Source organism: Streptomyces sp. NPDC032721 (genome assembly GCF_055579625.1).
In genome coordinates, this window is record NZ_JBVIMX010000016.1 from 95,011 (window position 1) to 150,703 (window position 55,693).

At 71.0% G+C, this 55,693-nt stretch carries 54 protein-coding genes (1 of these 54 cut by a window edge); 33 read left to right on the plus strand and 21 right to left on the minus strand.

The window, feature by feature from the left end; translation table 11 throughout:
* Positions 1-80: 80 nt before the first annotated feature.
* Positions 81-1,472 carry a ParB/RepB/Spo0J family partition protein gene (locus ACZ5PB_RS30105; protein ID WP_468695450.1) on the minus strand — a complete coding sequence of 464 codons (1,392 nt, stop codon included), beginning with the start codon at positions 1,470-1,472 and terminating at the stop codon, positions 81-83.
* Positions 1,469-2,701: a ParA family protein gene (locus ACZ5PB_RS30110; RefSeq protein WP_468695452.1), complete on the minus strand. Its 1,233-nt coding sequence runs from the start codon at positions 2,699-2,701 to the stop codon at positions 1,469-1,471. Before ACZ5PB_RS30110 ends, ACZ5PB_RS30105 begins: the two co-directional genes overlap by 4 nt.
* Positions 2,702-3,411: 710 nt before the next feature.
* On the opposite strand from ACZ5PB_RS30110, the gene ACZ5PB_RS30115 reads away from it, so the two are divergent.
* The 6 genes from ACZ5PB_RS30115 (at position 3,412) to ACZ5PB_RS30140 (ending at position 9,617) form a co-directional block, all read left to right on the plus strand.
* Positions 3,412-4,533 carry a bifunctional DNA primase/polymerase gene (locus tag ACZ5PB_RS30115; RefSeq protein ID WP_468695454.1) on the plus strand — a complete coding sequence of 374 codons (1,122 nt, stop codon included), beginning with the start codon at positions 3,412-3,414 and terminating at the stop codon, positions 4,531-4,533.
* On the plus strand, positions 4,530-6,044 hold the full coding sequence (locus ACZ5PB_RS30120) for a DNA primase family protein (RefSeq protein ID WP_468695456.1): 1,515 nt from the start codon (positions 4,530-4,532) through the stop codon (positions 6,042-6,044). The genes ACZ5PB_RS30115 and ACZ5PB_RS30120 overlap by 4 nt, the downstream gene beginning before the upstream one ends.
* Positions 6,041-6,442: a DUF6009 family protein gene (locus ACZ5PB_RS30125; protein ID WP_468695457.1), complete on the plus strand. Its 402-nt coding sequence runs from the start codon at positions 6,041-6,043 to the stop codon at positions 6,440-6,442. The genes ACZ5PB_RS30120 and ACZ5PB_RS30125 overlap by 4 nt, the downstream gene beginning before the upstream one ends.
* Positions 6,443-6,722: 280 nt before the next feature.
* On the plus strand, positions 6,723-7,544 hold the full coding sequence (locus ACZ5PB_RS30130) for an AfsR/SARP family transcriptional regulator (protein ID WP_468695459.1): 822 nt from the start codon (positions 6,723-6,725) through the stop codon (positions 7,542-7,544).
* 58 nt (positions 7,545-7,602) lie between these two features.
* Complete coding sequence (locus ACZ5PB_RS30135; protein ID WP_468695460.1) at positions 7,603-8,349, plus strand: thioesterase II family protein; 747 nt, start codon at positions 7,603-7,605, stop codon at positions 8,347-8,349.
* A complete protein-coding gene (locus tag ACZ5PB_RS30140; protein WP_468695461.1) occupies positions 8,346-9,617 on the plus strand; it encodes a beta-ketoacyl-[acyl-carrier-protein] synthase family protein in 1,272 nt (423 codons plus the stop codon). The genes ACZ5PB_RS30135 and ACZ5PB_RS30140 overlap by 4 nt, the downstream gene beginning before the upstream one ends.
* Before the next feature lie 25 nt (positions 9,618-9,642).
* Here ACZ5PB_RS30140 and ACZ5PB_RS30145 read toward each other — a convergent pair whose 3' ends face one another.
* Positions 9,643-10,116, minus strand: coding sequence for a nuclear transport factor 2 family protein (locus ACZ5PB_RS30145; RefSeq protein ID WP_468695463.1), 474 nt, complete (start codon positions 10,114-10,116; stop codon positions 9,643-9,645).
* Between the two features lie 177 nt (positions 10,117-10,293).
* Here ACZ5PB_RS30145 and ACZ5PB_RS30150 point away from each other — a divergent pair, with 177 nt between their 5' ends.
* The 14 genes from ACZ5PB_RS30150 (at position 10,294) to ahcY (ending at position 29,777) form a co-directional block, all read left to right on the plus strand.
* On the plus strand, positions 10,294-11,898 hold the full coding sequence (locus ACZ5PB_RS30150) for a class I adenylate-forming enzyme family protein (RefSeq protein WP_468695465.1): 1,605 nt from the start codon (positions 10,294-10,296) through the stop codon (positions 11,896-11,898).
* A 46-nt stretch (positions 11,899-11,944) separates the two neighbouring features.
* The gene (locus tag ACZ5PB_RS30155; RefSeq protein ID WP_468695467.1) at positions 11,945-13,627 is read left to right on the plus strand and encodes an FAD-dependent oxidoreductase; all 1,683 of its coding nucleotides are present in this window, start codon (positions 11,945-11,947) and stop codon (positions 13,625-13,627) included.
* Positions 13,624-14,625, plus strand: coding sequence for an aromatase/cyclase (locus tag ACZ5PB_RS30160; protein WP_468695469.1), 1,002 nt, complete (start codon positions 13,624-13,626; stop codon positions 14,623-14,625). Before ACZ5PB_RS30155 ends, ACZ5PB_RS30160 begins: the two co-directional genes overlap by 4 nt.
* Before the next feature lie 113 nt (positions 14,626-14,738).
* Complete coding sequence (locus ACZ5PB_RS30165) at positions 14,739-16,043, plus strand: beta-ketoacyl-[acyl-carrier-protein] synthase family protein (protein WP_468695471.1); 1,305 nt, start codon at positions 14,739-14,741, stop codon at positions 16,041-16,043.
* A complete protein-coding gene (locus ACZ5PB_RS30170) occupies positions 16,040-17,293 on the plus strand; it encodes a ketosynthase chain-length factor (RefSeq protein WP_468695472.1) in 1,254 nt (417 codons plus the stop codon). The genes ACZ5PB_RS30165 and ACZ5PB_RS30170 overlap by 4 nt, the downstream gene beginning before the upstream one ends.
* Before the next feature lie 78 nt (positions 17,294-17,371).
* Positions 17,372-17,695: an acyl carrier protein gene (locus ACZ5PB_RS30175; RefSeq protein ID WP_468695474.1), complete on the plus strand. Its 324-nt coding sequence runs from the start codon at positions 17,372-17,374 to the stop codon at positions 17,693-17,695.
* Between the two features lie 68 nt (positions 17,696-17,763).
* A complete protein-coding gene (locus ACZ5PB_RS30180; RefSeq protein WP_468695476.1) occupies positions 17,764-18,744 on the plus strand; it encodes an aromatase/cyclase in 981 nt (326 codons plus the stop codon).
* Positions 18,744-20,654: a condensation domain-containing protein gene (locus tag ACZ5PB_RS30185; RefSeq protein ID WP_468695479.1), complete on the plus strand. Its 1,911-nt coding sequence runs from the start codon at positions 18,744-18,746 to the stop codon at positions 20,652-20,654. The genes ACZ5PB_RS30180 and ACZ5PB_RS30185 overlap by 1 nt, the downstream gene beginning before the upstream one ends.
* A gap of 519 nt (positions 20,655-21,173) precedes the next feature.
* Positions 21,174-22,382 carry a methionine adenosyltransferase gene (gene metK, locus ACZ5PB_RS30190; RefSeq protein WP_468695481.1) on the plus strand — a complete coding sequence of 403 codons (1,209 nt, stop codon included), beginning with the start codon at positions 21,174-21,176 and terminating at the stop codon, positions 22,380-22,382.
* A 90-nt stretch (positions 22,383-22,472) separates the two neighbouring features.
* Entirely contained in the window at positions 22,473-23,510 is a 1,038-nt protein-coding gene (locus ACZ5PB_RS30195) for a carbohydrate kinase family protein (RefSeq protein WP_468695483.1), read from the plus strand.
* Complete coding sequence (locus ACZ5PB_RS30200) at positions 23,507-23,743, plus strand: hypothetical protein (RefSeq protein ID WP_468695485.1); 237 nt, start codon at positions 23,507-23,509, stop codon at positions 23,741-23,743. Before ACZ5PB_RS30195 ends, ACZ5PB_RS30200 begins: the two co-directional genes overlap by 4 nt.
* Positions 23,740-27,294, plus strand: a complete 3,555-nt coding sequence (gene metH, locus ACZ5PB_RS30205; protein ID WP_468695487.1) for a methionine synthase — start codon at positions 23,740-23,742, stop codon at positions 27,292-27,294. Before ACZ5PB_RS30200 ends, metH begins: the two co-directional genes overlap by 4 nt.
* A gap of 124 nt (positions 27,295-27,418) precedes the next feature.
* Positions 27,419-28,321: a methylenetetrahydrofolate reductase [NAD(P)H] gene (gene metF / locus ACZ5PB_RS30210; RefSeq protein WP_468695632.1), complete on the plus strand. Its 903-nt coding sequence runs from the start codon at positions 27,419-27,421 to the stop codon at positions 28,319-28,321.
* Positions 28,322-28,376: 55 nt separating this feature from the next.
* Positions 28,377-29,777 carry an adenosylhomocysteinase gene (gene ahcY, locus ACZ5PB_RS30215; RefSeq protein WP_468695489.1) on the plus strand — a complete coding sequence of 467 codons (1,401 nt, stop codon included), beginning with the start codon at positions 28,377-28,379 and terminating at the stop codon, positions 29,775-29,777.
* Positions 29,778-29,889: 112 nt separating this feature from the next.
* Here ahcY and ACZ5PB_RS30220 read toward each other — a convergent pair whose 3' ends face one another.
* The 4 genes from ACZ5PB_RS30220 to ACZ5PB_RS30235 form a co-directional block, all read right to left on the minus strand.
* Positions 29,890-30,153: a DUF397 domain-containing protein gene (locus ACZ5PB_RS30220; RefSeq protein ID WP_468695491.1), complete on the minus strand. Its 264-nt coding sequence runs from the start codon at positions 30,151-30,153 to the stop codon at positions 29,890-29,892.
* Positions 30,150-30,983: a helix-turn-helix domain-containing protein gene (locus tag ACZ5PB_RS30225; protein ID WP_468695493.1), complete on the minus strand. Its 834-nt coding sequence runs from the start codon at positions 30,981-30,983 to the stop codon at positions 30,150-30,152. The genes ACZ5PB_RS30220 and ACZ5PB_RS30225 overlap by 4 nt, the downstream gene beginning before the upstream one ends.
* A gap of 219 nt (positions 30,984-31,202) precedes the next feature.
* Positions 31,203-32,039: a hypothetical protein gene (locus ACZ5PB_RS30230; RefSeq protein ID WP_468695495.1), complete on the minus strand. Its 837-nt coding sequence runs from the start codon at positions 32,037-32,039 to the stop codon at positions 31,203-31,205.
* Between the two features lie 27 nt (positions 32,040-32,066).
* The gene (locus ACZ5PB_RS30235) at positions 32,067-32,513 is read right to left on the minus strand and encodes a hypothetical protein (protein ID WP_468695497.1); all 447 of its coding nucleotides are present in this window, start codon (positions 32,511-32,513) and stop codon (positions 32,067-32,069) included.
* Between the two features lie 447 nt (positions 32,514-32,960).
* On the opposite strand from ACZ5PB_RS30235, the gene ACZ5PB_RS30240 reads away from it, so the two are divergent.
* From ACZ5PB_RS30240 to ACZ5PB_RS30250, 3 genes are all read left to right on the plus strand, one after another.
* Entirely contained in the window at positions 32,961-33,329 is a 369-nt protein-coding gene (locus tag ACZ5PB_RS30240) for an RNHCP domain-containing protein (protein WP_468695498.1), read from the plus strand.
* 1 nt (position 33,330) lies between these two features.
* Complete coding sequence (locus tag ACZ5PB_RS30245) at positions 33,331-33,744, plus strand: RNHCP domain-containing protein (protein ID WP_468695499.1); 414 nt, start codon at positions 33,331-33,333, stop codon at positions 33,742-33,744.
* Between the two features lie 171 nt (positions 33,745-33,915).
* Positions 33,916-34,611 carry an anthrone oxygenase family protein gene (locus ACZ5PB_RS30250; RefSeq protein ID WP_468695501.1) on the plus strand — a complete coding sequence of 232 codons (696 nt, stop codon included), beginning with the start codon at positions 33,916-33,918 and terminating at the stop codon, positions 34,609-34,611.
* Between the two features lie 70 nt (positions 34,612-34,681).
* On the opposite strand, the gene ACZ5PB_RS30255 is transcribed toward ACZ5PB_RS30250, so the two are convergent.
* Positions 34,682-35,185 (minus strand): anthrone oxygenase family protein, encoded by a 504-nt coding sequence (locus ACZ5PB_RS30255; RefSeq protein ID WP_468695503.1) that lies wholly within the window; start codon positions 35,183-35,185, stop codon positions 34,682-34,684.
* Positions 35,186-35,455: 270 nt separating this feature from the next.
* Here ACZ5PB_RS30255 and gdhA point away from each other — a divergent pair, with 270 nt between their 5' ends.
* Both gdhA and ACZ5PB_RS30265 read left to right on the plus strand, forming a co-directional pair.
* Entirely contained in the window at positions 35,456-36,826 is a 1,371-nt protein-coding gene (gene gdhA, locus ACZ5PB_RS30260; protein ID WP_468695505.1) for an NADP-specific glutamate dehydrogenase, read from the plus strand.
* A gap of 35 nt (positions 36,827-36,861) precedes the next feature.
* Entirely contained in the window at positions 36,862-37,323 is a 462-nt protein-coding gene (locus ACZ5PB_RS30265; protein ID WP_468695507.1) for a hemerythrin domain-containing protein, read from the plus strand.
* A gap of 25 nt (positions 37,324-37,348) precedes the next feature.
* Here ACZ5PB_RS30265 and ACZ5PB_RS30270 read toward each other — a convergent pair whose 3' ends face one another.
* Both ACZ5PB_RS30270 and ACZ5PB_RS30275 read right to left on the minus strand, forming a co-directional pair.
* On the minus strand, positions 37,349-38,152 hold the full coding sequence (locus ACZ5PB_RS30270; protein WP_468695509.1) for an SDR family NAD(P)-dependent oxidoreductase: 804 nt from the start codon (positions 38,150-38,152) through the stop codon (positions 37,349-37,351).
* Between the two features lie 2 nt (positions 38,153-38,154).
* Complete coding sequence (locus ACZ5PB_RS30275; RefSeq protein ID WP_468695511.1) at positions 38,155-39,057, minus strand: NAD(P)-dependent oxidoreductase; 903 nt, start codon at positions 39,055-39,057, stop codon at positions 38,155-38,157.
* Between the two features lie 116 nt (positions 39,058-39,173).
* On the opposite strand from ACZ5PB_RS30275, the gene ACZ5PB_RS30280 reads away from it, so the two are divergent.
* From ACZ5PB_RS30280 to ACZ5PB_RS30290, 3 genes are all read left to right on the plus strand, one after another.
* Positions 39,174-42,443, plus strand: a complete 3,270-nt coding sequence (locus tag ACZ5PB_RS30280; RefSeq protein ID WP_468695512.1) for an AfsR/SARP family transcriptional regulator — start codon at positions 39,174-39,176, stop codon at positions 42,441-42,443.
* Between the two features lie 94 nt (positions 42,444-42,537).
* Complete coding sequence (locus tag ACZ5PB_RS30285) at positions 42,538-43,344, plus strand: SDR family NAD(P)-dependent oxidoreductase (RefSeq protein WP_468695513.1); 807 nt, start codon at positions 42,538-42,540, stop codon at positions 43,342-43,344.
* A gap of 45 nt (positions 43,345-43,389) precedes the next feature.
* Positions 43,390-43,638 (plus strand): DUF1330 domain-containing protein, encoded by a 249-nt coding sequence (locus ACZ5PB_RS30290; RefSeq protein WP_468695515.1) that lies wholly within the window; start codon positions 43,390-43,392, stop codon positions 43,636-43,638.
* Positions 43,639-43,711: 73 nt separating this feature from the next.
* Here the strand turns inward: ACZ5PB_RS30290 and ACZ5PB_RS30295 are convergent, their stop codons facing one another.
* Together ACZ5PB_RS30295 and ACZ5PB_RS30300 are read right to left on the minus strand one after the other, a co-directional pair.
* Entirely contained in the window at positions 43,712-44,422 is a 711-nt protein-coding gene (locus ACZ5PB_RS30295; RefSeq protein WP_468695517.1) for a cation efflux transmembrane domain-containing protein, read from the minus strand.
* Positions 44,422-44,757 carry an ArsR/SmtB family transcription factor gene (locus ACZ5PB_RS30300; RefSeq protein ID WP_468695519.1) on the minus strand — a complete coding sequence of 112 codons (336 nt, stop codon included), beginning with the start codon at positions 44,755-44,757 and terminating at the stop codon, positions 44,422-44,424. Before ACZ5PB_RS30300 ends, ACZ5PB_RS30295 begins: the two co-directional genes overlap by 1 nt.
* Before the next feature lie 113 nt (positions 44,758-44,870).
* On the opposite strand from ACZ5PB_RS30300, the gene ACZ5PB_RS30305 reads away from it, so the two are divergent.
* The gene (locus ACZ5PB_RS30305; protein ID WP_468695521.1) at positions 44,871-45,116 is read left to right on the plus strand and encodes a hypothetical protein; all 246 of its coding nucleotides are present in this window, start codon (positions 44,871-44,873) and stop codon (positions 45,114-45,116) included.
* On the opposite strand, the gene ACZ5PB_RS30310 is transcribed toward ACZ5PB_RS30305, so the two are convergent.
* The 8 genes from ACZ5PB_RS30310 to ACZ5PB_RS30345 all read right to left on the minus strand — a co-directional run bounded on the left by ACZ5PB_RS30310 (position 45,097) and on the right by ACZ5PB_RS30345 (position 51,280).
* A complete protein-coding gene (locus ACZ5PB_RS30310; RefSeq protein ID WP_468695523.1) occupies positions 45,097-45,759 on the minus strand; it encodes an HAD family hydrolase in 663 nt (220 codons plus the stop codon). The genes ACZ5PB_RS30305 and ACZ5PB_RS30310 overlap by 20 nt on opposite strands.
* Positions 45,760-45,881: 122 nt before the next feature.
* A complete protein-coding gene (locus tag ACZ5PB_RS30315) occupies positions 45,882-46,736 on the minus strand; it encodes an NAD(P)H-binding protein (RefSeq protein ID WP_468695525.1) in 855 nt (284 codons plus the stop codon).
* A gap of 162 nt (positions 46,737-46,898) precedes the next feature.
* The gene (gene tgmC, locus ACZ5PB_RS30320; protein ID WP_468695526.1) at positions 46,899-48,035 is read right to left on the minus strand and encodes an ATP-grasp peptide maturase system methyltransferase; all 1,137 of its coding nucleotides are present in this window, start codon (positions 48,033-48,035) and stop codon (positions 46,899-46,901) included.
* Positions 48,028-48,987 (minus strand): ATP-grasp ribosomal peptide maturase, encoded by a 960-nt coding sequence (gene tgmB, locus ACZ5PB_RS30325; protein ID WP_468695634.1) that lies wholly within the window; start codon positions 48,985-48,987, stop codon positions 48,028-48,030. The genes tgmC and tgmB overlap by 8 nt, the downstream gene beginning before the upstream one ends.
* Before the next feature lie 10 nt (positions 48,988-48,997).
* Positions 48,998-49,270, minus strand: coding sequence for a putative ATP-grasp-modified RiPP (gene tgmA, locus ACZ5PB_RS30330; RefSeq protein ID WP_468695527.1), 273 nt, complete (start codon positions 49,268-49,270; stop codon positions 48,998-49,000).
* Positions 49,271-49,338: 68 nt separating this feature from the next.
* Entirely contained in the window at positions 49,339-49,530 is a 192-nt protein-coding gene (locus tag ACZ5PB_RS30335) for a hypothetical protein (RefSeq protein WP_468695528.1), read from the minus strand.
* Positions 49,527-50,000: a hypothetical protein gene (locus tag ACZ5PB_RS30340; RefSeq protein WP_468695529.1), complete on the minus strand. Its 474-nt coding sequence runs from the start codon at positions 49,998-50,000 to the stop codon at positions 49,527-49,529. The genes ACZ5PB_RS30335 and ACZ5PB_RS30340 overlap by 4 nt, the downstream gene beginning before the upstream one ends.
* A gap of 101 nt (positions 50,001-50,101) precedes the next feature.
* On the minus strand, positions 50,102-51,280 hold the full coding sequence (locus ACZ5PB_RS30345; RefSeq protein WP_468695530.1) for a helix-turn-helix domain-containing protein: 1,179 nt from the start codon (positions 51,278-51,280) through the stop codon (positions 50,102-50,104).
* A 117-nt stretch (positions 51,281-51,397) separates the two neighbouring features.
* Here ACZ5PB_RS30345 and ACZ5PB_RS30350 point away from each other — a divergent pair, with 117 nt between their 5' ends.
* The 4 genes from ACZ5PB_RS30350 (at position 51,398) to ACZ5PB_RS30365 (ending at position 54,750) form a co-directional block, all read left to right on the plus strand.
* The gene (locus ACZ5PB_RS30350) at positions 51,398-51,940 is read left to right on the plus strand and encodes a flavoprotein (RefSeq protein ID WP_468695531.1); all 543 of its coding nucleotides are present in this window, start codon (positions 51,398-51,400) and stop codon (positions 51,938-51,940) included.
* Between the two features lie 179 nt (positions 51,941-52,119).
* On the plus strand, positions 52,120-53,445 hold the full coding sequence (locus ACZ5PB_RS30355; protein WP_468695532.1) for a hypothetical protein: 1,326 nt from the start codon (positions 52,120-52,122) through the stop codon (positions 53,443-53,445).
* Positions 53,446-53,529: 84 nt separating this feature from the next.
* Positions 53,530-54,261 carry a dienelactone hydrolase family protein gene (locus ACZ5PB_RS30360; RefSeq protein WP_468695533.1) on the plus strand — a complete coding sequence of 244 codons (732 nt, stop codon included), beginning with the start codon at positions 53,530-53,532 and terminating at the stop codon, positions 54,259-54,261.
* A 135-nt stretch (positions 54,262-54,396) separates the two neighbouring features.
* On the plus strand, positions 54,397-54,750 hold the full coding sequence (locus ACZ5PB_RS30365; RefSeq protein WP_468695534.1) for a hypothetical protein: 354 nt from the start codon (positions 54,397-54,399) through the stop codon (positions 54,748-54,750).
* A 148-nt stretch (positions 54,751-54,898) separates the two neighbouring features.
* Here the strand turns inward: ACZ5PB_RS30365 and ACZ5PB_RS30370 are convergent, their stop codons facing one another.
* Positions 54,899-55,693, minus strand: the 3' portion of a protein-coding gene (locus tag ACZ5PB_RS30370) for an AMP-binding protein (protein ID WP_468695535.1). 222 nt of this gene lie beyond the right edge of the window; 795 of the gene's 1,017 nt are visible here — the last part of the coding sequence; its start codon lies beyond the right edge, outside the window — the gene reads right to left on this strand; the stop codon is at positions 54,899-54,901.

A 55,693-nucleotide genomic window follows, 5' to 3' on the forward strand; every position in this document is an offset into this window, starting at 1 on the left:
GGGGTGAAGTGATTACGCCGTAATCACTTCACCCCCCGCCCACGGTCAGGAACCGGCCCGGTCGGCCGTCCGTCACTGCCTCAGACGTTGGCCTCTTCGGCCAGCTTGAGCAGCGTCCGGTAGTTCTCCGGGGTCATCCACCGCTTGGCGATGGCGAGCACGGCCTTCGGGTCCTCCCAGGGCACGGCGTCCACCGGGGCCCGGGAGGGCTTGGAAGTGATTACGGCGTAATCACCTGAGGTGTCCTGGGCGGCAGGCGGCTGCGGAGCCCGGGGGCCGGTCGGCTTCGGGGTCGAAGTGATTACGGCGTAATCACCTGCCGTCTCCGGACCGGGGGAGGGGGCCTGCTTCGAGGCCTGGGTGATTACGCCGTAATCACTTGAAGGGCTCGTGGCCCGGCCCGGCTCGACTCCCCTCCCGGGCTGCGGGGTGATTACGCCGTAATCACCTGACGGGGCCCCAGCCGGGGCCGGGTCGGCTTCCGACTTGGGCGGTGCGGTGATTACGGCGTAATCACCTGACGGGCTCGCGGCAGATCCGGGCTCGACTCCCCTCCCGGGCTGCGGGGTGATTACGGCGTAATCACCTGAGGGGGTCCTGGGCGGAGTCGGCTCGGCTCCCGATGCGGGCTGCGGAGTGATTACGCCGTAATCACTTGAGGGGGTGGTGGCCGGGTCCGGGTCCGGGGTGGGGGTGATTACGGCGTAATCGCTTTGTGGGGTGGCTGTGGGGGAGCGGCGTTCGTCGCGGGCGGCTTCTTCGGCCGCCTTGGCCTGCTTCAGGCGCTCGAACTCGGCTTCCTGCTCCTCGGGCGGCTTGTTGCCCACGGCACGGAGCAGTTCGACCGGTACTTCCTTGCGCTCCAGGCGCTGCTGGAGTTCGGGGGTCAGTCCGAGCAGGGCGATGCGTTGGGCGACCCAGCCCTGGGAGCGGTGCAGCCGTGCAGCCAGTTTGCGCTGGCTGCCGTGGACGGCGAGCAGCGACTGAAGGGCGCGGGCCTCGTCGAGGGGGGCGAGCGCCTGGCGGTGGATGTTGGCGACGAGGGCGGACTCCAGGAGTTCGTCGGGGTCGCTGCCCAGCTCGTCGTCGACCATGACCTTGATGGTCGCGAGACCGGCCTCGCGGGCGGCCGCCAGCCGGCTGTTGCCGTCGATGACGACGTACGCGGTGTCGGGTTCGAGGTTGTCGTGCTGGTCGGGGTTGGCCGCCAGGTAGGAGTCGCGGGCCATGAGGGTGATGGCCTGCTTCTGCCCGTGGTCCTTGAGGCTTCCCGCGAGGGCGGTGAGGTCGCCGAGGGTGGCCCTGGGGTTGGAGGGGTTGAGGCTGATGTTCCGTACGGGAAGGACGACCGGGGGAGGGGCGCCCTCGGTCGGGGCCTTGGTCGCGCTGTTGATGGCGGCCCGACGGGCGCTGACGGGGCGGGCGTTGCCGAAGGAGGCGCTGGTGCCGAGGCGGCTGGCCTTGCTGCTCATGAGATCTCCCGGGCCAGTGCGCGCAGCGCGACCGCCTGCTCGCATTTGGGCGCGTACGCCAGCAGGGGTCGCTTGACCCGTACGGCTTCCTTCTGTTCCTTGAGGTCGCCGATGACGCCGACGACCCGGGGGTCCTTGATGTCGGTCCAGGCCTGGAGCGAGGAGGTGGCGATGAAACCGCGCCTGCTGTCGTACTGGTTGACGACGATGCCCAGGTAGTTGATGTCGAGGGCGAGGTCGTCACGCAGGTCGGCGATCTGGGCGGTGAGCAGGTCGTAGGCGTCGGCGGAGCTGTCCTCGGCCTGGACGACGATGAGGATGCCGGAGTTGCCCGACGGCTCGTCGGGACGCCTGCGGGCGTAGTAGGCGGCGGCGTCCATGCTCAGGCCCAGGCTCGGCGGGCAGTCGACGAGGATGACGTCGTAATCGTCTTCGAGGGGAGCCAGGGCGCGTTCCAGTGCTGCTTCGCGGGCGCGCACGGAGGAGAGCTTGACGTCCAGGAGGAAGGCGTCGGTGCAGGCGGGCAGGAGGTGCAGCCGATCGCCGAAGCGCTCGTCCTCTATGGCGACAACCAGGTCCTTGATGGGGGTCGTGGCTTCGCCGGACATGTGCTTGGTCAGGCTCTCGCCGGTCATCGGGAGGGTGTCCTGGCCGAGCTGCTTGGTGAGGTGGCCCTGGGGGTCGAAGTCGACGAGCAGGACGCGCAGTCCGGGGCCCGGGACGAGTTCGGAGTCGAGGGTCGTGTCGCCCTCGGTCAGGGCGGCGAAGTGGCGGGAGACCCGGACCGGGTAGAGCGATTGGGCGTCCTCGGCGAGGGCTTCGCCCGTGCCTGCGGTGATGGCCGTCTTGCCCACCCCGCCTTTCTGATTGCAAACGATGAGTCGCTTGGTGAAGGCAGGCCGCTGGACGGTCGGAGCGGGGTTCTTCTCCAGCCACAACTGGACGGACTGGGCCAGTCCTTGAACCAGTGAGACTCCGCGTGCTTTGCAGTCGGTACGGAATTCTTCCCAGAGTCCCGCCGGCAGCAGGGTGGCGAAGGACTCGGCGCCCGAGGTGTCGACGGGGGAGAGGTTCGCGCCCAGGTTCCGCCAGTCGGCGGTGCCCTGTGCGACGGCTTCCTGGATGTCGACGCCCAGTTGGGCAGTACGGATCTTGAGTTCCTGACGGAGCCAGGACGGAAGCTTCGAGACGACCTTGTCGCGGTCACCTGGTGCGTGAGGAGATGCCATGGCGTCACATTACTAACTCTCAGCCTCACATGACGCATAGACACGTTAGTTTTCCATCTTGCTCGGCGATTTGGCCGAAAGGAAGGAAGACGGCCCGGTCGCGGAGGGGGCGGGTGGCTCGCGGGGGAGGGCGGGAGCGGGTGGTTCGGGGGGCGGGTCGCTTCGGTCGCTCAAGTCGCTGTGGAGCCCGGCCGACGGTGGAACTTGAGTCGCTCTGGATCGCTCGGTCGCTGCTCGGTCGCTGGGCTCTCGGGGGCAGCGACTGAAGGAAAGCGACCCAGAGGGGCTTCAGTAGCTCCCTCGGTAGCTGGTAAAAGCGCAGGTCAGGAGGGGTGGGTGCAGGTATTAGCGACTGAAGCGACCGTGAGTCCGGGTATATGAAGACATTCGCGTGTGCGTGTGTGCGTCATATATAGAGAGCTTGAGTCGCTTCAGTCGCTGTTAGGGTCTCTTCATGGCCTCTGACCTGCGGTTTTTTCACAGCGACTGAACAGCTACCGAAGGACGTCCAGTCGCTCCGCCCGAACGCTTCGGTCGCTGGGTCGTCGTAAACCCCCGGAGGGGGAGGGGAGAGGCTCCGAAAAGGTCGAAAAAGGGCGGTGTCCTGCCATCGACACACCCGGAATGGGAACAAGTACCCCCCATGCCACTACGGTTTCGCTAGTCTATGTCTGTCGTTGAGTCGCTTCGGTCGCTGATAGGGGATGTACATGGCGCCTGACCTGCGGTTTTCCCGCAGCGACTCAGACGGGGCGGGTCCCGTGCGCCCGGGTTCGGGTCGTTCGAACCAGTCGGCGGCAACCGCCAGGTGGTGTGCGGACCGGGGCTGGCCCGTCCATCCGCTGGCACCGGGACGCAAGACGCCCGCGGGCAATTGTGAGTCGTGCCGTACACCGGGACACAATCACCAGGGCTGCGCCTGTCTGTCCGCGGGTCGCTGGTGCCACGGATTCCACGCCGCCACGCTGGACCCGGCCAGGATCGAGCAGTGGTGGGGGAGCACACCGGGCCTCGGTACGGGTGTGGCGTGCGGGCCCGCCGGGCTCGTCATCATCGACATCGACGCGCACCCGCAGCAGATCCCGGGCCGGGACCGCCTGCTGCCCGGGATCAGCATCTCCGCCGACATCGACCTGGCCGGGCTCGCCAACGGCTTCCACACGCTCGCCGTGCTGGCCGCCCTGCGCGGCACCACCAGCCCGGCGGACGACACGACAACCCTGCGGGTACGAACCCCCTCGGGCGGGCTGCACGTCTGGTACCGGGCCCAGCGCACCCACCACTGGCGCTGCTCCACCGGGTCGGGCCCGGGCCGCGCCCTCGCCTGGCAGGTCGACGTACGCGCGCACGGCGGTTACATCGTCGCGCCGGGCACCACGACGAAGGCGGGCCGCTACACCCCCGTCGACGCCGTACGGGAACCGGCGCTGCTGCCCGACTGGCTGGCCCGCGAGCTGGAGCGGACCGGACACCTGGCGTCCGCCCACGTGCCCGCTCCGCGCCCGGTACCGCCCCGGGCGAGGCAGGCGGTCATCGCGGCCGGGGGAGGCCGTCAGAGCCCCGTCAGAGCCCTTTCCAGGGTGCTCGCGGAAGTGGCGGGCTGTGCCGCCGCTCCGCAAGGGGCGGCATTTTCGGAGAAGCTCAACAGGGCTGCCTATACAGCTGGGGGACTGGTGGCTGCGGGACACCTGAAGGAAAACGAGGCCGAGGACATCCTGAGAGAGGTGGCCGAACGGGCCCGACCGGGGCAGGAGCGCCGCTACGCGCCGATCATCCGCAGCGGCCTGAGCGCCGGCGCGCTGCGCCCCCTGTCGCTGGGGGACCGCAGGTGACGGGCAACAACGAAGGCACCCTGTTCAACGAGGGCACCCTCTTCGACGCCCAGGCCGTGGCCGCCCAGATCCTCGCGCAGGCCACCCCCGAGGTGCCCGCCCAGGTGGTGGGCGGCAACACCCCGGCGACCGCGCAGGGGCTGCTCCCCGACACCCTCACCGACCGGGGCAACGCCAAGCTGTTCGTCCGGCTGTACGCCAACGACTACCGGCACATCCCCGGGCTCGGCTGGTACCGCTGGGACAGCTCCCGCTGGCAGATCGACGAGGACGACACGGTGATATGGGCGGCGGGGGACCTCGCCGAATCCATCGCGCTCAGCGACCCGCGCGGCGTCTACACGAGCCAGTCGCTGCAGCAGCACCGCCGCCGTGCCCTGAGCACCAGCGGCATGAACGCGATGCTGACACAGGCGAGGTCGGCCCCCGGCATGGTCCTCAACGCCGCACTGCTGGACGCGGACCCGTACGCCCTCTGCACACCGGCGGGCATCGTCGACCTGCGCACCGGGACGACCCGCACCCCCGACCCCAACAAGGACTTCCACTCCCGCTCCACCTCACTCGCGCCGCGCCCGATGGCGACCCCGCGCTGGAACCGGTTCCTCACCGACACCTTCGGCGACGGCGCCGAGGGCGAGGAGATGATCGACTTCCTGCACCTGCTGCTCGGGTACTCGGTGACCGGTGACGTCGGCGGCCAGGTCATGCCGTTCCTCTTCGGGTCCGGCAAGAACGGCAAGTCCGTACTCCTGGACGTCCTGATGAAGCTGCTCGGCGACTACGCCGACGCGGCTCCGCCCGGCTTCCTCATGTCCCGGCCGTACGAGGGCCACCCGACCGACCTGGCCGAACTGCACGGCCGCCGGGTCATCGTGTGCAGCGAGGTCAAGCCGGGCGACAAGTTCGACGAGGCCAGGGTCAAGCTGCTCACCGGCGGCGACCGCATCAAGGCCCGCCGGATGCGCCAGGACTTCTTCAGCTTCGAGCCCACCCACAAGCTCTGGCTGCTGGGCAACCACCGCCCCGAGGTCGGCACCGGCGGCTTCGCCTTCTGGCGGCGCATGCGGATGATCCCCTTCGAGCGCGTGGTCTCCGACGACCGGAAGATCGACAACCTGGCCGACGTCCTGGTCACCGAGGAGGGCTCCGGCATCCTCAACTGGCTGATCGACGGCGCCCGCCGCTACCTGCGCGGCGAGAAGGACCTGACAGGCCCGGAGCGGGTGCGCATCGCCACCACGGCGTACGCGGAGACCGAGGACCACACCGGACGCTTCCTCGGCGAGGCCTGCGCACTGGACCCCGATCTGAGGGCGGAACAGGCACAGCTGTACGCCGCCTATCGGACATGGTGTCAAAATGAAGGGGCACCGGCCATTTCCTCGCGAGCATTCGCGGTGAGGGTCCGCGAAACGGTGGGTCTGGCCTCTCCCAAGCAGATGATCCTGTCGAACCAGCGGAAGTACTACCCGGGCATCGGACTGCTCGCCGACGAGGAGACAGCATGAGCGCCCTCATCGCAGAGGACGAGATCCTCCACGAAATCGACCTCGTCTGGCTGGAGGACGTCAGCGACCTCGACTACGTACGGCAGAGCCTCGACCGGCTGCCGACCCGGCGCGGCAAGCCGGCGTACCACCGGGACGGCCGCATGGTCGGCTACGCGGTGCTCGGCCCCGGCGCCAAGTCCTCCCGCTCCTCGGGCACCTTCCGCCGCCGCGTCTTCTGGCTGCTGCCGCACGACCGCGACACCGCCCCCACCGGCCTGTACTCCAGCGGGGCGCCCGCCGAGGCCGTCGACCCGCGCACCCTGGCGCCGGGCACCAAGGGCCGCAAGACCGAGCGCTCCGAGGGCGGACCGCCGTCGTCCGCCATGCAGGAACTGGGCATAACCCTCCCGCTCTGAGCGGAGTGGCGGACCGGGTCATCACCGGCCGGGTGATTACGGCGTAATCACCCGGCGAGCGGTCCGAGGTGAGTCCGAGTGATTACGCCGTAATCACCCAGCCGGAATTTCCCCCTCCTTCCCCGCCCCCACCAGCGTCGAACTTCCTTTCGTGGAGCGGTACATGGAAGCGACTCGATGCTCGCTGGAGCTTCCTGCCCGAATCGACCGAGCCCCGCTACCTTTCACGGGTCGACGGCCGGAAATCGACGGGAACTGGGCTATCGCGACGGAGGGGACCGTGGAGATTCAAGTTCTGGGTCCGTTGAGTGCAGAGGTCAACGGGGGATCCATCGTTCCGACGGCCAGAAAGCCGCGCCAGATCCTGGCGCTGCTCGCGCTCTACCCTGGCCGGGTCATACCGGTCCCGACCCTCATGGAGGAGATCTGGGGGACGGAGCTGCCGCACAGCGCGCTGACCACCCTCCAGACGTACATCCTCCATCTGCGCCGACGGCTCGGTACGGCCATGGGGCCCGGCGCCCCCGGCGCCGCCAAGGAAGTGCTCGCGACCCGGCACGGCGGATACCTGATGCAGATACCGCCGGACTCCGTCGACGTCCACGCCTACGAACAGCTCGTGACGGGCGGCCAGGCCGCCTTCGACGAGGGCGACGACGACAACGCCGCCACCCTGCTGCGCCGCGCGCTCGCCCTGTGGCAGGGCCCCGCGCTGGTCGACGTACGGGTGGGACCCATCCTGGAGATCGAGGTCATGCGCCTGGAGGAGAGCAGGCTCGGGACCGTCGAGCGGCGCATCGACGCCGACCTCCGGCTCGGCAGGCACAGCGAACTCCTCGCCGAACTCACCGAGCTGATCGCCCGCCACCCCCAGCACGAGGGACTGCACTCCCAGGCCATGGTGGCGCTCTACCGGGCGGGCCGTCAGGCCACCGCCCTCGACGTCTACCGCAGGCTGCGCGCCCGCCTCATCGAGGACCTCGGCGTCGAGCCCTCCCGGCAGGTCCAGCGGCTGCACCAGGCGATGCTCGCGGTCGATCCCGCCCTCGACGTGAGCGCCGGGCCGCGTCGCGGCTCGACCTTCAACCTGTACGCGGCATAGTCGGTGGCCGCTGCGGTCGGCAGCGGGACACGAAGCAGCGGGACACGAAGGGGCAGGGATGAGCGTGCGGGTGCTGTGCTTCGCACATGCGGGGGCCGGTGTCTCGGCCTTCCGGCGCTGGCCGAGGCTGCTGGGCGGCCCGGACCCGCAGATCGTGCCCGTGACACTGCCCGGCCGGGACGGGAGGCGAAGTGAAACGCGTGTCACCAGCCAGGACCAGCTCCTCGCGGACGTCCGCCGGACGGTGGACCCGCTCGCGCGCGGCGGGGAACCGTATCTGCTCTACGGGCACAGCCTGGGCGGCCTCATCGGCTGCGCTGTTGTTCGCGATCTGCGGCAGCGGGGGCTTCCCCTTCCTGCGCTCCTGACCGTCGGGGCACTGCCGCCGCCGGACGCCCCGACCCCCTCCGGGCACTGGGCGGAGCTGCCCGACGCCGAACTCCTGCGGGTACTGGACGCCTTCGGGGCGGTGCCGCCCGGTACGGAGCCCGGCGATCTGTGGCACCGGGCCGTACTGCCCGTACTGCGCGACGACTTCAGGCTGGCAGAGGCACTGCGTGCCGCCGCGACGGACGAGCCCCTTCCCGTGCCGGTCCTCGCGGTCGCCGGGCGGGACGATCCGCTGGTGCCGCCGCAGGAGACGGCCGGCTGGGCGCGCTGGACCACCGGACCCTTCGCCCGGCGGACCGTCCCCGGCGGGCACTTCTTCGTACGGGACGCGGCCCTGCCCCGGCTGATCGGGCGGGCGGCACGCGTCGTGGCGCGCACGGCGGCGCCAGGGACAGTCGTGGCGGCGGGCCGGTGAGGCGGGCCGTCGTCACAGGGCTGGGCGTGGTGGCGCCCGGCGGGACCGGGGTGGCCGGCTTCTGGGAGCTGCTCACCTCCGGGCGGACCGCCACCCGGGCGCTGACCCGCTTCGACGCCTCGGAGTTCCGGTCGAAGGTGGCGGCCGAGGCGGATTTCGACGAACTGGCCCGGGGGCTCAGCCTGGAGGAGGCGCTCTGCCTGGACCGGGCGACCCAGTTCGCGGTGGCGGCCTCCCGCGAGGCGATGGCCGACAGCGGGCTGGCGGACGGTCTGACCTCGGGCGCCCTCGACCCCGGGCGGTGCGCGCTCGCGCTGGGCAGCGCGCTCGGCTGCGCGAGCGCCCTGGACCGGGAGTACGCGGCGGGCGGGGAGTACGCGGCCGGTGGCGGGCGGGCCATGGCCGCACAGGGTGCCCCGGAGCGGCTCTACGACTACCTCGCCCCGTCCTCGATGGCTGCCGAGGCGGCCCGCGCGGTCGGCGCACGGGGCCCCGTCCAGCTCCTGTCGACCGGCTGCACCTCCGGGCTGGACGCCATCGGGCACGCCGCCGACCTGGTCCGCGAGGGCACCGCCGATGTGGTCGTCACCGGCGGCTGCGAGGCGCCCATCACCCCCGTCGTGCTGGCCGGGTTCGACGCCGTGCGCCTCGCCTCGTACCACTGCAACGAGGCACCGGCGGGGGCCGCCCGGCCCTTCGACCGCAACCGGGACGGCTTCGTACTGGGGGAGGGCGCGGCCGTCCTGGTCGTCGAGGAACTCGCGCACGCGCGGCGGCGCGGGGCCCATGTGTACGCCGAGATCGCCGGGTACGGGGCGCGCAGCAGCGCCTACCACATGACCGCGCTGCGGCCCGACGGCGCCGAACTCGCCGAAGCCGTACGGACCGCGCTCGACGAGGCCCGCATCGACCCCGGCGACGTCGACCACGTCGCCGCCCACGGCGCGGGCACCCGGCGCGGCGACGTCCACGAGACGACCGCCCTCAAACGCGCCCTGGGCAGCCATGCGCACCGCGTGCCGATCAGCGCGGTGGCCTCCATGCTCGGCTACTCGCTGGGCGCGCTCGGTGCCTTCGGGGCCGCCGCCTGCCTGCTCGCCGTCGAGCACGGTGTCGTGCCGCCGACCGCGAACCTGCACGAGCCCGACCCGGCCTGCGACCTCGACTACACCCCGCTCACCGCCCGCGAGCAGCGCACGGCGACCGCCCTCGCGGTGGGCAGCGGCTTCGGCGGGACGCAGAGCGCGCTGGTGCTGAGCCGGGTGTAGCGCCTTCCGCCAGGTCTACGCAGATCTACGCCAGGTCGTCGCGGGTGACCAGGCGGTGGGACGTGCGCAGGCTGCCCCGGCGGCGTACGAGCGTGTCCTCCATGACGCACACCCGGTGCACCTTCGGACTGCCGCCGTGCGTGGTCACGTACACCAGCGCATAGGCGCGCGTCCGCAGCGAGCCGTCCGGGTGCGGGGTCACGTCGATCATGCCGAGCCAGTGCCGCATCCGCTCGCCGCTGCGCCGGGCGGTCTCCTCGTTGCGCCGTACGGAAGCGGCCAGTTCGGCCCGGCCGCGCAGGGGCCGCTCCAGCGTCGGTACGTCGAAGATGGCGTCCTCCGTGAAGGTGCCCGCCCACGGCTCGGCGCGGAACGAGTCGAAGAGCTGCATCTGGTGCGAGTAGAACTGCTGGACCTCGGCGTACAGGGTCCCGAACTCTGGTTCCTGTTGCGCTAGTTGGGCTGCCGGTGCCGCTACTGCGGCGATGAGGGGTGTCATGCCGGTGGGCTCCCTTCTCCAGTTCTCCCGGACAGGGTCCGGGTGGGTGCTCCTCAGCATCTACACGGCGCATCGAGCGCTCTTCGAAGATTCCTCAAGCGGGTCGGCCGAGGGTGGGGCTCGGATCCCCCAATTCTCATGCGGGTCCGATGTGCGTCCGGCGAGGAGGAGTCCGTCGTGCCGAGCTTCAGCTATCCCGAGATCCCGCTGGACGGACTGCTGCGGCGGGCCGCCGAGCGCGATCCGGGCGGGGTCGCGTTGCAGACCGATGGCTCCCCGGTCGGTGGCTCAGCGACCGGGGGTTCCGCGACGACCTTCGCGGAACTGGACGCCCTCGCCGACCGGTTCGCCGCCTGTACGGCATGGCTGGCCGGGGGCTCGCGGGGGGCCAGGATCGGGGTGGCCAACACCCTCGGCAGGGAGTTCGCCGCCGCCTACTACGGCGTGGTGCGCAGCGGCAACACGGCCGTACTGGTCAACCCGCTGATCAGGGAAGCCGGTCTCGCGCACGTCTTCGCCACCGCCGAGATCGAGATCGCCTTCGTCCCGGCCGCCACCGCCGAACTGCTCACCGGGCTCCGCGACCGGCTGCCCGCGCTGCGCGCCGTGGTGGTGACCGACGCGGCCGGGGGAGCGGTGCCCGGGGACGGGGTGCCGCTCGCGGTGGCGCTCGGCGGGCCCTGCGAGGCGGTGGAGTTCGCGCCGGTGGACCCCGGGGCGGACGCCTGCGTGCAGTTCACCACGGGCACGACCGGGGCACCCCGCGCGGTCCGGCTCACCCACCGCAACCTCGTGGCGAACGCGGCACAGGCCGCCGCCGCCCACCACCTCGACGCCGACTCCGTCACCCTCAACCACCTCCCCCTCTTCCACACCATGCACCTCAACTCGGCCCTCTTCGCGGGCGCCCGCCAGGTGCTGTGCACGGACCCCGACCCGCTGGTGTCCCTCGCCGTGGCCGCCCGCACCCGCGCCACGCACTACTACGGGCTGCCCGCGCGGCTGCACCGGATGAACGCCCAACTGGCCGACGGCAAGCGGGAGGTGGCGGCGCTGCCCGCGCTTACCGCCGTCCTCTCCGGCGGCACCGCGCTCGCCCCCGCCGTCGCCGACGCGCTCGGCGCGCGACTCGGCGTACCCGTCATCCAGGGGTACGGAATGGCGGAGCTCGCCCCGCTCACGCACTGCCAGAGCCCCGGGAGCCCGCACGCCGGGACCGTCGGCCGCCCCCTCCCCGGTACCGAGTGCCGCATCGTGCACCTGGAGTCCCGGCAGCCGCTGGGCGCGGGGGACACCGGCGAAGTGCAGGTGCGCGGGCCGCAGCTGATGGCGGGGTACCTGGGCGGCGGCGACCCGGCGGGACCCGAAGGGTGGTTCTCCACGGGGGACATCGGCCGCATCGCCGCCGACGGCGAACTGACCCTGATCGACCGGCTCGGCGACGTCTTCAAGTACGACAACGAACTCGTCTCGCCCACCGCCGTCGAGCACGTCCTCGCGCAGGACCCCCGGGTCGCCGACTGCGTGGTCGCCGACTGGCCGCACCCCCGCCACGGTGCCGTGACCTGGGCCGGGATCGTGCTCCGCGACCCCACATCGGCCGATCTGCTCGACACCCTCGACTCCATCGCGGACGGGGCCAACGCCCGTCTCGCCGCCTTCGAGCAGATCCGCCGCATCGAGGTGGTCGACTCCGTGCCCCGTACCCCCGTCGGCAAGCCCGAGCGGCGCGGGCTGCGCCGCAGCCTGCGGGACCGCGCGGCCGTCGAAGCCGCGGCCTGACACCCACCGACACCTGACGCCCGCCCCCGGCAACGAGGAGACCGCCATGGCCACCTTCCCCGACCACGACAACCCCGTCCTCGTCGTCGGCGCCGGACCCGTCGGCCTGACCGCCGCGCACGAACTGGCCCGCAGGGGAGTGCCCGTCCGGCTCGTCGACGCCGCGCCGGGGCCCGCCCGCACCAGCCGCGCCGTGGCCGTGCACCCGCGCACCCTGGAGACCTTCGACCAGATGGGCGTGGTCGAGCCGGTGCTCACCAGTGGGCGGCACAACAAGGCGTTCACGATGTACGCGGCCGGGCGCCGACTGGTGCGGCTCCAGGCCGACTACGCCGCGATGCCCACCCGCTTCCCGTACACCGTGATCATCGAGCAGACCCGTACCGAGGAGCTGCTGCGCGAGGCGTGCGCGGAGCTCGGGGTGCGGGTCGAGTGGGGGGTGCGGCTCACCGGGCTGGTGCAGGACGAGAGCGGGGTACGGGTCCAACTCGCGCACGCCGACGGTGAGTCGGAGGAGTACCTGACCCCTTGGCTGGTCGGGTGCGACGGCGGGCACAGCACCGTACGCAAGCAGCTCGGTCTCCCGTTGCTCGGCGAGTCCAGCGAGACCTGGCAGCTGGCGGACGCACCCGTGGCCATGGACCTGCCGCCCGACACCATCTACTGGGCGCACGCCGACGGGCACGCTGTGATGGCGGTGCCGTACCAGCGGGAGGGGTACTGGCGGCTGCTCGACACCGCGCCGGGGCCCGAGGCCGCCGCCGAGACGCCGACCGAGGCCGCCGCCCGGTTCTCCGCCAAGCTCAGCGCCGGACTCGGCCGCGAGGTGCGGGTCGGCGAACCGTCGTGGACGTCCGTCTTCACCTTCCAGCAGCGCATGGTGCCGACCATGGGCGAGGGCCGCGTCTTCGTCGCGGGCGACGCCGCGCACGTGCACAGCCCCGCCTCCGGGCAGGGCATGAACACCGGGATCCAGGAGGCCTACAACCTCGCCTGGAAGCTGGCCATGGTCGCGCGCGGCCAGGCCGGGCGGGCGCTGCTCGACACGTACAGCCAGGAGCGGGTGCCGATCGGGCGGGCGCTGCTCGGCTCGACGAGCAGGGCGACCTTCCTGGTGCAGTTCAAGAACACCCTGGCCCCGGTGATGCTGCCGGTCGTCTTCGCCGTCGTACGGAGGGTTCCGGCGCTCCGCAGGAAGATCCAGCGCAAGGTGCTCGGCGGCATGTCCGGGCTGCTGCGGCACTACGGCGAATCACCGCTGACCACACCGGGCGACGGCGGTCCGCGCCCGGCCCCCGGATCGCGTGCGGCGGCAGTCGCCGCGAGCATCCCCGAGGGTCCGGCGGCCGAGGCGCTGCGGGCCGAACTGCGGGACGTGCGGTGGAGTCTGCTGTATGCGGCCGACGGGGGCGGGGCGAGGCGGGAGGTGGCGGCCGGGACGGGGGAGTGGTTGTCGGTACGGGCGGTCGGGGGCGGCGGGGACGCGGCGCTGCCCGATCCGGACGGGCGGCTTCGTGACGCTCTCGGGCTGGCCGGCGGCGGCTGGGTGCTGATCCGGCCGGACGGCTATCTGGCGGCGGGGGGCGCGGAGTTGACCGCGCGGCAGCTGGCCGGGGCCCTGTCCGTGCTCGGCCCTGACGTGCTGCCCCTCCAGTACTCCTCCAGTGCCTCTCCAGCGGTTCCGGAGACGGTCGAGGGCACCACCCGAGTCCTGGAGGGATCGCGATGACGACAATGGCCGCCCCGGCGACGGGTACAGGGACGGGTACGGCGGCTGACGGGCGCGTCCACCGCACCGTCCACGCCACGGACGTCGCCGCCCCCGCCGGCGCGGTCTACGGGCTGATCGCGGACGCCACCAAGTGGCCGCTGTTCTTCGGCCCGAACGTGCACGTCGAGCGGCTCGCCTTCGACGGGACCGACGAGCACCTGGCGATGTGGGCGACCGCCAACGGCCGGGTTTCGCACTGGACCTCGCGCCGCCGCCTCGACGCGGACGCGCGCCGGGTCGCGTTCCGCCAGGAGGTGCCCGCGCCGCCGCTCGCCGCGATGTCCGGCGCCTGGATCGTGGAGCCGCAGGGTGCCGAGCGCTCCCGGCTGACGCTGCTGCACGACTTCTCGGTGCCCGGCGACCGGGCCGAGGACGTGGCCTGGGTGGAGCGGGCCACCGACACCAACAGCCGTGCGGAGCTCGCCAACATCGCCAGGCTCGGCGAGCGCTGGGCGCGGCTGGACGAACTCGTGCTGTCCTTCGAGGACACCGTGCACGTGGCCGCGCCGCCGGAGCCCGTGTACGCCTTCCTCCAGCAGGTCGCCGACTGGCAGCGGCTGCTGCCGCACGTCTCGCGCCTGGAGGTGAGCGAGGAGGGCCCGGTGCAGGTGATGGCGATGGACACGCTGACCGCCGACGGCGCCTCGCACACCACCGAGTCCGTACGCGTCTGCTTCCCCGAATCCGGTCGCATCGTCTACAAGCAGACGCGCACCCCGGCCCTGATGGACGCCCACACGGGCTGCTGGACGGTGACGGAGGCGGCCAGGGAGGGGAGCGGGACCACGGTCACCTCGCAGCACAGCGTCGTCCTGCGCGCGGAGAACATCGCCTCGGTCCTCGGCCCCGACGCCACCGTCAGGTCCGCCCGCGAGTACGTCCGCCAGGCCCTCGGCCGCAACAGCACCGCCACCATGAACCACGCCAAGCGGCACGCGGAGGGCCTGACGGACTGACGTGGACGAGGAACCGGGAGCCCCGGCGGCAGAAAGCGGCTCCAGTCGCGCTCCACCACCGTCGGAGACGCTCGACGGAGGTCCCATGACACCAATCCGCTGGGGGCAGCACGATGAGACGCGTGGTCATCACGGGCATCGGGGTCGTCGCCCCCGGCAGGCCCGGCACCAAGGAGTTCTGGTCGCTGCTGACGTCCGGGCGTACGGCGACCCGCACCATCACCCTCCTCGACCCCGCGCCGTACCGCTCGCAGATCGCCGCCGAGGCGGACTTCGACCCGCTGGAGCAGGGGCTGAGCCACGAGCAGGCCCAACTCCTCGACAGGGCTGCCCAGTTCGCGGTGGTCAGCGCGCGCGAGGCGCTCGCCGACAGCGGCCTCACCACGGGCCTCGCCTCCGGCCAGGACGATCCGGCCCGGTACGGGGTGACCCTGGGCAGCGCCCTCGGTTGCACCACCTCCCTCGACCACGGCTACGACCGCGTCAGCGAGCGCGGGCAGCGGTGGCTCGTCGACCACGGCCGGGCCCCGGAACGGCTCTACGACTACTTCGTGCCCTCGTCGATGGCGGCCGAGGTGGCACGTACCGCAGGAGCGCGAGGACCCGTGTCGCTGGTGTCCACCGGCTGCACCTCCGGCCTGGACGCGATCGGGCACGCCGTCGAACTCGTCCGCGAGGGCAGCGCCGACGTCATGATGACCGGTGCCGCCGAGGCCCCGATCTCGCCGATCAGCCTGGCCTGCTTCGACGTCATACGGGCCACCAGCCCGCGCAACGACTCGCCCGCCACCGCCTCCCGGCCCTTCGACCGCACCCGCAACGGGTTCGTGCTCGGCGAGGGCGCGGCCGTCCTGGTCGTCGAGGAGCTGGCGCACGCGCGGCGGCGCGGGGCCCATGTGTACGCCGAGATCGCCGGGTTCGCCTCGCGCAGCAACGCGTACCACATGACCGGTCTGCGCAACGACGGCGCGGAGATGGCCGAGGCCATCACCAGCGCCCTGGACGAGGCCAGGCTCGACCCCTCCTCGGTGGACTACGTCAACGCGCACGGCTCCGGTACGAAGCAGAACGACAAGCACGAGACCGAGGCGTTCAAGCGGAGCCTGGGGCAGCGGGCGTACGAGGTGCCGGTGAGCTCCATCAAGTCGATGATCGGGCACTCGCTCGGCGCGGTCGGCGCCCTGGAGGTGGCCGCCTGCGCGCTGGCCGTCGAGCACGGGGTGGTGCCGCCGACGGCGAACCTGCACGAGCCGGACCCGGCCTGCGACCTCGACTACACCCCGCTCACCGCGCGCGAGCAGCGGACGGACACCGTGCTGACGGTGGGCAGCGGGTTTGGCGGCTTCCAGAGCGCGATGGTCCTCACCCGTCCGAGCCGTCCGACCCGCCCGGCCCGTCCGATGGGAGCAGCCGCGTGAGCATCGACACGAGCAGCACGCCCGCGAGCGCCGTCGCGGCGCCACCGACCACCGCCGTCTTCACGGGAATCGGGGTGGCCGCTCCCGGCGGTCTCGGCGCCGACGCCTGGTGGGCTTCCGTGCTGCGCGGTGAGAGCGGCATCGGGCCCGTCACCCGCTTCGACGCCTCGCCCTACCCGGTCAGGATCGCCGGGGAGGTGCCAGGATTCGTCGACGAGGACCACGTCTCCAGCCGCCTCCTCCCGCAGACCGACCGGGTCACCCGGCTGTCCCTGGCCGCCGCCCAGGAGGCCCTGGACGACGCCGAGGCGGACCTCGCGGCGATGGACCCGTACGCGGCGGGCGTCGTCACCGCGAACTCGGCGGGCGGCTTCGAGTTCGGCCAGCGCGAGCTCCAGGCGCTGTGGAGCCAGGGGCCGCAGCACGTCAGCGCGTACCAGTCCTTCGCCTGGTTCTACGCCGTCAACAGCGGCCAGATCTCCATCAAGCACGGCCTGCGCGGGGCTTCCGGCGTGGTCGTCTCCGAGCAGGCGGGCGGCCTCGACGCCGTCGCGCACGCCCGCCGCCAGATCCGCAAGGGCGCCCGGCTCGTGGTGACCGGAGGCCTCGACTCCGCCCTGTGCCCCTGGGGCTGGGCAGCGCACCTCGCCGGTGGCGGAATGAGCACCTGCGAGGACCCCGCACGCGCCTACCGGCCCTTCGCCGAGGACGCCTGCGGCCATGTGGTGGGGGAGGGCGGCGCGCTGCTCGTCCTGGAGGACGCGGCGAGCGCGGCCGAGCGGGGCGCCCGGGTGTACGGGAGCCTGGCCGGCCACTCGGCCACCTTCGACGCGTCCCCCGATCGCTCCGGTCTCGCCGACGCGGCGGCACTCGCGCTCGCGGACGCGGGCCTCGTACCGGCCGACGTCGATCTCGTACTGGCGGACGGGGCGGGCAGCCGCGCGGCCGACCGTACGGAGGCCGAGGCCATCGCCGCCCTCTTCGGGCCATACGGGGTGCCCGTCACGGCGCCCAAGAGCATGGCCGGACGGCTGGCGGCCGGTGGTGCGGCCCTGGACCTGGCGGGGGCCCTGCTCGCCCTGCGCGACCAGGTGATCCCGCCGACCACCGGTACCGAACGCACTGCCGCCGACTGCCCGGTGGACCTGGTCACGGGCACCCCGCGCACGGGCGTGCCGCTGCGGACGGTGCTGGTGCTGGCGCGGGGGAGGGGCGGGTTCAACTCGGCGGCGGTCGTGCGGGGGCCGTGAGACCCCCTAAAACGCAACAAGACTGAACAACACGTAACACAACGTACTACGCACGACGACGACACGGAGGTACCGCCCATGGAACAGGAGCCGATGCAACTGGCCGACCTGGTACGGCTGTTGCGCGAGTGCGCCGGTCAGGAGGAGGGGGTCGACCTCGACGGGGACATCCTCGACACCGAGTTCGGCGACCTCGGCTACGACTCGCTGGCCATGCTGGAGACGACCGGCCGGGTCGAGCGCGACTACAAGCTGGTGCTGGACGAGGAGGAGCTCGACGAGGCGTACACGCCGCGCCGCTACCTCGGCATGGTCAACCAGGCGCTGACGGCGGCCGGTTCGGCAGCCGGTTCGGCTGCCGATTCGGGAGCTGCCTCAGAAGCCCGTACCGCCGCCCTCTAGTGCACCTCCACCCCCTCTCCGGCGGCATTGGGCACATTCGTGGTCCAAGGTCGAGAAAGGTGGAGCCGATGTCAGCTGAGCCGAAGCCCGGCGAGCGGATCCTTCGCACGGCGTACACGGTGGACGTGCAGGCGCCCGCCGGTGTGGTGTACGGACTGCTCTCCGACACCACCCGGTGGCCGCTGATCATGCCGCCCACCGTGCACGTGGAGCGGCTCGACTTCGACGGGGCCGAGGACCGCTTCCAGATGTGGGTCACGGCCAACGGCCAGGTGAAGTCCTGGTTCTCCCGCCGCGCCATGGACCCGGTGGCCCGCCGCATCACCTTCCGGCACGAGACCCCGGCCGCCCCCGCCCGCGCCATGGGCGGGCAGTGGAGCGTGGACGAGCTCGGGGACGGCCGGTGCAGGCTCACCCTCGACCACGACTTCACCGTGGCCGCCGACCTGCCGGAGGACGAGGCCTGGCTGCGGCTCGCCACCGACACCAACAGCCGCGCCGAACTCGACCACATCAAGGCCGCGGCCGAGAACGCGGCCCGCAACGCCGAGCTCCTCCTCACCTTCGAGGACGAACTCACCGTCAAGGCCCCGCCCGAGCTCCTCCACGACTTCCTGTACGGGATCGAGGAGTGGCCGGCCGTCGTCCCGCACGTCGCCCGCGTCGAGGTCGACGAGCTGTTGCCCGGCATCCAGCGGGTGCGCATGGACACCCTGGTCGCCGACGGGGTCGCCCAGACGACCCGGTCCACCGAGGCCGTGCGGATCTGCTTCCCGGCCGCGTACCGCATCGTCGAGAAGCGGACGCAGACCCCCCGGCTGTTCGCGGAGCACGTGTCGGAGTGGTCGCTGTCGTCCGACGAGAACGGTGTCACGGCCGTCTGCCGGCACAGCGTCCTGCTGCGCGAGGAGGCGATCGGCGAGGTGTTCGGTGCCGGTACGAGCGTGGCGCAGGCGCGGAGTCATGTGCGTGAGGCGCTCGGCCGCGAGAGCAGGGACACGCTCGCCCTGGCCGCCCGGCACGCGGAATCGGCCGTACGACCGATCTGATGGCCACATCCGAGCAGCCGCGCCCGCGCCCCCCGCGCGACCCCCGCCCCGGGGGCGGCGCGCCGCAGGTTCCCGCCTCCCCCACCCAACGGGACCTGCTGCTCGACGCGCTGGTGCGGCCGGGGGCCGGACTCCACGTCGAGCAGCTGGCGGTGCGCTGGCGCGGGCCGCTGGACGTGCCGAGGTTCATCGGGGCGTGGCAGACGCTGTACGACAGTGATCTGGTGCTGCGCACCGCGCTCGCCCCGCCCTTCGGCAATCCCCCCGGGGCGGCCCCCGCGCTGGCCGTGCAGCCGAGGGTGGTGCCCCGGATCGCGTACCACCGCGCCGACAGCGGCGCCGACTGGCACACCCTCGTACGGAGCGAACGGCTGCGGGAGTTCGATCTGCGGCGCGCCGGGCAGTTGCGGGTGACGCTCCTGGAGGACCCCCGGCCGGACGTCGCGGCCGAACTGGCGCGGGTCACCCGGCTGTTGCTCACGTACCACCACGCCTTCCTCGACGGGCGCAGCGTGCGCGCCCTGCTGCGGTCCTTCCTGCGCGCGTACGTCGCCGACGGCCGGGCGCGGGGCGGGGCGCGCCGCCCCGACGTCCGGGACCACGCGCAGTGGCTGTCGCGGCAGGACGTGGTGGCGGCGCGGGAGTTCTGGATGCGGTCGGCGGCCTCGGGGCCGGCCCGGGACGCCGTGACCCTGCCCGCCGTACCGCTGGCTTCTTCGGCTCCGGTACGGCAGGGGCACGAGTGGCTGCGGGAGCGGCTCACCCCCAAGGAGGCGCTACGGCTGCGGAGTTGGGCGGCGGAGCAGGGGGCCGCCGAGTCGACGGCGTTGCAGGCGGTGTGGGCGCTGCTGCTGTACCGGGCCGCCTGGCTGGGGTCGCCGGGCAGGCCGGACCCGGTGTCCGTGGTCTTCTCGGTGGCGGTCTCGGGCCGGGGCATCGGGCTGCCGGGCGCGGAACTGCTGTCCGGGTCGTTGCGCGGCTGCCATCCGCTGCACGTGCGGGTGGCAGCGGGGATGCCGGTGGGGCGGCTGATGGCCGTGCTGGGTGACCGGGTGCTGGACCGGGCGGCGTACGAATGGGTCTCGGGCGGCCAGATCGAGAGCTGGTCGGAGGGCACGGGCACCGCGGGCCCCCGCCCGGAGTCGCTGGTCGTCTTCGAACCGCCCTCGCCCCTCGGCCTCACCTCGGGCGCGTACGGAGCGTCGGCCGCCGCGCTCGCGGGTGAACTCGCCGCCGAGGGCGTACGGGTGGACGAGCCGGAGGTACTCGTCGCGCCCACCGCGCTGCCGCTCACCCTGGTCGCCCGGCACGACGCCGAGGGCGGCCTCGTACTGACCTGCGTGCACGACCGCGCCCGCTTCCCGGACACCGACGCGGCGGGACTGCTCGCCCAGGCGGCCCGGCTGCTGCGGACCCTGCCGGACGGCCGGGACGCGTGGGACGTGGCGGGCGCCATGGACGTACTGGGCGGCCTGCCGGTACCACGAACGAACCCCCGACTCCCCACTCCCGTACGGGTGTTGCGCCCGGCGGCCGGGGCGGGCGCGGGCATCGTCTGCCTGCTGCCCGCAGTGGGCTCGCCGCCCGGCTGCTACGACGCGCTCCCCGAACTCTTCGACGGCCCGCAGGCCCTGGCGGTACTGCCCCCGGGCGCGGACCCCGCCCTGTGCCTGGAGGTGCTGCGCCCCGGCCTGGCCCGGCAGGAACCGGTGTACCTGGCAGGCTTCGCGGGCACGGCCGAGACGGCCGGGCGGGCCGCCGCCCGGATCGCCGCCCACGGCTGGTCCCCGCCCCCGGTGGCCACCGGCGGCAACCCGGAGGGCGGCCCGGAACCACTGCGGGTGCTGGCACGCGCACTGAAGAGTGCGACGAACACCACGCCCACCACACCCGGACCGGACACGGGATGAGGCCCCGCGTGGCACGGCGCGGGCGCGCTCGGGGCCCCTGGGCAGGGACCCGCACGGGAACTCGCGCGAGGGCCGGCTCGGTCCCTGTGCGAGACCCCGTATGGAGATCCACACGGGAACCCTCCAGGTGCCTTGCGCGGCCCGGGCGGGGGCCCCGCCCGGGTTTTGCCCGGGAACTTGCGCCACTGGTGCGGGCTCCGCACGAGAATCCGGGCGAGGACCTGCGCGACCCGCAAGAGTCCCGCATCGGCCCTGCACGGGCTCCGCGCGGGCCCCGAACGGGCCCTGCGCGAGGACCCCTGGGGAACCGCGCAAGGCCCCGCGCGGGAGCCGCACGTGGAACCCGTATGAGATCACCCGCAAAGATCCGCATGAGCCGACCCGCAGGACCCGACCCGCACGCGCCGCCGCCAACTGACCGCCCCGTACCGCCCTTACCGACCGCCTCGTACGAACTCCGTACGGGATTCCGAAGCGCACCATCTCACCCGAGTCAGCCAACCCACCACCAGGAGTGACATGTCCCGCCGTCTGTTCACCTCGGAGTCCGTGACCGAGGGCCACCCCGACAAGATCGCCGACCAGATCAGCGACACCGTCCTCGACGCGCTCCTCACCGAGGACCCGACCTCGCGCGTGGCCGTCGAGACGATGATCACGACCGGTCTTGTGCACATCGCGGGAGAGGTGACGACGAAGGCGTACGCGCCGATCGCGGCCCTGGTCCGTGCGAAGGTGCTGGAGATCGGGTACGACTCCTCCGCCAAGGGCTTCGACGGTGCCTCCTGTGGCGTTTCCCTCTCCATCGGCGCCCAGTCGCCCGACATCGCCCAGGGCGTCGACACCGCCTACGAGAAGCGGGTCGAGGGCGATGACGACGAGCTCGACAAGCAGGGTGCGGGCGACCAGGGCCTGATGTTCGGGTACGCGTGCGACGAGACCCCCGAGCTGATGCCGCTCCCGATCCACCTCGCGCACCAGCTCTCGTACCGGCTGACCGAGGTCCGCAAGAACGGCACCCTGCCCTACCTGCGTCCCGACGGGAAGACGCAGGTCACGATCGAGTACGACGGGGACAAGGCCGTCCGCCTGGACACCGTCGTCGTCTCCTCGCAGCACGCCGCCGACATCGACCTGAACGGGCTGCTCGCCCCCGACATCAAGGAGCACGTCGTCGACCACGTGCTCAACCGGCTCGCGGCGGACGGCATCAAGCTCGACACCGAGGGCTACCGGCTCCTGGTCAACCCGACCGGGCGCTTCGAGATCGGCGGCCCGATGGGCGATGCCGGCCTCACCGGGCGCAAGATCATCATTGATACGTACGGGGGCATGGCCCGGCACGGTGGCGGCGCGTTCTCGGGCAAGGACCCGTCCAAGGTCGACCGTTCGGCCGCGTACGCGATGCGCTGGGTCGCCAAGAACGTCGTGGCCGCCGGGCTCGCGACGCGCTGCGAGGTCCAGGTCGCGTACGCGATCGGCAAGGCCGAGCCGGTCGGGCTCTTCGTCGAGACCTTCGGCACTGCCACCGTCGACACGGACAAGATTGAGAACGCGATTGCCGAGGTCTTCGACCTCCGCCCGGCCGCGATCATCCGCGATCTGGATCTGCTCCGGCCGATCTACTCGCAGACCGCCGCCTACGGCCACTTCGGCCGCGAGCTCCCGGACTTCACCTGGGAGCGCACCGACCGGGCCGAGGCGTTGAAGGCCGCCGCAGCTCGCTGATTTCGATTGGTTCCGTTCCTCTGTTCCTCCGTTCCTCCCCCCCCGACACCGGCCCGGCCACGCCCGGAGACCACTCCGCAGGAGACCCCAGTGCGCATAGCGGTGACAGGATCCGTCGCCACGGATCACCTCATGGCCTTTCCGGGCCGGTTCGTCGACCAGCTGCTCCCCGACCAGCTGGCACACCTCTCGCTGTCCTTCCTGGTCGACACCCTGGAAGTACGGCGAGGAGGCGTGGCGGCCAACATCTCGTACGGGCTGGGGGTGCTGGGGCTGCGCCCCCTGCTCGCCGGGGCGGTCGGGCCCGACTTCGCGGAGTACGAGGTCTGGTTGAAGGAACACGGCGTGGACACGTCCGGTGTGCACGTCTCCGGGGAGCATCAGACCGCCAGGTTCATGTGCATGACCGACCAGGACTCCAACCAGATCGCGTCCTTCTACGCCGGCGCCATGGCGGAGGCCGCCACCATCGACCTCTGCGAACTGGCCGTACGCAGCGGCCCGTTGGATCTCGTTCTCGTCTCGCCCAACGACCCGGCGGCGATGCTCCGCCACACCGGTCAGTGCCGGGAGCTCGGCATCCCGTTCGCCGCCGACCCCTCCCAGCAGCTCGCCCGGCTCTCCCGGGACGAGGTGCGCGCCCTGGTGGACGGCGCCCGCTGGCTGTTCACCAACGAGTACGAGTCCGCGCTGCTGCGCGAGCGCGCCGAGTGGAGCACGGGGGAGGTGCTCGCCAGGGTCGGTACCTGGGTGACCACGCTCGGCTCGAAGGGCGTACGCATCGACCGCCGCGACGCGACGAAGACCACCACGGTCAAGGTCCGCGCGATCCCCGACGTCCCCGCCGAGGACCCGACGGGCGTGGGCGACGCCTTCCGGGCCGGCTTCCTGGCCGCGGTGAGCCAGGGCCTGCCGCCCGAACCCGCCGCCCAACTGGGCTGCGCGATGGCCGCGTCGGCACTGGGCGGGATCGGCTCCCAGTCCTACGAGGCCGACCCGGCGGCCCTCCTCGCCACCGTGACCAAGGTCTACGGGCCCGAAGCGGCGGAGCGGCTGGCCCCGATACTGCCCGCCGGACCGGCCACCGGACCGGCCACCGGACAGCCCACCACAGGAGCCCGGTCATGAGCGCCGCCGCCGACGGGGCCGTCCGCGCCCGACGCCCCGACACCTCACGCCCCGGCTTCCCGGCCGCCGCGAGCAAGGGCCTGCCGGTCGAGCTGTCATCCCAACTCGGGTGCGCAAAGGCCGCGGTGGCCCTGCGTGCCGTTGCCGTCGCCCGTCCGGCGGCCGAGGCGGATTCGGAGTCTGAGCAGCAGCAGCCGGTAGCCGTACCGAACACCCGGGGAGACCGGTCATGAGCCACACAGACAGCCACACCGACAGCCACACCGACAGCCACGCAGCCAGCCAGAGCGCCGCCGCCCGCACCCGCGCCTCCGCCCTCCGCGACGCCTTCGCCACCCGTGTCGTCGTCGCCGACGGCGCCATGGGCACCATGCTCCAGGAGCAGGACCCCACCCTTGAGGACTTCCAGCAGCTGGAGGGCTGCAACGAGATCCTCAACATCACCCGCCCCGACATCGTCCGCTCCGTCCACGAGGCCTACTTCTCGGCCGGTGTCGACTGCGTCGAGACCAACACCTTCGGAACCAACTACGCCGCCCTCGCCGAGTACGAGATCGTCGAGCGGAACTTCGAGCTCGCCGAGGCAGGTGCCCGGATCGCCCGTGCGGTGGCCGACGAGTTCACCGTGTCCACCGGGCAGCAGCGCTGGGTGCTCGGTTCGATGGGTCCCGGCACCAAGCTGCCGACGCTCGGCCACATCGACTACGCGACCATTCGCGACGCGTACCAGACCAACGCGGAAGGCCTGCTCACCGGCGGTGCGGACGCCCTTCTCGTCGAGACCACGCAGGACCTCCTGCAGACCAAGTCCTCCATCGTCGGCGCCCGGCGCGCCATGGACGCCCTCGGCCTCAGCGTCCCGCTCATCTGCTCGGTGACGGTCGAGACCACCGGCACCATGCTGCTCGGCTCCGAGATCGGCGCCGCGCTGACCGCGCTGGAGCCCCTCGGCATCGACATGATCGGGCTGAACTGCGCCACCGGTCCCGCCGAGATGACCGAGCACCTGCGCCACCTGGCCCGGCACTCCCGCGTCCAGCTGTCCTGCATGCCCAACGCGGGGCTGCCGGTCCTCACCAAGGACGGCGCCCACTACCCGCTCTCGCCCGCCGAGCTCGCCGACGCGCAGGAGAACTTCGTGCGCGAGTACGGTCTCTCGCTGGTGGGCGGCTGCTGCGGTACGACGCCCGAGCACCTGCGCCAAGTGGTCGCGCGGGTGCGGGCGTTGACTCCGCCCGCTCGCGAGCCGCGCCCCGAGGCAGGGGCCTCCTCGCTGTACCAGGCGGTGCCCTTCCGGCAGGACACCTCGTACATGGCGATCGGTGAGCGGACGAACGCCAACGGGTCGAAGAAGTTCCGTGAGGCCATGCTGGAGGCCCGCTGGGACGACTGCGTGGAGATGGTCCGCGACCAGATCCGCGAGGGCGCCCACATGGTCGACCTCTGCGTCGACTACGTGGGGCGCGACGGTGTCGCCGACATGGCCGAGCTGGCCGGCCGCTTCGCCACCGCCTCCACCCTGCCCATCGTGCTCGACTCCACCGAACTGCCCGTACTTCAGGCCGGGTTGGAGAAGCTCGGCGGGCGCGCCGTCATCAACTCCGTCAACTACGAGGACGGCGACGGCCCCGCCTCCCGCTTCGCCAAGGTCACCGCCCTCGCCCGGGAGCACGGCTCCGCCCTCATCGCGCTGACCATCGACGAGGAGGGCCAGGCCCGTACCGTCGAGAACAAGGTCGCCATCGCCGAGCGGCTGATCGCCGACCTCACCGGCAACTGGGGCATCCACGAGTCGGACATCCTCATCGACACCCTCACCTTCACCATCTGCACCGGCCAGGAGGAGTCCCGGGGCGACGGCATCGCCACCATCGAGTCGATCCGCGAGCTCAAGCGCCGCCACCCCGACGTACAGACCACCCTCGGCCTGTCCAACATCTCCTTCGGCCTCAACCCGGCCGCCCGGGTGCTTCTCAACTCGGTCTTCCTCGACGAGTGCGTGAAGGCGGGTCTGGACTCCGCCATCGTGCACGCCTCCAAGATCCTGCCGATCGCCCGCTTCGACGAGGAGCAGGTGACCACCGCCCTCGACCTCATCTACGACCGGCGTGCCGAGGGCTACGATCCTCTCCAGAAGCTCATGGCGCTCTTCGAGGGCGTCAATACCAAGTCGATGAAGGCGGGGCGCGCCGAGGAACTCCTCGCGCTGCCCCTGGAGGAGCGACTGCGCGCCCGCATCGTCGACGGCGAGAAGAACGGCCTGGAGGCCGACCTCGACGAGGCCCTGACCACCCGCCCGGCCCTCGACATCGTCAACGACACCCTCCTCGAAGGCATGAAGGTGGTCGGCGAGCTGTTCGGGTCGGGGCAGATGCAGCTGCCGTTCGTGCTCCAGTCCGCGGAGGTCATGAAGACCGCGGTGGCCCACCTGGAACCGCACATGGAGAAGTCCGACGCCGACGGAAAGGGCACCATCGTCCTCGCGACCGTACGGGGCGACGTCCACGACATCGGCAAGAACCTCGTCGACATCATCCTGTCCAACAACGGCTACAACGTCGTCAACATCGGCATCAAGCAGCCCGTCTCCGCGATCCTCGAAGCGGCCGTCGAGAACAGGGCCGACGTCATCGGGATGTCCGGGCTGCTGGTCAAGTCCACGGTGATCATGAAGGAGAACCTGGAGGAGCTCAACCAGCGCAAGATGGCCGCCGACTACCCCGTCATCCTCGGCGGCGCCGCCCTGACCAGGGCGTACGTCGAGCAGGACCTGCACGAGATCTACGAGGGCGAGGTGCGCTACGCCCGCGACGCCTTCGAGGGCCTGCGCCTCATGGACGCGCTGATGGGCGTCAAGCGCGGCGTCCCCGGCGTCGAGCTGCCGCCCCTGAAACAGCGCCGCGTCCGCCCCGCCTCGGCCCCCCGCCCGCAGGTGGAGGAGCGCCCCGACGAGGAGGGCTCGGTCCGCTCCGACACCGCGATCGACAACCCGGTCCCCACCCCGCCGTTCTGGGGCACCCGCGTCGTCAAGGGCATCCAGCTCAAGGAGTACGCGTCCTGGCTGGACGAGGGCGCCCTGTTCAAGGGGCAGTGGGGGCTGAAGCAGGCCCGCGCGGGCGGGGCCACGTACGAGGAACTGGTGGAGAGCGAGGGCCGCCCCCGGCTGCGCGGCCTGCTCGACAGGATGCACACCGAGAACCTGCTCGAAGCGGCCGTCGTGCACGGCTACTTCCCCTGCGTCTCCAAGGGCGACGACCTGATCCTGCTCGACGAACAGGGCCTGGAGCGCACCCGGTTCACCTTCCCGCGCCAGCGCCACGGCCGCCGGCTGTGCCTGGCCGACTTCTTCCGCCCCGAGGAGACGGGCGAGGTGGACGTGGTCGGTCTCCAGGTCGTCACCGTCGGGTCGAGGATCGGCGAGGAGACCGCCAGGCTCTTCGAGGCCAACGCCTACCGCGACTACCTCGAACTGCACGGCCTGTCCGTGCAGTTGGCGGAGGCCCTCGCCGAGTACTGGCACGCGCGCGTCCGTTCCGAGCTGGGTTACGCCGGTGAGGACCCCGCCGAGGTGGAGGACATGTTCGCGCTGAAGTACCGGGGTGCCCGCTTCTCCCTCGGTTACGGGGCCTGCCCCGACCTGGAGGACCGGGCGAAGATCGCGGAACTGCTGCGGCCGGAGCGGATCGGTGTTCATCTCTCGGAGGAGTTCCAGCTCCACCCGGAGCAGTCCACCGACGCGATCATCATTCACCACCCCGCGGCCACGTACTTCAACGCCCGTTGATGCCAGGCCCGTCGACACCGGAAGGACCGATACCTTGACTGCTGTCTTCGCAGAGCGCGCCGCCCCGGAGCAGGCCACCGCCGCACCCGCCGCCGCCGTACCGCCCGCCGCCTCGCCCGCCGCCGTGCCGAACCCCCGCCCCACCGTGCGCGAAGTGCTCGCCAGCGGCCGGCGCTCGTACTCCTTCGAGTTCTTCCCGCCCAAGACCGCGGCGGGCGAGCGCACCCTGTGGAACGCGATCCGCCGCATCGAGTCGTACGCGCCCTCCTTCGTCTCCGTCACCTACGGGGCGGGCGGCTCCTCCCGGGACCGCACCGTCGAGGTCACCAAGCGCATCGCCGCCGAGACCACCCTGCGCCCGGTCGCCCACCTCACCGCGGTCGGCCACTCCCGGGCCGAGCTGCGCCAGATCATCGGCCAGTACGCCGACGCGGGCATCCGGGACGTACTCGCCCTGCGCGGCGACCCGCCGGGCGACCCGCGCGGCGCCTGGACCCAGCATCCGGACGGTTTCAACCACGCCCACGAACTGGTCAGCATGATCCGGCAGTTGGGCGACTTCAGCGTGGGCGTGGCCGCGTTCCCCGAGCGGCACCCGCGCTCGACGGGCTGGACCGACGACATCCGGCACTTCGCCGCCAAGTGCAAGGCGGGCGCCGACTACGCGATCACCCAGATGTTCTTCCACGTGGAGGACTACCTGCGGCTGCGCGACCGGCTGATGTCGGTGGGCTGTCTGACGCCGATCATCCCCGAGATCATGCCCGCGACCGACTTCCGCCAGATCCGGCGCTTCTCGGAGCTGAGCGACGCCCGCTTCCCCGACGCCCTCGCGCAGCGGCTGGAGGCGGCGCAGGACAACCCGGCCGACGGCCACCGGATCGGCGTCGAGTACGCGACCGAGATGTCGCAGCGCCTCCTCGCCGAGGGGGCGCCGGGCCTGCACTACATCACCCTCAACAAGTCCACCGCGACGCTGGAGATCCACCAGAACCTCGCGGCGGACCGCCCCGGCACCAATCCGTAGAACCCCTTCCCTTCCCTCCCATCCCACTCTCACCACCACCACGGAGTAACACCCCATGGAATTCACCGACTTCAAGGTCGCCGACCTCTCCCTCGCCGAGTTCGGCCGCAAGGAGATCACCCTGGCCGAGCACGAGATGCCCGGCCTGATGTCGATCCGCCGCGAGTACGCCGCCGCCCAGCCGCTGGCCGGAGCCCGGATCACTGGCTCGCTGCACATGACGATCCAGACGGCCGTGCTCATCGAGACCCTGGTCGCCCTGGGCGCCGAGGTCCGCTGGGTGTCCTGCAACATCTACTCCACCCAGGACCACGCCGCCGCCGCGATTGCCGCCGCCGGAATCCCGGTCTTCGCCTGGAAGGGCGAGACGCTGGAGGAGTACTGGTGGTGCACGGAGCAGGCGCTGACCTGGCCGGGCCACGCCGGGCCGAACATGATCCTGGACGACGGCGGCGACGCCACCCTCCTCGTCCACAAGGGAGTCGAGTACGCCAAGGCGGGCCAGGTCCCCGACCCGTCGACCGCCGACAACGAGGAGATGGCGCTCGTCCTGGCCCTCCTGCACAAGTCGACCCTGGACTGGCCGGTACTGGCCGCCGGGATCAAGGGGGTCACCGAGGAGACCACCACCGGTGTCCACCGGCTGTACGAGATGCACCGCGACGGCCAGCTCCTCTTCCCGGCGATCAACGTGAACGACGCCGTGACCAAGTCGAAGTTCGACAACAAGTACGGCTGCCGGCACTCGCTGATCGACGGCATCAACCGCGCCACCGACGTCCTCATCGGCGGCAAGACCGCCGTCGTCTTCGGGTACGGGGACGTCGGCAAGGGCTGTGCGGAGTCCCTGCGCGGCCAGGGCGCCCGGGTCATCGTCACCGAGATCGACCCGATCTGCGCGCTCCAGGCGGCGATGGACGGCTACCAGGTCACCACCCTCGACGAGGTGGTGGAAACGGCCGACATCTTCATCACGACCACCGGCAACAAGGACATCATCATGGCCTCGGACATGGCCAGGATGAAGCACCAGGCGATCATCGGGAACATCGGCCACTTCGACAACGAGATCGACATGGCGGGCCTGGCCAAGACCGAGGGCATCGTCAAGGACGAGGTCAAGCCGCAGGTCCACACCTGGACGTTCCCCGACGGCAAGGTCCTGATCGTCCTCTCCGAGGGCCGCCTGCTCAACCTCGGCAACGCGACCGGCCACCCGTCCTTCGTGATGTCCAACTCCTTCGCGGACCAGACCCTGGCCCAGATCGAGCTGTTCACCAAGCCGGCCGAGTACCCGACCGACGTCTACGTCCTCCCCAAGCACCTCGACGAGAAGGTCGCCCGCCTCCACCTCGACGCCCTCGGCGTGAAGCTGACCACCCTGCGCCCCGAGCAGGCCGCGTACATCGGGGTCGACGCCAACGGCCCGTACAAGCCGGACCACTACCGCTACTGAGCGGCCCGGAGGGCGGAACCTGGCAGGCGGACCCGTTGCCGCCCGCTACGGTATGACGCGACGGGCCCCTCGCCACTTCGTTTGGCGAGGGGCCCGTCTTCGGTGCTGCCGGTCAGACCGAGTGCGTGGCGGCGAACGCGGCGAATGCGGCCCATGCTCCCGGGGCCACGTCGAACGTGGGGGAAGCGGAGCCGAGCTTGCTGTCACGGACGTGAACGTCGGAGCACGCGCACGTGGCGACCTCGACGCACTCGCCGCCCTGGTTGCCGGAGTACGACGACTTGTGCCAGCCGTGCGCGACCTCGACGCAGGCGCCGCCCTCATTGCCTGAGTAACTCGACTTGAACCATGCGGAGTTGGGGGGATTGGTGGTCATAGCTCTCCTGCCAGCTTGCCGATGAACTCCAGCGACTCCGGAGCCCGGAGCGCGTGCGATCGGATCATTCCATACCGCAGTTCGAGGGCGCCGACATCCTTCGGAGAGGAGTAGAACGTGGAACCGCCGCCCTGATACTCGACGTAGACCAGCGAGCGACCCTCCTCTGTGGTCAGGAGGATCATGGGTCCGTCGAGACCGACGTGGGTCTCGACCTCCATCGGCATCACGTGCACATCGACGTTCCGCATGCCCGCGCAGGCCACTAGGTGCTCCAACTGTTCCTTGTGCACGGCGGCACCGCCGATGGGGCGCCGCAGGACCTGTTCCTCGATGACGAAGCACAGCGAAGCCGCAGGCCGACGGGTGAGGAGCTGCTGACGGTCGATGCGTCCCTGGATGCGGTTCTCGATCTGGTCTTCCTCCAACAGCGGAACGCGGGCGGAGAGCACCGCTCGCGCGTGTGCCTCGGTCTGGAGAAGGCCGTTGATCGCGTGGTCGTCGTACATGAACAGCCGCTGGGCTCGGCCCTCGGCATCCGCGTACTCCTGGAAGAACATCGGATGCTCCGGCTTGGTCAGATCCTCCTGCATCACCAGCAGCAGCCCGTCCGCCTCCAGCGCCTCGTCCACGTCCTGGATGTAATCGGGCGTGGGCCGGATCGACCCCGACTCCACCTTCTGCACCGTCGAGAGGGAGTACCCGCGTTTCGAGCGCTCCGTGAGCTGCTCCTGGGTCATCCCGCGCAGGTTCCGCAGCCGCTTCTGCTGGCGACCGAAGATCCGCCACGCGAGCGGCTTCTGGTCTCGTCCCTCGTCCTGGCCGTCCATCGCCACGCCCTTCGTCCGGCCCGGTCGCTTTCCCCACGCATGAGACGAAATCCTGCGGACCGGTTCCTGTGCAGACGGTAGTCGTCCGCTGAGAGCCTCCTACCCATGGCAGGCGCAACCCCAGCAACCGAACTCACCAGCGAACGGGACCAGTTGAGCAAATACTGGCGTCGGTCACTCGGCGGACCGTGCTTTCCCACTCCCGACGCCCGCTGTCGTTCAGTCCCGTACGGCGGACAGCAGCAGTGGCGTGCGTACCCCCAGGTGGGCGGCGGAGTCGGCGATGGTGGCGGCCAGCCAGCCGACGGCGTCGCAGGACCACTCGGCGAGTTCGCCGTGCAGGGCCATACCGTGCAGAGGCGGCCCGTTCCAGAACGCGTCGGCGAACGGCGGGGGCAGGGCGGAGCCCTCGTCGGTGCTTCCCGATTCGCCTTGACGGAATACCTGCTGCTCCAAGTGGCCGAGGTGGCTGGTGAGCTGCTGGGCGATGGCGGGGATGGAAGCGTCGCGTCCGCTGTTGATGGTGATCCTCACCGGCGTACGAGCCTGTGGGGCGCATTCACCGAACCACTCGCGGGTGGCCATGGAGGGGATGAGTGCGTTGCGCGGGCGGGCTGAGGGGGTGAGCCCTTGAAGGGGGAGAAGGATCTGCAATGCGGACAGGCGTGCCGTGCCGATGCGGGTGATGGTGTCTTCGGCGCAGCGCAGGAACGGCTGCACGGGCAGTGGCCTGTCATGCGCCGGCACGCTGCACTCGACCTGGAACCATGCGAAGGGGTCGGTAGCCGCGTGGTGGGCGCTGCATTCGGCGTCGTTCATGGCCCACAGTCCCGGTGCCGCAGCAGTGCGCTCGTCTCCTGCGGTACTCGATTGGTCGTCGTGCCAGCCCAGGGCAACCGATCGCTGACGGAACAGCTGGTAGGCGTCGTGATCGGACTCCGGGTCGCGCCAAGGGTGCGTGGCCAGCTCACCGTGAAAGGCAGCGAACATGGAGCCTGCCGTGCGGTAGCCAGTGGGGTCGATTCCAGGCTGGTCGAAGTTCTGCTGCTCGGGCATTTCGTCCCCAGTGGTCTGCTGTGTTTCTCAAGGCTGGTCTTCGTGGCGCAGCTTCTCGGCAGTGTCGAGCTCACCGATGACGTCGACTTCCACATGGTTACGCCATGAAGTCCGCTGAAATGTCCGGCACCTGATGCGGGCTACCGTGCGACTCACGCTGCCACCACCAGGCTTGAGTTCCTTGGTGGGTGAGCAGGCTTGCTGCCGCCAGCTGTGGTCAGTGAAGTACTGGGTCACGTCCGCGCTCGGAGACATGTCCATCACGCGTCCCGCCTGGTCCAGGTAGATCGCTGTCTTGTCGGAGCCGGGCGGAGCAATTCCCGGCTCGGCCTCTTCAGTTGTCACCCGGGAGGGAGGACCCTTTGGCAGGTGATCCTCGGGAGTGGAAGAGCTGGTTGCAAAAGCGGGTGTGCCGCCCATCACTAGAACAGTGAGCAGGGCGATGGTGGTTCGGCGGAGATTCTGGCGTGGCATGACTTCCCGTTCCGTGGGCGGACTTGCCCGGCCGCATTGCGTGGCTGCGGCAGTTCGGGCCAGTCTCTGCTCCCCTGTGTCTGTTCGGGCGGAGAGGCGGGAGGGGTTCCGCTCAAAGGGTGACTGCATCCCCCAGATGGAGGTGGTGAGGTCGTCGGGCACGACATCGAGGCCGACCGGCTGTGCGCGTTCATGGCTCTGATGTCCGCGCGTCGAAAATCGCGTTGACAGCCCCGGAAGGCGCCCTGTTAGCTGAGTGCGTCGTTCTGATTCGTTCTGCTTACTTCTGGGCCTTTTGTGCCCTTGAAAAGGGTGTTTTGATGACCCGGCCCGCGCCGAGTGCGCCTCGCCACACCGCGTAACCGTCCACCGCTCTGCGCTGCCTTCTGACGAGGCCGCTCGGCCTGCTCTTGCTGCCCTGAACCGTTTCCAGCAAGGAGCACCCGGGTGTCCAGCCACACCTCCACCCACAACACCCTCAGCCTCTCCACCTTCAGCTGTACGTGGTGCGGTCTCACCGTGTCCGCGTACGCCGTCGACGGCGAGCCGCGCAATCACTGCCCGTCCTGTCTGCACTCCCGGCACGTCCTCGACCACGTCGAGGGCGGTCCGAGCGAGTGCGAGGGGCGGATGTCCCCGATCGCCATCGCCGTGCTCCGCACCGGTGACTGGGCGGTGATCCACCGCTGCGTGCGCTGTGACGAGCTCACCTCGAACCCGGTCCGCGCGGACGACAACCAGCTCATCCTGATGCGCATGGCGGTCCGCCCGCTGGCCCAACCGCCTTTCCCGCTCGAAGCGTTCGGGACCCTCTGAGATGCCGCGCAACAACCGTGGACGAGGGCGCCGTCCGCAACAGCACAAGGACGTCCTGCACCCCCGGGGCGGGCCCCGGACCGACGCCTTCCGGTGTACGTCCTGCCGGCTCGACGTGTCCCTGGACGCGCCCGGTACCGCGCACCGCAACCACTGCCCGAACTGTCTGGCCAGCCTGCACGTCGACCGGAAGGTCCCGGGTGACCGCGACGCGGACTGCCGGGGCCGGATGGAGGCGCTGGGCATGTCCGTACGGACCGACGGCGAGTGGATGATCATCCACCAGTGCGCCGCGTGCGGCGAGCTCAGCGCCAACCGCGTCGCGGGCGACGACAATCCGCGCGCCCTGGTCCGCCTGGCCCTGAGACCGCTGGCCGATCCCGGGGTCGCCGGGCGCGTCCTGCTCGCTCTCTGAACCGGCCGTGAACCAGGCGGGCGGCCCGGTCCCGGCCGGATCGGGCCGCCTGCCTGGAGCTTCGCTCAAGGACGGTTCAAGAGGCCGGGGCCCGGCATCGGGGGAGTGCCACGATCGGATGTCCGTGCCATGGGCAAGCAGTACTCCGACCACTCAGATGAGGACGCAGCCATGAGCCAGCCCCCGACCGGGAGTTACTCCCCGAACTACACCGGCAACTTCCCACCGCCGCAGCCTCAGCAGCCGCACCAGCCCCACCGGCACCCGCAGCAGGGCTACCCCCAGCAGGGATACCCGCAGCAGGGGTACGCGCCCGGCGCCCCCGCGGCACGCTCGGCGGCTTCGGCTTCGGCTTCGGCCTCGGGGAACACCAAGCTCTCCACGGTGCTGATCCTCGTCCCGACCGTCCTCATGGGCCTGATGGCCGGACTGTTCTTCGCCTTCGACGTCTCGGTCATGCCGGGCCTGGCGGAGGTCGACAACCGTACGTACGTCACGGCGATGCAGCACTTCAACTCCAACATCGACGGCAACGGCCTCTTCGGCATGGCCTTCGTGCTCGCCCTGCTGGTCGCCGTGGCCTCGGCGATCGTCGAGCTGCGCAAGGGCCGCCGCAAGGTCGCCCTCCTGGTCGGGATCGGTGCCGCGCTCTACTTCGTCGTACTCATGATCACGTTCTCGGTGAACATCCCGCTCAACAACGAACTGGCGCAGGCCGGCAACGCGGCCAAGCTCACCGACTTCTCGATCGTGGACAAGTTCAAGACGACCTGGGAGACCTTGAACATCGTCCGCACCCTGCTGTGCACGGTGGCCCTGGGCTTCCTGGCGCGCGCCCTGGTCCTGTACGGGCGTGGCACCCGCTGACGTATCCCCGCACACCCGTGGAAGGGGTCCCGCCCTGCCCGGCGGGGCCCCTTCCACGTGCGTACGCCGGTCAGGCCGCCAGCCCGCCGTTGAGCACCAGCGCCCACGCCAGGAAGGCCACCGCCGCCGTGCACAGCAGCGTCCGCCAGACGTTGGCCCGCGCCCACGGGCCCTCGAAGGCGCGCCGTACGGCCCTCGGGTCGGGGATGCGGGCGACCGGGCCCGCCTTCTCCAGGGCGTTGTTCAGCGGGATGTTGACCTTGTTGGTGACGCCCATCGAGGCGAGGTAGCAGACCAGGGCGGCGACCAGCGGCGGCAGTACGTCGCGGCCGTCGGACGGCACGTGCAGCGCCAGCGCGACCGCCGTGAAGAGGAAGGCGCCGATGTAGCCGAGCACGAACCAGCCGTTGAGGATGGCCACGTTGATGCGCTGCATGACGTCGATGACGCTGCGGTCGTCCTGGGTGCGCCGCAGTGCGGGCATCACCGACACGGAGAAACCGTAGAACAGGCCGCTGACCAGTCCCATGGTGCTGATCGCGGCGATGAGCGAGGCCAGTCGTGCGGTCTCCACGGTGGGTCCCCCTACGTGGTCGTGGACGTGATCGTGGACATGGTCACGGTCATGGGTGCGGGCAGAGCGGGTCATATCCAGGCAAACAGGACCCCAAAGACGGGTCATCGTCTCGCCAATGCGCGGTGATCCTATGGTGGGTGGGCCGTACGTCGCCGAGAGCTCAAGCCGGCTTCCAGGGGCCCTTGAGCAGTACGGGCGAAAGTGGCCGCCACCAGGAGACCGGCACGGGAACGGATTTCCGTACCCACCCGAGGAGAGGAACCGCCCGTGAAGGCCACCACCACCGCCACCCACCACCAGCGGCTGGACGCACTGAGGGCGGACATCGAGCGCCGCAATCCCGCGCAGCCGGAGTTCCACCAGGCGGTCCGCGAGGTGCTGGACACGCTGGCGCCGGTCTTCGCGGCCCGGCCCGAGTACGCGGACCCGGCCGTCGCCCTCCTTGAGCGGCTTACCGAGCCGGAGCGGCAGATCCTCTTCCGGGTGCCGTGGCAGGACGACCGGGGCCATGTGCACGTGAACCGGGGCTACCGCGTGGAGTTCAACAGCGCGCTCGGCCCGTACAAGGGCGGTCTGCGCTTCCACCCCTCGGTCGACATCGGCGTGGTGAAGTTCCTCGGCTTCGAGCAGGTCTTCAAGAACGCGCTGACCGGCCTGGGCATAGGCGGCGGCAAGGGCGGCAGCGACTTCGACCCGCACGGCAGGTCGGACGCCGAGGTGATGCGCTTCTGCCAGTCCTTCATGACCGAACTGCACCGCCACATCGGCGAGTACACGGACGTCCCGGCCGGTGACATCGGCGTCGGCGGCCGCGAGATCGGCTTCCTCTTCGGCCAGTACCGGCGCATCACCAACCGCTGGGAGGCCGGCGTGCTGACCGGCAAGGGCCAGGGCTGGGGCGGCTCCGCGATCCGCCCGCAGGCCACCGGCTACGGCAGCGTGCTGTTCGCCGCCGAGATGCTGAAGCAGCGGGGGGCGGGCCTGGACGGTCTGTCCGCCGTCGTCTCCGGCTCGGGCAACGTCGCCCAGTACACCATCGAGAAGCTCCAGCAGCTCGGCGCGAACCCGCTCACGGCCTCCGACTCCCAGGGCTACGTCGTCGACGAGAAGGGCATCGACCTCGAACTCCTCCAGCAGATCAAGGAGGTCGAGCGCGGCCGGGTCAGCGAGTACGCGGAGCGCAGGGGCGCCAGCGCCCGCTACGTGCCCGGCGGCCGGGTCTGGGACGTCCCCGCGGACGTCGCCTTCCCCTCCGCCACCCAGAACGAACTGACCGAGACCGACGCCCTGTCCCTCGTACGCAACGGGGTCCGCGCGGTCTCCGAGGGCGCCAACATGCCGACCACCCCCGAGGCCGTACGCGTCCTCCAGGAGGCCGGTGTCGCCTTCGGCCCCGGCAAGGCGGCCAACGCGGGCGGCGTCGCGGTCAGCGCGCTGGAGATGAGCCAGAACGCGGGCCGCGAGGCCTGGACGGCAGCCCGGGTCGAGGACGAGCTGGCGGGCATCATGCGCTCGATCCACGAGGTCTCGTACGAGACGGCCGAGCGCTACGGCGCCCCGGGCGACTACGTCACGGGCGCGAACATCGCGGGCTTCGAGCGGGTCGCGGACGCGATGCTGGCGCAGGGCGTCATCTGAGACGCAGGGCGTCATCCGAGAACGGGAGCACGACCTTGACGACCGACCGCGTCACCGCCTGGGGTGCGGAACTGCAGCAGGTCCACGGCAAGCTGCGCACCGCGCTGGCGCTGGCGCGGGCGGGGCTGGACGGCGGCTCTCCCGCCGACGCCGCCAACGACCTGCTGCTGTTCTGCCACGGGTTCTGCGCCGCCCTGTCCGGCCACCACCGTGCCGAGGACGGCTCGCTGTTCCCGGAACTGGTCCGGGCGCGCCCCGACCTGGCGCCGGTGATCGCGAAGCTGACCCAGGACCACAACATGATCGAGCACCTGATCGGCGGCCTGCGGAAGGCGGTGGCCGACTCGGCCGACCCCGAGGTGGCGCACGAGCACCTGGACGGGATCGAGGCGGTCATGGAGACGCACTTCAAGTACGAGGAGAAGGAGCTGGGTGCGGTGCTGGACGGCATGGACGCCGACTTCGACCGCACCCGGATCTTCGGCCCGATCAGCTGAGGCGCGTCCCGGCGCGTCCCGGTGCTTACGCCGGGGCGTGGATGCGCTGGGCCAGGCCTCCGTCGACGGGGAACTCGATCCCGGTGGTGAAGGTGGCGTCGAAGGCGAGGAAGAGCGTGGCCGTGGCGAACTCCTCGATGGTGCCGACGCGCTTCATCGGGGTCTCCTGGTCGCCCGCTTCGAGGAACTCGGCCCGTTCCCGGTCGGTCCAGGTGGGAACCGCCATGGTCGGGGTGTTGATGTAGCCGCCGCTGATCGCGTTGACCCGGATACGGCGGGGCAGCAGCTCGGCGGCGAGCACCTGGGCGAAGGAACGGGCGGCGGCCTTCGACGCGGAGTACGTGGCCATCTGCGGGTAGCCCATGACGGTGGTGACCGAGGTGGTGAAGACGATGGAGCCGCCGTCCTCGATCAGCGGGGCCAGGCGCTGCACGGTGAAGAAGGCGCCCTTGGTGTTGATGGCGAAGGCCTGGTCGTAACTGGCCTCGGTGACCTTCTCGAACGGCTCGATCGACGCGGTGCCCGCGTTGATGTGCAGGAAGTCGACGGTGCCGAGTTCGGCGGCGACGAGGGCGGCGAGGGCGTCGATGTCGGCCGTGCTGGAGATGTCGGAACGGGCCGCGTGCACGGCGTCGCCGTAGGGGGCGAGCTCGTCGCGGGCCGCTTCGAGGTTCTTCTCGCTGTGCCCGGTCAGCAGGACCTCGGCGCCGCCCGCGAGCAGTGCCTTGACGACTCCCAGGCCCATGCCGTGGGTGCCGCCGATGATGACGGCCTTCTTGCCGGCGTACCGGCCTGCGTTGTTCTGGTTCTTCTCGGCGTTGACGTTCATGGCTACTTGCCCTTCCTTACGGACTCGATGGTGCGGGAGAGGCTGGCGGCGCCGTGTCCGGCGGCGAGCTGTTCCTCCAGCGCGGACCGGAGCGGGTCGAGGAGTTCGGTGCCGAGGCCGCGGGCGCGGGTGGCGGTGAGGATGTTGGCCAGGCCGACCGCGTTGATGCTGATGTTGGAGACGTCCGTGGCGTCGTACTCGCCGGAGTCGATCTCCGACGCGAAGCCGGGCAGCGCGGCGGCCGCCGAGCCGAGCCAGCGGACCAGGAACCCGGTGATGTCCGCCGCCTTGATCCCCGCGGTCTCGGCGAGGGCGACCGACTGGAAGAAGCCCGCGAACATCCCGTACATGCCGCTGAGCAGGGCCAGGTCGTGGACCGGGGTGAGGGTCGGGTCGGCGCCGACGAAGGAGGCGGAGCCCAGGAGTTCCAGCTGCGGGCGTACGGCTTCGAAGGCGGTGGGCGAGCCGCTGTAGAGCACGAAGGACTCGGGCTGCCCGAGGGTCTGCGGCACGGCGTAGACCGCTCCGTCGAGGTAGGCCGCGCCGTGCCGGGCGGCCAGCGCCGCGAGTTGGCGGGTGCCTTCCGGGGTGCTGGTGGTGAGGTTCAGCAGCGTCTTGCCGGTCAGGGCGGGGGCGGCCGGGGTGAGGACCGCGAGCGCGGCGGCGTCGTCCAGGACGTTCATGATCACCAGCTCTGCGGCGGCGATGGCCTCGGCGGGGGTGCCGGCCCGCCGGGCGCCCCGGCCGACGAGAGCGTCGGCCTTGGCGGCGGTGCGGTTCCAGACGGTGGTGCGGTGGCCGCTGTCGAGGTACGTCGTGGCGAGTGCCTGGCCGAGGTTGCCGAGTCCGAGGACGGCGACGGTGGGGGCGGAGTTCTTGGTGGCGTTCTGCGCTGCGGTGTTCATGGGGATCACTGTGCTGAGCTGCGCTGTTGATCGGCTGTTGGATGGCTGTCGGTCGGGGGCAGGGTGGCTGTCGGTCGCGGGCCGGGGGTGCGGTGCGTGCGGGATATCGTTCAGGCATGCGATTCGGGGTGCTCGGTGTGCTGGCGGTCTGGACCCCGGAGGGGGAGCCGGTGGCGATCCCCGGAGCGAAGGTCCGCGCCCTGCTCGGCGCTCTGCTGATCGCCCCGGGGCGCCCGGTGTCGGTGGACCGCTTGGTCGACGACCTGTGGGGCGTACGGGACTTGCCTGCCCACCCGGCCAACACACTTCAGGGCAAGGTCTCCCAGCTGCGCCGCGCGCTGGAGCAGGCCGTACCGGGTGCCGGGCGCCGGCTGGTGCGGGCCACGGCCGCGGGCTACGCGCTGGCGGTGGACGATGCCGAGGCGGTGGACGCCGGACGCTTCGCCGCGCTGGTCGCACGGGCCCGTACGGAGCCGGACGCACGGGTGCGTGCCGGGCTGCTCGCGGAGGCGCTGGGACTGTGGCGGGGCGAGGCGTTCGAGGACTTCGCCGACGAGCCGTTCGCCGGAGCCGCGATCGCCAGGCTGGCGGAGGAGCGGCTGACGGCGGTCGAGGAGCTGGCGGAAGCTCGGCTCGGGGTGGGCGAACACGCGGCGCTGGTGGGGGAGTTGGGCGAACTGGTGGCCCGCCATCCACTGCGCGAACGGCTGCGGGCCGTACAGCTGCGAGCGCTGTACCGGGCCGGTCGGCAGAGCGAGGCGCTGGAGAGTTATGCCGAGCTGCGGGAGCGGCTGGCGGATGACCTGGGCGTCGACCCGAGCGCCGAACTGACGGCGCTGCACGCGGCGATCCTGCGCCAGGAGCCGGAACTGGCGGGAGCGGTGGGAGCGGCGGGAGCGGAGAGCTCGCCGGGGCGGCCCCGTACGAACCTCCCCGCCCCCGTGACCGCACTGGTCGGCCGTGACGCGGCGGTCGACGAGGTGCGTGCGCTGCTGGGCGAGGGGCGGCTGGTGACGCTGACCGGACCGGGCGGCGTGGGCAAGACGCGACTCGCGGTCGAGGCCGCGACCCGGCAGACGGCGGACCTCGCCGACGGCTCCTGGATCGTCGAACTGGCCGCCACGGAGGGCGAACGCGGCGAAGAGGCACACCAGTTGGTCGCCGAGACGGCGCTACGGGTCCTGGGCATACGAGAGGAAGCGGGCACAGGCCCCGGCCCCGGAGGGGCGGCGGTCGACCGGCTGGTCCACGCCCTGCGCGGCAAACGTCTGCTGCTCATCCTCGACAACTGCGAGCACCTGCTGGACGCGGCGGCCGAGCTGGCCCGGCGGCTGCTGGGTGCCGCGCCCGGCATCCGTATCCTCGCGACCAGTCAGGAGCCGCTGGGCCTGGGCGGCGAAGTGCTCTTCCCCGTACCGCCGTTGGACCTGCCGCCGCCCGATGCGGCCGCCGACCCGGATGCCGTACGGGAGTCGGCGGCGGTCCGCCTCTTCGTGGCGCGGGCCGCCGGCGCGCCCGGCTTCGCCCTTGACGCGGACAACGCCGAGGCCGTCGCGGAACTGTGCCGACGCCTCGACGGCATCCCGCTGGCCCTGGAGCTGGCGGCCTCGCGCGTACGGACCCTCGGCGTGCACGGTCTGGTGGCCCGGCTGGACGACCGCCTCGAACTGCTGTCGGGCGGCTACCGCGACGCCCCGGCCCGGCAGCGCACCCTGCGCGCGATGATCGACTGGAGCTGGGAGCTGCTGACCGCCGCCGAGCGCATCGTGCTGCGCAGGCTGGCCGTCCACGCGCAGGGCTGCACGCTCCGGGCCGCCGAGGCGGTCTGCTCCGGGGACGGGGTCAAGCCCGCCGAGGTGCTGGACCTGCTGGCCCGGCTGACCGATCGTTCGCTGGTGGTGGCCGCCGACTGCGCGACGGGGCCGCGCTACGGACTGCTGGAATCGGTACGGGCGTACTGCGCCGAGCGCCTGAACGAGGCGGGCGAGGCGCACGACCTCCGGCACCGGCACGCGACGTACTACACCGAACTGGCGGTCACGGCAGGCCCGTTGCTGCACGGGCCGGATCAGCGGCGCACCCTCGAACAGCTGGACGAGGAGAGCGCCAACCTGCGGGCCGCACTCTCCTTCACCGTCCAGGAAGAGCACGGGGACGACGCGCTGAGGCTGGTCAACGCGCTGGCCTGGTACTGGGTCCTGCGCTCGCGCCTCACGGAGGCACGCCGGTCGCTGGCGTCGGCGCTCGCGGTGCGGCCGGACGGGGAAAGGTCAGCCCAGCTCCGGGCACGCGCCGGAGTATGGGCAGCCGGGCTGGCGATCCTGGCGGGCGAGGGAGACGAGGGGGAGGGCGGCAGCAGCCAGGACGGAAGCGCGCTCCGTACCCGTATCCACTCGGCGCTCGCGCCCTACGCCACCTTCGACGACCCGCCCGGACTCGCCGCCGCGCAATGGTTCCTCGGCTCCGTACTGATGGGCTACGACCTGTCGCTGGGGGAGCCCCTGGTCGAGCAGTCCCTGGCCGGTTTCCGTGAGTTGGGGGACCGCTGGGGCACGGCGGCGGCGCTGAGCGTACGAGCACGGCACGCGCTGGGACGCAGCGACCTGGCCGCACTGGAACGCGACGGCACGGAGAGCGCCCGGCTCTTCGCCGAACTGGGCGACGGCTGGGGCCAGTTGCAGACGGTCTTCCCGCTCGCCTCGCTGGCGGAGATCGCCGGTGACTACGCACGGGCGGCCCAACTGCACCAGGACGGGCTGCGCTTGGCCGAGAAACTGGGCCTGTGGATGGAGGCGTCCAAGCGCCTGACCGGCCTGGGCCGCCTGGCACTCCTCTCTGGGGACCACGTACGCGCCCATGAACTCCACCAACGTGCACTGGAGTTGGCCTCCGACCAGAACTTCAGGGACGGGGAGGTCAGCGCCAGGATCGGCCTCGCGCTCGGCGCGCGCAGGGCGGGCGACTTCGACACGGCCGGGGAGCACCTGGACCCCCTCCTGACGTGGTTCCGTCGGCTCGACTTCGGCCCGGGGCTGACCCTGATCCTTGCCGAACTGGGCTTCGTGGCCGAGCAGCGGGGCGACGCACCGACCGCGCTGGCGCACCATCACGAGGGCCTGGCCCTCGCCCGGAAGCTCGGCGATCCCCGGGCGGTGGCCCTGGCCATGGAGGGGCTGGCGGGCGCACGTTCCCTCCAGGGCGAGCACCGCGCGGCGGCCCGCCTTCTGGGCTCGGCGACGGCGGCGCGGGAGTCGGTGGGGGCACCGCTGCCGCCGGGGGAGCGAGGCGACGTGGACCGCATCACCGCCCGCACCCGCGAGGCCCTGGGTGAAGCGGCCTTCACCACCGCCTTCGCCGAAGGCACCGGCCCGCAACAGCCCGCCTGAAGGCCGCCCCACTCCACCCGCACCCTGCCGCGCCCCCAGCCGCCCGCGCCAGAGTCGGGGCGGCACGGTTGCACGGGCGACGGAGGGGATCGCGATGACGGGGACGGCGACAGGCAGGGCTCCAGAGTTTCCGGTGGCGCTGGTCACGGGTGCGACGAGCGGTATCGGGCTGGCCATCGCTCGCGACCTCGGGGCCCGGGGGCACCGGGTGTTCCTCTGCGCGCGCACCGAGAGCGCGGTCAAGCAGACGGTGGAGGACCTGCGCGCCGAGGGCCTGACGGTGGAGGGAATGGCGGCCGACGTCACCGACCGCACGGCGGTCGAAGCACTCGTACGGGCCGCTGTAGCAGCCTTCGGCGGGCCGATCTCCGTACTGGTGAACAACGCGGGCCGCAGCGGCGGCGGCGCGACGGCGGACATCACCGACGAGCTGTGGCACGAGGTCATCGACACCAACCTGCACAGCGTGTTCCTGCTGACCCGCGAGGTCCTCAACGCGGGCGGCCTGGCCACCGCCGACTGGGGCCGCATCATCAACATCGCCTCCACGGCAGGCAAACAGGGCGTCCTGCTCGGCGCCCCGTACACGGCCTCCAAGCACGCTGTGGTGGGCCTGACCAAGGCCCTGGGCAAGGAGCTGGCCCCGACGGGCGTCACGGTCAACGCGGTGTGCCCCGGCTACGTGGAGACCCCGATGGCGGCGCGCGTACGCAGCGGGTACGCGGCGGCGTGGGACACGACGGAGGAGTACGTCCAGGAACAGTTCGAGGCCAAGATCCCGCTGGGCCGCTACTCCACCCCGGAGGAAGTCGCGGGCCTGGTCGGCTACTTGACCACGGACCTGGCGGCCTCGATCACGGCGCAGGCGCTCAACGTGTGCGGCGGCCTGGGCAACTTCTGAGCCACCCCGAAAGCTGGGCTCGGCCCTGACACCAGTACACGCACCGTGGCCCAAGCGTCCATCCTCAGCCACGGCGGCCGATACCTGGTCGCGGGCACCACGCCCGAGCCCGTCGAGGGCACCTGGGACTCCTCCCGGTTCATGGTCATCGAGTTTCCCGACATGGACCGGATCCGGCAGTGGTACGACTCCCCGGAGTACCGGCGTGCCCGGGCGATCCGTGAGGGCAAGGTGGGGGTGGGGATGCTGTTCGTCGAGGGCACGCCGCCCGAGGGCTTCTCGCTCCCGCAATAGACCGCTGGAGCCGCCGTCCGCCCGGACATCTGACGACCGGGCCGGCCCCGGAAGAAGCTGTGTGGACTTCCCGTCAGCAACAGTCGCATCCGGGGCGGCAGCCGTGGGCATCCGTCGCGACGGCGGTAGGTGAGAGAGGCGCCGTTGCAGAGCTCGTGCAACACCCCTTGCCCTGCCAGGCGTTGTGGCCTTCTTTCACCGCGATGACCGCGATGACGAGGGCGGCGACGGGGTCGGCCCAGGACCAGCCGAGGGTGGCGTTGAGTATCAGGCCTGCCAGCAGGACGGCGGAGAGATAGGTGCAGAGCAGGGTCTGCTTGGAGTCGGCGACGGCGCTGGCGGAGCCGAGTTCGCGTCCGGCCCGGCGCTGGGCGGCGGAGAGGAACGGCATGATCGCCAGGGAGAGGGATGCGATCACGATGCCGGGCAGTGAGCTGTCGGCTTCCGCGTTCCCGGCCAGGGTGCGGACGGCGTCGACGCTGACGTACGCGGCGAGGGCGAAGAAGGAGAAGGCGATGATCCGCAGCGTGGTCCTCTCCCGTGCCTCCCGGATGGCGTGGTCGCGGGCGGAGAACTGCCAGGCGACCGCGGCGGCGGAGGAGACCTCGATGACCGAGTCCAGGCCGAATCCGACCAGCGCGGTGGAGGAGGCCATCGTCCCGGCGGTGATCGCGACGACGGCCTCGATGACGTTGTAGGTGATGGTCGCGGCGACCAGCAGCCGTATCCGCCTGGCGAGAATGTCCCGGCGGGCCGGTGCGGGAGCGAGGGCTATACCGGCCATCAGCAGCAGCCCTTGTCCTCGGCGTCCGGACAGGTGCGGTCTGCGGCGACGGCGACCACGGAGGTACGCAGGGCGTCCAGCGCCTGTCCGAGGCGGGGGTCGGCGAGTTCGTAGCGGGTACGGCGGCCGACCGGGATGGCGACAACCAGGCCGCAGTCGCGCAGGCAGGCGAGGTGGTTGGAGAGCCTGGTGCGCGAGATGTCGAGCATGTCGGCGAGGTCGGCGGGGTGGGCCGGGGCTTCGCGCAGGGCAAGGAGCAGGCGGCAGCGGATGGGGTCAGCGAGGGCGCGGCCGAAGCGGGTGAGGACGTCGATGTCTGGGGCGAGGGTGAGCATGAACCGAGAGTACATCGATTCATGAATTCAGGATATCCTGAACCAATAATGAGTCTCGTTCTCCAAGGGGGAGGGCGAGTGTCGAACTCGGAACTTCTGAGCCGCCCCGGAACATGCGGCGCGGCGACGGTCGACGGCTATGCCCAGGCCAGACGCTGCCCGTCGCGGCCGACGTGGCCGCGTGCGACTGGGCCCGGCAGGCACTCGGGCAGCTCTCGGTCACCTGGTACGCCACCGGCATGGACCGCGTGCGCGAGGTCCGCAACACCCTCCAGCCGTGGAGCGACCACCCGTGCGTGGTCGAGCTGGACGACGCGATGCACGGATGGCGGGCGACGGTCAGCGCGCTTCAGCGTTGAACTTGGCGATCAGGTCCGGGAGTTCGGCGAGGCTGTCGATGCGGAACGTCGGCAGTTCCTTCGCTTCGTCCGTGTCCCACTGGATCGTGGCCCACGGGCCCCGGTGGACGAGCGCGGTCGGCATGCCGACGGCGACGGCGGGGCGGAGGTCGTTGTCGACACGGTCGCCGACGTAGAGGATCTCCGCCGGGGCGAACGGCACCACCGAAGCGACCCGCACGAAGAACTCGGGGTCCGGCTTGCTCGCGCCCCAGTCGTCCGAGGTGCCGATCAAGTCGACGTCCTGGGTGAACAGCTGTCGGAGCAGACCGCCGGCGCGAGCGGTCTGGTTGCCCGCGATGCCGAGCCACAGGCCCGCAGCACGGAGGGCCGCCAGTGCGGGGCGGACGTCGGGGTAGAGATCGGCCTCCCCGAAGTGCTCCGGCTGCCCGGCGTCGACGCGGGCCTGCCGTTGCTCGTACAGGTCGAACCCCGGCCGGAACTCCTGGAAGACGTCCCGGTAGTCCCGGCCCTGTGCGATGACCGCGCCGAACATCGCGGCGAAGGTGTGGCGCGGGACGCCGAGCCAGTCGGCCCACGTGCCGTACTCCCGCGTCTCGTCGACCAGGCACTCACCGACGTCGAAGACCACTGCGCGAATCATGATCGCAAGGGTAGGTGGGGCACGGACGCGACAGCGAGTGTCCTGCCCCACCCATCCGCGGGGAGGCTCGACGCTGCCGCAGTGGTCCGCGGCGTCCGCATCAACGTGTGCCGACGCACCTGTCAGCGGAAGTCTGCCGCATGGTCCACCGCCCACTCACGGAAGGACCGGGCAGGGGTGCCCGTGATGCGCTCCACCTCGTCGTTGACCGGCTCCGGGTTCTTGAGCAGCTCCGCCTGGGCCGGCAGCACAGCCTCCACCAGCTCTGCCGGATAGCCCTTGGCCTTCATCTGCGCGATGGCTTCGTCCAGCGTGACCTCCTCGAACCGCGCCGGCCGCCCGACGGCCTCGCCGATCAGCGCCACCTGCCGTTCCTGGGTGATCAGTTCGGGGCCGGTGATCAGGGGGCGGGCGCCGAGCAGCGCATCGGTGGTCAAGGCCTGAACGGCGACCGCCGCCATGTCCGCCTCGTGAATCAGCGGGCGGGCCAGCTTCGCCATCGGCGCCCGTACCGCACCGGTGGCGCGGACCTCCTCCGCCCAGCCCAGCGTGTTGCCCGCGAACCCGGTGGGCCGCAGCGCCGTCCACTCCAGACCCGATGCCTCGACCAGCCGCTCCAGCTCCGTGTGGAACATAGTGATCGCCTCGCCCGGCTTCTCCTTCTGGTCGCCGACCCCGGCGGAGGACAGATACACCACCCGCCGGGCGTGCTTCCCGATCGCGTCGATGACGTCCGACGCGCCCTCGGCGCTCAAGAACGGCCACACCAGGAAGACCGAATCGACGCCCTGCAGAGCCGTGTCCAGCGACGCGGGGTCACCGAGATCGCCGCGTACCACCTGCACACCCTCCGGGAAGTCCGCCGCCTCCCCTCTCACCAGCGCCCGTACGGTCACGCCTGCCGCGTGCAGTTGGGCCACCACCGCGCCGCCCACCTTTCCGGTCGCGCCGGTCACCAGGATCCCGGGCTGTGTCATCGGAATCTCCTCGTCTCGCCGTTCGATGACACGACTCTCGTACGTCAACCAAGGTTCAGGTCAAGCTCGGTCGGGACCACCGGCCTGGCGGCCTCGATCACGGCGTAAGCGCTCAACGTGTGCGGCGGTCTGGGCAACTTCTGAGGCGCCTCGGAACACACGTCAGCCGGCCGACGCCTGTTCCCAGGTGAGGCGTTGCCCTTCGCGGCCGACGTGCAGCCGCATGCGCTCGGTCGGCGGTCGTCCGTCCGCCTGCCAGCGGGTGACGTACTCGGAGATCAGGTCCCACAAGCGTGCTGTGCCGCCCTGCCGGACCATCCACCGCGCACCGTCCCGGAAGACGACCGCCCACGAACCGGTGCCCACGTCGATCACGATGTGTTCCGTCCGGCCGTCCCGCTCCAGCGTGATCCGTTGTGCGCGGGGTGCGGCGAACTGGGCGACGAAGCGGGCCGTCCAGTCGTCGAGCACGTCCGCGCCGAAACCGGTGGGGACGGCCTCGCCCTCGCTGAGATCCGGCAGCATCCCGAGCGGGGGCGGAAGGTGCGGGCGGGCCAGCATGAACGAGACCTGTCCGCCGAGTACCGGGCCGTCGGCAGTGCCGTCTTCGGCGGCCGTCAGCCGTACGAGTTCGGAAGCGTGCATCCACCCGCCGACCGTGACCAGGACTTCACCACCGGGCCGGGTCTGCGCGAGCCAGTCGCCCGGCACCGTATGCACACCGCATGTCGCGATCACACGGTCGTACGGGCCGCCGCGCAGGTAGCCCGCCAGGCCGTCACCGACCACCTGTGCAGGCCAGTAACCGGCACCCCCGAGCGCGATCCCCGCGCGAGCGGAAACCTCGGCATCCACCTCGACTGTGGTCACATGCTCCTCGCCAACTACGCTGCACAGCAGGGCGGTTGAGTAACCGGTGCCCGTGCCGATCTCCAGGACGCGCATCCCTTCGCTGGCCCGCAGCTCCTCCAGCATCCGGACGACCAGGCTCGGCAGGGTGGACGACGACGAGGGCGCCGCCGCGATCCGCCCCTCGACCTGCTCGGCGAAGACGCCCCCGGCCACCTGTGTCACCAGGGTGTCGTCCTCGTAGATCCGCCCGAGTGCGTCGGCGGAGTCGCCGGGCTCGGGCCGGTACCAGCCACCGCCTTCGTACTCGAACCAGCCGCGCGAGAGGAACGCCTCACGAGGCACGGACAGCACGGCGGCTCTCCCCTCCGGAGTGTGCAGCGCGCCCGCCTTGGCCAGGCGGCGCGCGAGGTCTTCGCGCAGGTGCACCGAGGGGAGGTGGTCAGTCATGGTGGCTCGCTCCGTTCTCCAACAGGTCGGCGACAGCGCTGGTGACCGGCAGTCCGGCCGCTTCTTCGAGCCACGCCCATTGACCGTTCGGGTTGCACTCCAGGAACCACCATTCGCCGTCGGCGGTCACGGCGAAATCGAAGGCTCCGAAGCTCAGCCCGAAGTCGGCGAGGAACCGCACCAGCGTCCGGCACATCCCGTCCGAGCAGGCGACCGGCTCATAGGCGAGGCTCTGATACTCCGCTCTCCAGTCCACGACGCCGGGCGGTGCGGTGATCAGGGCGCAGAACACCCGCTCCCCGACCACGACCGCGCGTACGTCCGCCACCTTGGGTACCTGCGACTGGAACAGGTGCGCGCTGTGACTCACCGCACCGTCGATCTCGTCCGCTTCGACGGGCGCTGCCCAGATTCCGGCAGGCTCGCCCTCGATGTCGTACGCCCCGGCGTGCAAGGGCTTGTAGAGGGTCGGCTGTTCAGCGCAGAACGCCTTGGCCTCGATTGGATCGTTCGTGATCAGGGTGGCGGGGACCGTGAGCCCCACCCGGATCGCCGCGTCCAACTGAGCGGGCTTGTACTCCGCTCGTGCGATGGCCTGCGGGTGGCTGAGGTACAGGCACCCCGGCAGTGAGCCGAGCACGCCACCCAGGCCGCGCCGGTTCTCCTGCGCTGCGAACCGTACGAACTGCTCACCACCCTCGGTTGCGTAGGTGTGGGGGCGTCGGTGGTACAAGGCGCGCACGGCGGACAGGTCGACCGTGCGTGCCCCGAGCGTGAACCGTCCGCCCCACCCTCCCGCCCCGGTCCGCGCGGCAAGCACTGCCGGGGCCGGGAAGTCCCGGCCGGGATCAAACCGGAGGACGGGCACCTGGCGCCGGTTCAACTCCGCGATGACCAGATCAGCGGTCGCGTCCTCGTCCTGCGTGCAGACCAGCACCGAGCGGCCGTCCATGGCGTTGCCCCTAGTCCTGTGACGCGTCATGGCCGGAGTCTGCGTCCACCTTGCCGTCCTTTCCGACCTGCGTCGGCGGATAGGTGTTCACGCTCGTACCGTGCTTGCCGAGTTCAGCCGGCGTCATCGCGCCGTCCTCTCCGACCCATAGGCCGGTCTGGGTGGCCGGGTCAACGCCCGCGTACAGCCAGGGAGAGGGGGAACCGTTGCGCAGCGGAGTCATCCGGCGCAGTCCCCATGGGACCTGGGCGGTCGTATCCGTACCTGCGGGGGTTGTCTGCAAGTCTCCTCCTTGGTCGCTGCATACGGTGGATGTGGTGCAGGACCCGCGCCAGGATGCGGCAGGGGTGGTCAGTCCTCGATCTCGACGAATTCGCCGAGCCCGCGGTGGCACCCGCACGCGCATTGCAGGGTCATCACCGGTCGCTCGTAGCGTTGTTGGGATGCGAGTCGGATCTCGCGCGGGCCGGGGCACATGGCGTGCTCGTCGCACCGGCACTCCGGCGTCCGGTACGTCGCGGCGGGCCGGGTCCGTACCGTCATGATGCAGACCCGTACGCGAGGCGGGCCGCCCCGACGTCCACCAGCTCGGCCACGCGCGCCAGGCCGCAGAGGCGTCCGGGCTCGCGTACCGGCGCGATCCAGTGGCTACCGGGCGGGGCGAGCTGATCGACCTGCGGCACCCCGAGCCACCCACCCGACCCGAGGTACTCGGCTGCACGGGACTGCCAACGGTCTGCCGCGCCGACCGAGACCAGCGGATAGAACCAGCGGTCCGCGTCCTGGATCACCGGACCGCCGAGCAGCTGCTCCAGCAGCGGACTGACGGCGGCCGGGCGAGTGTTGACGAGCGCCGCGTGCAGAACCTCGGCCGGGATCCGGACCGTGTCGAAAAGGACGCCGAGCGGCAGCACGGAAAGACCCTGATCACGCCACTCCCGGTGGGCGGTCTCGGGGTCGGCCTGTGCGTGGGCGAGCCAGTCGGAGAGCGGGTTCGTTCTCTGTGCGGGCATGAGCAGGACCGTCCCCGAGGGCAGCGAATTCGTGTGCTGACCAGAGTGCCGCTCCCCAGAGCCCGGATCGCTCACAGAACTGTGAGCGGTGTGCTCGGTCCCTAGAGTCCGATCCAGGTGGCCATCTGCGACAAGGTGTCCGGCGTGCTGCGGGCGGTGTGCAGGAGGCCGGACACCACCTCGTGCGTGCCTCGGTGGTACCGGGTCTGCTCCGGCGCGGCCTTCCGCGCGGCGATCAGATGTCGTAGCGCGGCATCGGCCGAGCCCACCTCCATCTCCACGACGGCACGGTCCACGAGGTACCGGGCCCGGCGACTCGTGACGACGGATGGCATCAGCGTGATGGCACGGGCCTGGGTGAGGGCCGTGTCGAACTGCCGCATCGTGATGGAGGCACCCATCTCGTGCAGCGCCACATTCGTGTGGCCGAATGACAACCAGTGGACGTCCGGGGCCTCACCGCCTACCCGGGTCGCAAATTCGCGTGCTGCGGCGACGTGGGCTGTTACAGCGCCGCGGTTGTCCTCCCGGGCGGCCACGGAGACCGCGCCGAGGTGGAGTTGCCCGGCGACGGCCATGGCCTGGCGGCTGGTCTCGCCGCGCACAAGATCAAGGCCGGCGGCAATGAGCCGAGCCCCCAGTTCATGATCTGCGCTCTTGCGGCTGAGAGCCCTCTTGTACTGGCGGATCGCAGCCAGGCATGGATCGGAAGCTCGTTCCGCAGCCCAGCCCATCCGGTCGAGCGCGACGGTGGACAGGTCGGGGTATCCCAACTTGAGCGCCACGTCATGGGCGGTGCGGTAGACCGAGGCCAGGGCGCGCCACCCCTCGGTCGACGGAGCGGTTTGCATGGAGCACACCAGATCCGCGATCAACATCGGGAGCTGACGGCTCGCCATACGCAGATGGGTGGCGCGGACCTGCTGGCAGACCTCGTCAGCAGACTGCGCCAACACGGCAACCGCAGGCGGTTGCCGGTGTCCCGGGTCCAGATCCCAGAGATCCAGAGCTTCGCGGATCGGGCGGACCATGGTGATGAGTGCGGCTTGCCGGGCCTCAGGCAGTGACGCGTCGCCTGTAAGAACCTCGGGGGTCACACCCAGCACGGGCGCGACAGCCCCCACGAACTGCGGCGTTGCCTGGCGTGCGCCGCACTCCACCTGATTGACCAGGCTGTAGGAGTACGAGGTGCGTTCCGCGAGCTGACGTTGACTGAGACGCGCCAGCTTGCGGTACCGCTGGATTCGAGATCCCGTGTGGTCGTCATCCAGTCCGGGCATAACGGGCTCCGTTCCTGACTCGTCATCCGGAAAGCTACCCGCCCACCAGGGCGTTGGTGCTGCGTCGCCCCTGATCCGATCAGAGTTCGGGGTGACGTCCTGTGATGCGATAGAGACATGACTTCTCCTGTGCTCTACCTGTTCGGATCTGCCGCACCGCCCGTGATGGGGGTGGCAGGCGTCATCGAGTCGGCCCAGCGACGCGGGTTCGAAGTGTGCCTCGGGCTGACGCCGACTGCCGCGGAGTGGTTGCACGACAGCATCGACGAGCTCGCGGAGCTCACCGGGCATCCGGTCCGGCACTCCTACAAGCGGCCCGGCACCGCAGACGCATGGCCGACGGCCGACGTGGCCCTGTTCGCGCCGATCACGGCGAACAGCCTGAACTCGTGGGCGCTCGGCCTCACCAGTGTGTTCGTCGTGGGGGTGGTCGCGGAGGGAATCGGCAAGGGCATCCCGCTGGTGGCGATGCCGTGCGTGAACGCGGCGTACGCCGCACACCCCCAGATCGACGTGTCCGTGGCCACGCTGAGGAAGGCGGGCGTCGAAGTGCTCTACGGAGACGGAGGGTTCACCCCGAATCAGCCGGGCGAGGGAAAGCCGACGGAGTACCCGTGGCAGCTGGCCTTGGACGCGGCAGCACGTCGTGTGCAGGAGTAGTTGGCCATGACGAAAGCCCGTAGGGCTCCCAAGCGGCAACGCAGCGTGGTCAGTTGATGCGGTACCGTAATCGCGTCATAGCTCTTCGCGTACGTGAACGGCGCATAGGGCGGCCCCCGCCGGTGTTGGTCGCACCGGGCGAGGGCCTCACACCGAGGCTTACGCAAGGAGCCCCAGGAATGTTTCTTCATGCTATCTCGCCCACTCGGTCCTTCACCAAGGTGCCCAACGCGCTCTTTCAGAAGACGACCCTCCTCGCCGAGACGCGACTGCTGCTCGCGTACGTGGGCGGACTCCCGCCCGCCGAGCAGTACGTGTCCATCTGTGAGCACTCCAAGGCCCTGGGTTTCAAGTCCGGTACGGCCAAGAAGGTCAAGAAGGAGCTCGTCGAGCACGGGTACGCGTACGACTACCGGGGCCAGGGCGCCGGGGGGCAGCGGTACACCGAGCAGTGGCTCAGCAATGTCCCCCTTACGGAGGACGAGTTCATCACCTTGCGCACCGGGCAGAACCCCAGGTCGGCTCCGAGTGTCCAGAAACCGACCGTCGGTCAGCCGAGGGTTCGGCGAGCCGACGGGTCTACCGGTACTACCAAGACCAACTACAAGACATCCCCCACCCGCCCACCCCAAGACCACGCGCAAGCGCAAACGACGGCGGGCCGGGCGGTGGAAAAGCTAGCGGTGCTGGCAGCGTGGGTCGAGTGCAGTGCGGCGGGGCACGGGGGCGGGTCGGTGGAGGCGAGACCGGAGCCGGATCCAGTTGCCCCTGCGGCGGCTGGGTCCGTGGAGCCGGAGCCCGTTGCGGCCGGGTGCCCCGAACCGAGAGCAGCGGAGCGTGAGTTGCCCGAGAGCGGGCCCGAGGGCCCGGGGTGGCCGCCGCCCGCAGCGCCAGAGCTGGCTCCGGTGTCGGCGTCCGAGGCGGTCTCGGAAGAGCACCCGGCACCTCCGCCTGCCGTCGGGCCCGTCGCTCCCGGCGCGAACACCCCGCAGACCGGGCCCAGTTCCGAACCGGAACCCCGCTTCGTCCTCGCCGAGCGAATGCTGCGCGAGCTGGAGACCGTACGAAGAGACCTCCGGATGTCCGTCCGCAACATCCGCTATCTGGCTGGCAACGTCGCTGAGCAGCTCAAACGCGGTGTCCCCGCCATGGAGATCTACCACGCGCTCTCCCACGACCTCCCCAAGGAACCGATCCGCAACGCCGCCGGATTCGTCACCAACCGGCTCCGTACGAACGTCCCCGACCCCGCCGAACTCGCCGCCGCCGACACCGCCAGAGCGGGTGCTGCGGCCGTCCGGGCCCCGGCCCCGCCACGCCCCGTCACCGAATGCCGTGGCCCTGGACGGCCGGGCGCCCATGCCTTCCGCCCCGTGGGCGACGAGACCTTCTGCTCCGCCTGCCGCCGCGAATACCCCGGCCTCGCCGAACTCGCCGAAGCCGAGCACGAGGGGTGGTGGGCGCCCCTGCCCGTCCCCGAGTTCTCGGGGGAGCCGCCCTTCTGACCGGGGCGCCGGGCCGCCTCGCCCGCTTCCGCCCGAGGTGAACACCGGTCCGTTTCCGGTCGGTGATCGTTACCGTCGGACCGTATGACGACGACCATCACCACACGCACGGTCGAGTACCCGGCCGACGGACTGACCATGATCGGACGCCTGGCGCTTCCGGCCGGGACCGGGCGGCGGCCTGCGGTCCTGATCGGGCCCGAAGGGACGGGGCTGAACGACTTCCAGCGTCAACGTGCCGACGCGCTCGCCGAGTTGGGGTACGTGGCGTTGGCCTTCGACATCAACGGCGGGCGCTGGTTCAGCGACATCCAGGAAATGCTGGACCACGCCCTGCCCCTGCTCGCCGACCCTGGCCGGATGCGCGAGATCGGGCACGCCGCGCTCGATGTCCTGCTCGCCGAGCCCCGTACCGACCCCGACCGCATCGCCGCCATCGGCTACGGCACCGGCGGCGCCATCGCCCTCGAACTCGGCCGGGACGGTGTCGATCTGCGTGCCATCGGCACCGTCAACGCGACGATCCCGGGCAGCCGCCCGGGGGAGGCGGCTCGCATCGGCTGTCCGGTGTGGGCGGGTGTCGGGTCGGAGGATCCGATCATGTCGGCCGAGCAACAGGCCGCTTTCACCGCCGAGTTGCAGGAAGCGGGGGTGGACTGGCGTCTCACTGTTTACGGCGGTGCCCAGCATGCCTTCCACCACCCTCCGGTCGACCAGGCCGTACGGCCCGGCGTCGGCCACCACCCCCTCCACGCGGAGCGGGCCTGGCGCGACGTACTGGACCTGCTGGAGGAGTGTGTGCCCGTGGCTGGGTGAGCGGTCCGGGTGAGCGGTCCGGGGTGGTCCGGGGCTGTCTGGGACAGGGGTCGGACAGCTCCGGGACAGCCGAAGCCCTTGCCGCCGCAGGTCGGTCCGCCCCACGCTCGGCCCACCGACAAGGGGAGGAACGCCATGCGAATCCGACGCATGCTCGCACTCGCAGGAGTCACCGCCGCACTCGCCACTGGTCTCGCCGCCAACCCCGCCGCCGCAGCGGAGAAGAGCAACTCCGGTGGGAGTGGCGAGATTTCGGCCGCCGCCTGGACCCCGACCAGGACGCCCAGCTCCGCACCGATCAGGAAGTGCTACGCCGCCTCGTGCGACGTGGTCTACCGGACCGACGCCGGCTCCACCGTGTACTGGAGCCACTACGCCTACAACAGCTCCGGCAACCGCTGGTACTACGTCCAGTACATCTTCGGGAACAACTATCCCAAGACCGTCTACGGCTGGATCTACTGCGGCAACGTCACCGCGTCCTGCTGAGCGACCGTACGGGCGTGGTTGATGGCCTCCCAGCGGGCCAGGACCTCGGCGTGCGGGTCTCCCCTGCCGACAAGTCGGCAGCAACGGCTCCGGCCCCGGCCGGAAGGGGAGATGCCGGGGGCTGGCCTGCCTTCGGGGTGAGAGGGGCTCACAGGATCTTCGGTGACCCCGTGACCTCTCGTACGACGGCCTGCGGTGCCATTCCCGTCGCCCGCCATGGCGCAAGGAGCGAGGCCCCCACCGGCTCGTGCGACAGCAGTACGTGGCGCAGGCTGGGGAGGGAAGTGCCGACAGGGGCTCCGGCCGTGAACCGGGCGAGGGCCGAGGGGAGTTGGGTCAGGACCGTCACCTTCTGGTCCGCGAGCAAGCTCGCGAACGCGGTGGCGTCGGAGGCCGTGGCGCGGTCCACGACCGTCGACCGGCCGCCCGACAGGAGGGGTCCCCACATCTCTCGCATGCCCAGGTCCAGGCTCATGGAGTGGAAGTACGTCCATACGTCGTCGGGGCCCGCGTCCAGCAGCGGGAGCACCGAATCCAGCCACGACAGCACGTCCAGATGGGAGACCGGGTGCACGCCCGCCGCCCGACCCGGGTTGCTGCCGGGTTCCGGCATCGCCATGAAGGCCGAGTTCAGGGGGAGTTCGCGCCGTAGTCGTGCGGCGGGGCGTGCGCCGATGACGTACCGGCCCACCTTCGCCATCGGGACCTCGTCCCGCAGCAGTCCACTGTCCGAGACGACCATCTCGGCGCCCGCGTCCCGCATCAGGAACTCCTGGAGGCCCGGGTTGTGGCCGGGTTCCAGCGGGAGTACCGCCGCGCCCGAGCGCAGTACTCCCAGCACCGCGCCCGCCATCGTGCACGAGCGGGTGGCCCGTACCGCCACCGCACTGCCGGCGCCCGTACGGCCCGAGAGGCGGCGGGCGATGTCGTCGGCCAGCAGTTC

Excerpts from the sequence above, each read along its gene's own strand:
- ACZ5PB_RS30105 (WP_468695450.1), bottom strand. The coding sequence starts at position 1,472 with ATGAGCAGCAAGGCCAGCCGCCTCGGCACCAGCGCCTCCTTCGGCAAC.
- ACZ5PB_RS30110 (WP_468695452.1), bottom strand. The coding sequence starts at position 2,701 with ATGGCATCTCCTCACGCACCAGGTGACCGCGACAAGGTCGTCTCGAAG.
- ACZ5PB_RS30115 (WP_468695454.1), top strand. The coding sequence starts at position 3,412 with ATGGCGCCTGACCTGCGGTTTTCCCGCAGCGACTCAGACGGGGCGGGT.
- ACZ5PB_RS30125 (WP_468695457.1), top strand. The coding sequence starts at position 6,041 with ATGAGCGCCCTCATCGCAGAGGACGAGATCCTCCACGAAATCGACCTC.
- ACZ5PB_RS30135 (WP_468695460.1), top strand. The coding sequence starts at position 7,603 with ATGAGCGTGCGGGTGCTGTGCTTCGCACATGCGGGGGCCGGTGTCTCG.
- ACZ5PB_RS30145 (WP_468695463.1), bottom strand. The coding sequence starts at position 10,116 with ATGACACCCCTCATCGCCGCAGTAGCGGCACCGGCAGCCCAACTAGCG.
- ACZ5PB_RS30155 (WP_468695467.1), top strand. The coding sequence starts at position 11,945 with ATGGCCACCTTCCCCGACCACGACAACCCCGTCCTCGTCGTCGGCGCC.
- ACZ5PB_RS30160 (WP_468695469.1), top strand. The coding sequence starts at position 13,624 with ATGACGACAATGGCCGCCCCGGCGACGGGTACAGGGACGGGTACGGCG.
- ACZ5PB_RS30165 (WP_468695471.1), top strand. The coding sequence starts at position 14,739 with ATGAGACGCGTGGTCATCACGGGCATCGGGGTCGTCGCCCCCGGCAGG.
- ACZ5PB_RS30175 (WP_468695474.1), top strand. The coding sequence starts at position 17,372 with ATGGAACAGGAGCCGATGCAACTGGCCGACCTGGTACGGCTGTTGCGC.
- ACZ5PB_RS30180 (WP_468695476.1), top strand. The coding sequence starts at position 17,764 with ATGTCAGCTGAGCCGAAGCCCGGCGAGCGGATCCTTCGCACGGCGTAC.
- ACZ5PB_RS30185 (WP_468695479.1), top strand. The coding sequence starts at position 18,744 with ATGGCCACATCCGAGCAGCCGCGCCCGCGCCCCCCGCGCGACCCCCGC.
- metK (WP_468695481.1), top strand. The coding sequence starts at position 21,174 with ATGTCCCGCCGTCTGTTCACCTCGGAGTCCGTGACCGAGGGCCACCCC.
- ACZ5PB_RS30200 (WP_468695485.1), top strand. The coding sequence starts at position 23,507 with ATGAGCGCCGCCGCCGACGGGGCCGTCCGCGCCCGACGCCCCGACACC.
- metH (WP_468695487.1), top strand. The coding sequence starts at position 23,740 with ATGAGCCACACAGACAGCCACACCGACAGCCACACCGACAGCCACGCA.
- ahcY (WP_468695489.1), top strand. The coding sequence starts at position 28,377 with ATGGAATTCACCGACTTCAAGGTCGCCGACCTCTCCCTCGCCGAGTTC.
- ACZ5PB_RS30220 (WP_468695491.1), bottom strand. The coding sequence starts at position 30,153 with ATGACCACCAATCCCCCCAACTCCGCATGGTTCAAGTCGAGTTACTCA.
- ACZ5PB_RS30225 (WP_468695493.1), bottom strand. The coding sequence starts at position 30,983 with ATGGACGGCCAGGACGAGGGACGAGACCAGAAGCCGCTCGCGTGGCGG.
- ACZ5PB_RS30230 (WP_468695495.1), bottom strand. The coding sequence starts at position 32,039 with ATGCCCGAGCAGCAGAACTTCGACCAGCCTGGAATCGACCCCACTGGC.
- ACZ5PB_RS30235 (WP_468695497.1), bottom strand. The coding sequence starts at position 32,513 with ATGCCACGCCAGAATCTCCGCCGAACCACCATCGCCCTGCTCACTGTT.
- ACZ5PB_RS30245 (WP_468695499.1), top strand. The coding sequence starts at position 33,331 with ATGCCGCGCAACAACCGTGGACGAGGGCGCCGTCCGCAACAGCACAAG.
- ACZ5PB_RS30250 (WP_468695501.1), top strand. The coding sequence starts at position 33,916 with ATGAGCCAGCCCCCGACCGGGAGTTACTCCCCGAACTACACCGGCAAC.
- ACZ5PB_RS30270 (WP_468695509.1), bottom strand. The coding sequence starts at position 38,152 with ATGAACGTCAACGCCGAGAAGAACCAGAACAACGCAGGCCGGTACGCC.
- ACZ5PB_RS30275 (WP_468695511.1), bottom strand. The coding sequence starts at position 39,057 with ATGAACACCGCAGCGCAGAACGCCACCAAGAACTCCGCCCCCACCGTC.
- ACZ5PB_RS30280 (WP_468695512.1), top strand. The coding sequence starts at position 39,174 with ATGCGATTCGGGGTGCTCGGTGTGCTGGCGGTCTGGACCCCGGAGGGG.
- ACZ5PB_RS30285 (WP_468695513.1), top strand. The coding sequence starts at position 42,538 with ATGACGGGGACGGCGACAGGCAGGGCTCCAGAGTTTCCGGTGGCGCTG.
- ACZ5PB_RS30295 (WP_468695517.1), bottom strand. The coding sequence starts at position 44,422 with ATGGCCGGTATAGCCCTCGCTCCCGCACCGGCCCGCCGGGACATTCTC.
- ACZ5PB_RS30300 (WP_468695519.1), bottom strand. The coding sequence starts at position 44,757 with ATGCTCACCCTCGCCCCAGACATCGACGTCCTCACCCGCTTCGGCCGC.
- ACZ5PB_RS30305 (WP_468695521.1), top strand. The coding sequence starts at position 44,871 with ATGCGGCGCGGCGACGGTCGACGGCTATGCCCAGGCCAGACGCTGCCC.
- ACZ5PB_RS30310 (WP_468695523.1), bottom strand. The coding sequence starts at position 45,759 with ATGATTCGCGCAGTGGTCTTCGACGTCGGTGAGTGCCTGGTCGACGAG.
- ACZ5PB_RS30315 (WP_468695525.1), bottom strand. The coding sequence starts at position 46,736 with ATGACACAGCCCGGGATCCTGGTGACCGGCGCGACCGGAAAGGTGGGC.
- tgmC (WP_468695526.1), bottom strand. The coding sequence starts at position 48,035 with ATGACTGACCACCTCCCCTCGGTGCACCTGCGCGAAGACCTCGCGCGC.
- tgmB (WP_468695634.1), bottom strand. The coding sequence starts at position 48,987 with ATGGACGGCCGCTCGGTGCTGGTCTGCACGCAGGACGAGGACGCGACC.
- ACZ5PB_RS30335 (WP_468695528.1), bottom strand. The coding sequence starts at position 49,530 with ATGACGGTACGGACCCGGCCCGCCGCGACGTACCGGACGCCGGAGTGC.
- ACZ5PB_RS30340 (WP_468695529.1), bottom strand. The coding sequence starts at position 50,000 with ATGCCCGCACAGAGAACGAACCCGCTCTCCGACTGGCTCGCCCACGCA.
- ACZ5PB_RS30345 (WP_468695530.1), bottom strand. The coding sequence starts at position 51,280 with ATGCCCGGACTGGATGACGACCACACGGGATCTCGAATCCAGCGGTAC.
- ACZ5PB_RS30350 (WP_468695531.1), top strand. The coding sequence starts at position 51,398 with ATGACTTCTCCTGTGCTCTACCTGTTCGGATCTGCCGCACCGCCCGTG.
- ACZ5PB_RS30355 (WP_468695532.1), top strand. The coding sequence starts at position 52,120 with ATGTTTCTTCATGCTATCTCGCCCACTCGGTCCTTCACCAAGGTGCCC.
- ACZ5PB_RS30360 (WP_468695533.1), top strand. The coding sequence starts at position 53,530 with ATGACGACGACCATCACCACACGCACGGTCGAGTACCCGGCCGACGGA.
- ACZ5PB_RS30365 (WP_468695534.1), top strand. The coding sequence starts at position 54,397 with ATGCGAATCCGACGCATGCTCGCACTCGCAGGAGTCACCGCCGCACTC.